38 protein-coding genes, 1 tRNA gene and 1 riboswitch are annotated in these 45653 nt (G+C 72.3%); of the genes, 29 read left to right on the top strand and 10 right to left on the bottom strand.

The annotated features are described in order from the left end of the window. The first annotated feature begins 136 nt into the window (after window positions 1-136). Genes shc through ACWGIF_RS24615 form a run of 4 tightly spaced genes read left to right on the top strand, consistent with a single transcriptional unit; the run spans window position 137 to window position 5242 of the window. The gene (gene shc, locus ACWGIF_RS24630; protein ID WP_453500662.1) at window positions 137-2053 is read left to right on the top strand and encodes a squalene--hopene cyclase; all 1917 of its coding nucleotides are present in this window, start codon (window positions 137-139) and stop codon (window positions 2051-2053) included. Continuing rightward, window positions 2053-2769 (top strand): phosphorylase family protein, encoded by a 717-nt coding sequence (locus ACWGIF_RS24625; RefSeq protein WP_453500659.1) that lies wholly within the window; start codon window positions 2053-2055, stop codon window positions 2767-2769. The genes shc and ACWGIF_RS24625 overlap by 1 nt, the downstream gene beginning before the upstream one ends. A gap of 5 nt (window positions 2770-2774) precedes the next feature. Next, window positions 2775-3806 (top strand): adenosyl-hopene transferase HpnH, encoded by a 1032-nt coding sequence (gene hpnH / locus ACWGIF_RS24620; RefSeq protein ID WP_453500658.1) that lies wholly within the window; start codon window positions 2775-2777, stop codon window positions 3804-3806. Next, entirely contained in the window at window positions 3803-5242 is a 1440-nt protein-coding gene (locus ACWGIF_RS24615) for an aspartate aminotransferase family protein (protein ID WP_453500657.1), read from the top strand. Before hpnH ends, ACWGIF_RS24615 begins: the two co-directional genes overlap by 4 nt. 18 nt (window positions 5243-5260) lie before the next feature. On the opposite strand, the gene ACWGIF_RS24610 is transcribed toward ACWGIF_RS24615, so the two are convergent. Then, window positions 5261-6052 (bottom strand): tyrosine-protein phosphatase, encoded by a 792-nt coding sequence (locus ACWGIF_RS24610; protein ID WP_453500656.1) that lies wholly within the window; start codon window positions 6050-6052, stop codon window positions 5261-5263. Window positions 6053-6367: 315 nt separating this feature from the next. Further along, a riboswitch (cyclic di-AMP (ydaO/yuaA leader) is annotated at window positions 6368-6543 on the top strand. A 2-nt stretch (window positions 6544-6545) separates the two neighbouring features. Between ACWGIF_RS24610 and ACWGIF_RS24605 the strand changes: the two genes are divergently transcribed. From ACWGIF_RS24605 to ACWGIF_RS24560, 10 genes are all read left to right on the top strand, one after another. Then, window positions 6546-7520: a LysM peptidoglycan-binding domain-containing M23 family metallopeptidase gene (locus tag ACWGIF_RS24605; protein WP_453500655.1), complete on the top strand. Its 975-nt coding sequence runs from the start codon at window positions 6546-6548 to the stop codon at window positions 7518-7520. A gap of 162 nt (window positions 7521-7682) precedes the next feature. Then, window positions 7683-8468: an SGNH/GDSL hydrolase family protein gene (locus tag ACWGIF_RS24600; RefSeq protein ID WP_453500654.1), complete on the top strand. Its 786-nt coding sequence runs from the start codon at window positions 7683-7685 to the stop codon at window positions 8466-8468. A gap of 287 nt (window positions 8469-8755) precedes the next feature. Further along, on the top strand, window positions 8756-9955 hold the full coding sequence (locus tag ACWGIF_RS24595; protein WP_453500653.1) for an MBL fold metallo-hydrolase: 1200 nt from the start codon (window positions 8756-8758) through the stop codon (window positions 9953-9955). Between the two features lie 242 nt (window positions 9956-10197). Continuing rightward, the gene (locus tag ACWGIF_RS24590; protein WP_453500652.1) at window positions 10198-12228 is read left to right on the top strand and encodes an ATP-binding protein; all 2031 of its coding nucleotides are present in this window, start codon (window positions 10198-10200) and stop codon (window positions 12226-12228) included. Between the two features lie 35 nt (window positions 12229-12263). Continuing rightward, a complete protein-coding gene (locus ACWGIF_RS24585) occupies window positions 12264-12698 on the top strand; it encodes a roadblock/LC7 domain-containing protein (protein ID WP_453500661.1) in 435 nt (144 codons plus the stop codon). Then, on the top strand, window positions 12695-13108 hold the full coding sequence (locus tag ACWGIF_RS24580) for a DUF742 domain-containing protein (protein WP_453500651.1): 414 nt from the start codon (window positions 12695-12697) through the stop codon (window positions 13106-13108). Before ACWGIF_RS24585 ends, ACWGIF_RS24580 begins: the two co-directional genes overlap by 4 nt. Continuing rightward, window positions 13086-13688, top strand: a complete 603-nt coding sequence (locus ACWGIF_RS24575; protein ID WP_453500650.1) for a GTP-binding protein — start codon at window positions 13086-13088, stop codon at window positions 13686-13688. Before ACWGIF_RS24580 ends, ACWGIF_RS24575 begins: the two co-directional genes overlap by 23 nt. After that, window positions 13685-14362, top strand: coding sequence for a GAF domain-containing protein (locus tag ACWGIF_RS24570; protein WP_453500649.1), 678 nt, complete (start codon window positions 13685-13687; stop codon window positions 14360-14362). The genes ACWGIF_RS24575 and ACWGIF_RS24570 overlap by 4 nt, the downstream gene beginning before the upstream one ends. A gap of 72 nt (window positions 14363-14434) precedes the next feature. Further along, window positions 14435-14797, top strand: a complete 363-nt coding sequence (locus ACWGIF_RS24565; protein WP_453500648.1) for an MmcQ/YjbR family DNA-binding protein — start codon at window positions 14435-14437, stop codon at window positions 14795-14797. A 210-nt stretch (window positions 14798-15007) separates the two neighbouring features. Next, a tRNA-Pro gene (locus ACWGIF_RS24560) sits at window positions 15008-15081 on the top strand. Window positions 15082-15164: 83 nt separating this feature from the next. Here ACWGIF_RS24560 and ACWGIF_RS24555 read toward each other — a convergent pair. After that, window positions 15165-15926, bottom strand: coding sequence for an IclR family transcriptional regulator (locus tag ACWGIF_RS24555; protein ID WP_453500647.1), 762 nt, complete (start codon window positions 15924-15926; stop codon window positions 15165-15167). Window positions 15927-16317: 391 nt separating this feature from the next. On the opposite strand from ACWGIF_RS24555, the gene ACWGIF_RS24550 reads away from it, so the two are divergent. The 4 genes from ACWGIF_RS24550 (at window position 16318) to ACWGIF_RS24535 (ending at window position 22027) form a co-directional block, all read left to right on the top strand. Then, window positions 16318-17736 carry a phenylacetate--CoA ligase family protein gene (locus ACWGIF_RS24550; protein ID WP_453500646.1) on the top strand — a complete coding sequence of 473 codons (1419 nt, stop codon included), beginning with the start codon at window positions 16318-16320 and terminating at the stop codon, window positions 17734-17736. Then, window positions 17733-18644 carry a hypothetical protein gene (locus tag ACWGIF_RS24545; RefSeq protein ID WP_453500645.1) on the top strand — a complete coding sequence of 304 codons (912 nt, stop codon included), beginning with the start codon at window positions 17733-17735 and terminating at the stop codon, window positions 18642-18644. Before ACWGIF_RS24550 ends, ACWGIF_RS24545 begins: the two co-directional genes overlap by 4 nt. A gap of 189 nt (window positions 18645-18833) precedes the next feature. Next, window positions 18834-20450 carry a phospholipase D family protein gene (locus ACWGIF_RS24540; protein ID WP_453500644.1) on the top strand — a complete coding sequence of 539 codons (1617 nt, stop codon included), beginning with the start codon at window positions 18834-18836 and terminating at the stop codon, window positions 20448-20450. 131 nt (window positions 20451-20581) lie between these two features. Continuing rightward, complete coding sequence (locus tag ACWGIF_RS24535) at window positions 20582-22027, top strand: glyceraldehyde-3-phosphate dehydrogenase (protein WP_453500643.1); 1446 nt, start codon at window positions 20582-20584, stop codon at window positions 22025-22027. Window positions 22028-22229: 202 nt separating this feature from the next. Here the strand turns inward: ACWGIF_RS24535 and ACWGIF_RS24530 are convergent, their stop codons facing one another. From ACWGIF_RS24530 to ACWGIF_RS24520, 3 genes are all read right to left on the bottom strand, one after another. Continuing rightward, entirely contained in the window at window positions 22230-23420 is a 1191-nt protein-coding gene (locus ACWGIF_RS24530) for an MFS transporter (protein ID WP_453500642.1), read from the bottom strand. A gap of 55 nt (window positions 23421-23475) precedes the next feature. Then, window positions 23476-24510: an NUDIX domain-containing protein gene (locus tag ACWGIF_RS24525; RefSeq protein WP_453500641.1), complete on the bottom strand. Its 1035-nt coding sequence runs from the start codon at window positions 24508-24510 to the stop codon at window positions 23476-23478. 80 nt (window positions 24511-24590) lie between these two features. Beyond that, complete coding sequence (locus tag ACWGIF_RS24520; RefSeq protein WP_453500640.1) at window positions 24591-25214, bottom strand: LysE/ArgO family amino acid transporter; 624 nt, start codon at window positions 25212-25214, stop codon at window positions 24591-24593. Window positions 25215-25283: 69 nt separating this feature from the next. Here ACWGIF_RS24520 and ACWGIF_RS24515 point away from each other — a divergent pair, with 69 nt between their 5' ends. From ACWGIF_RS24515 to ACWGIF_RS24490, 6 genes are all read left to right on the top strand, one after another. Further along, a complete protein-coding gene (locus tag ACWGIF_RS24515) occupies window positions 25284-26189 on the top strand; it encodes a LysR family transcriptional regulator ArgP (protein WP_453500660.1) in 906 nt (301 codons plus the stop codon). A gap of 29 nt (window positions 26190-26218) precedes the next feature. After that, entirely contained in the window at window positions 26219-26611 is a 393-nt protein-coding gene (locus ACWGIF_RS24510; protein ID WP_453500639.1) for a TOBE domain-containing protein, read from the top strand. A 115-nt stretch (window positions 26612-26726) separates the two neighbouring features. Beyond that, window positions 26727-27806 (top strand): magnesium/cobalt transporter CorA, encoded by a 1080-nt coding sequence (corA, locus tag ACWGIF_RS24505; protein WP_453500638.1) that lies wholly within the window; start codon window positions 26727-26729, stop codon window positions 27804-27806. Window positions 27807-28058: 252 nt separating this feature from the next. Continuing rightward, a complete protein-coding gene (locus ACWGIF_RS24500) occupies window positions 28059-28892 on the top strand; it encodes a chitosanase (RefSeq protein ID WP_453500637.1) in 834 nt (277 codons plus the stop codon). Window positions 28893-29205: 313 nt separating this feature from the next. Further along, window positions 29206-29559 (top strand): DUF805 domain-containing protein, encoded by a 354-nt coding sequence (locus tag ACWGIF_RS24495; protein ID WP_453500636.1) that lies wholly within the window; start codon window positions 29206-29208, stop codon window positions 29557-29559. Window positions 29560-29772: 213 nt separating this feature from the next. Further along, on the top strand, window positions 29773-31992 hold the full coding sequence (locus ACWGIF_RS24490; RefSeq protein WP_453500635.1) for an NADP-dependent isocitrate dehydrogenase: 2220 nt from the start codon (window positions 29773-29775) through the stop codon (window positions 31990-31992). A 154-nt stretch (window positions 31993-32146) separates the two neighbouring features. Here ACWGIF_RS24490 and ACWGIF_RS24485 read toward each other — a convergent pair whose 3' ends face one another. The 4 genes from ACWGIF_RS24485 to ACWGIF_RS24470 all read right to left on the bottom strand — a co-directional run bounded on the left by ACWGIF_RS24485 (window position 32147) and on the right by ACWGIF_RS24470 (window position 37559). Beyond that, window positions 32147-32560, bottom strand: a complete 414-nt coding sequence (locus tag ACWGIF_RS24485) for a hypothetical protein (protein ID WP_453500634.1) — start codon at window positions 32558-32560, stop codon at window positions 32147-32149. A 190-nt stretch (window positions 32561-32750) separates the two neighbouring features. After that, window positions 32751-34997 (bottom strand): terpene synthase family protein, encoded by a 2247-nt coding sequence (locus tag ACWGIF_RS24480; RefSeq protein WP_453500633.1) that lies wholly within the window; start codon window positions 34995-34997, stop codon window positions 32751-32753. 12 nt (window positions 34998-35009) lie between these two features. Continuing rightward, the gene (locus ACWGIF_RS24475; protein ID WP_453500632.1) at window positions 35010-36419 is read right to left on the bottom strand and encodes a family 2B encapsulin nanocompartment shell protein; all 1410 of its coding nucleotides are present in this window, start codon (window positions 36417-36419) and stop codon (window positions 35010-35012) included. A gap of 114 nt (window positions 36420-36533) precedes the next feature. Next, window positions 36534-37559, bottom strand: a complete 1026-nt coding sequence (locus ACWGIF_RS24470) for a polyprenyl synthetase family protein (protein WP_453500631.1) — start codon at window positions 37557-37559, stop codon at window positions 36534-36536. A 254-nt stretch (window positions 37560-37813) separates the two neighbouring features. Between ACWGIF_RS24470 and ACWGIF_RS24465 the strand changes: the two genes are divergently transcribed. Further along, the gene (locus ACWGIF_RS24465) at window positions 37814-39184 is read left to right on the top strand and encodes a tetratricopeptide repeat protein (protein WP_453500630.1); all 1371 of its coding nucleotides are present in this window, start codon (window positions 37814-37816) and stop codon (window positions 39182-39184) included. Between the two features lie 73 nt (window positions 39185-39257). Next, window positions 39258-39812 (top strand): hypothetical protein, encoded by a 555-nt coding sequence (locus ACWGIF_RS24460; RefSeq protein ID WP_453500629.1) that lies wholly within the window; start codon window positions 39258-39260, stop codon window positions 39810-39812. Window positions 39813-39867: 55 nt separating this feature from the next. On the opposite strand, the gene ACWGIF_RS24455 is transcribed toward ACWGIF_RS24460, so the two are convergent. Further along, window positions 39868-41055: a family 2 encapsulin nanocompartment cargo protein terpene cyclase gene (locus ACWGIF_RS24455; RefSeq protein ID WP_453500628.1), complete on the bottom strand. Its 1188-nt coding sequence runs from the start codon at window positions 41053-41055 to the stop codon at window positions 39868-39870. Window positions 41056-41329: 274 nt separating this feature from the next. On the opposite strand from ACWGIF_RS24455, the gene ACWGIF_RS24450 reads away from it, so the two are divergent. From ACWGIF_RS24450 to ACWGIF_RS24440, 3 genes are all read left to right on the top strand, one after another. Then, window positions 41330-42748: a family 2B encapsulin nanocompartment shell protein gene (locus ACWGIF_RS24450; RefSeq protein ID WP_453500627.1), complete on the top strand. Its 1419-nt coding sequence runs from the start codon at window positions 41330-41332 to the stop codon at window positions 42746-42748. A gap of 243 nt (window positions 42749-42991) precedes the next feature. After that, on the top strand, window positions 42992-44737 hold the full coding sequence (locus tag ACWGIF_RS24445; RefSeq protein WP_453500626.1) for a glycoside hydrolase family 71 protein: 1746 nt from the start codon (window positions 42992-42994) through the stop codon (window positions 44735-44737). A gap of 267 nt (window positions 44738-45004) precedes the next feature. After that, the gene (locus ACWGIF_RS24440; protein ID WP_453500625.1) at window positions 45005-45454 is read left to right on the top strand and encodes an SRPBCC family protein; all 450 of its coding nucleotides are present in this window, start codon (window positions 45005-45007) and stop codon (window positions 45452-45454) included. Window positions 45455-45653 lie beyond the last annotated feature (199 nt).

The raw sequence follows: 45653 nt of genomic DNA, 5'->3' as shown, positions 1-45653 counted from the left end.
GCCCCGGCCGGGTACGGGCGCACCGGCGGCGGTCACGGCCCGGATCGCCGCGCCGCCCGCCCCCGGCCGGGAGGCCCGCCCGCGGATCGAGTACCGGCCACCCGGCCGTCCGGGAGCGGGACGGGCCGCAGCGGAGCTGCCGGGGCCGCCGGACGGCAGCCCGCCGGAGGTGTACGAGGCCGCCGCGCGCGCGACCCGGCACCTGCTGGAGCGTCAGGACCCTGCGGGCTGGTGGAAGGGCGACCTGGAGACCAACGTCACCATGGACGCGGAGGACCTGCTGCTGCGGCAGTTCCTCGGCATCCGGGACGAGGCCACCACCCATGCCGCCGCCCTCTTCATCCGCGGCGAGCAGCGGGAGGACGGCACCTGGGCCACCTTCCACGGAGGGCCGCCCGAACTGTCCGCCACCATCGAGGCCTACGTCGCCCTGCGCCTCGCAGGGGACGCGCCGGACGCCCCGCACATGTCCCGTGCCTCGGCCTGGATCAGGGCCCACGGAGGGATCGCCGCCGCCCGCGTCTTCACCCGGATCTGGCTGGCGCTCTTCGGCTGGTGGAACTGGGACCACCTGCCCGAACTCCCACCCGAGCTGGTGTTCCTGCCGCCCTGGGTGCCCCTGAACATCTACGACTTCGGCTGCTGGGCCCGCCAGACCATCGTCCCGCTGACCGTGGTCTCGGCGCTGCGCCCCGTCCGCCCGGCCCCCTTCACCCTGGACGAGCTGCACGCCGACGCGCGGGTGCCGAACCCGGCCCGCCGCCTCGCACCGCTGACCAGCTGGGACGGCGCCTTCCAGCGGATGGACAAGGCGCTGCACGTCTACCGGCGGTTCGCCCCGCGCCGGCTGCGCAAGGCGGCGATGGCCACGGCAGGCCGCTGGATCGTCGAACGCCAGGAGAACGACGGCTGCTGGGGCGGGATCCAGCCGCCCGCCGTGTACTCCGTCATCGCCCTGCATCTGCTCGGCTACGACCTCGGGCACCCGGTGATGCGCGCCGGACTGGAGTCCCTGAACCGGTTCGCGGTCTGGCGCGAGGACGGCGCCCGGATGATCGAGGCCTGTCAGTCCCCGGTGTGGGACACCTGCCTGGCCGCGATCGCCCTCGCCGACGCGGGCGTGCGCCCCGACCACCCGGCGCTGGTCAAGGCCGCCGACTGGATGCTCGACGAGGAGATCGTCCGCAGCGGGGACTGGGCGGTGCGCCGGCCCGGGCTCGCCCCGGGCGGCTGGGCCTTCGAGTTCCACAACGACACCTACCCCGACATCGACGACACCGCCGAGGTGGTCCTCGCACTGCGGAGGATCAAGCATCCCGATCCGGCCCGGGTCGAGGCGGCCATCGCCCGCGGGGTGTCCTGGAACCTCGGCATGCAGTCCAAGAACGGGGCGTGGGGCGCCTTCGACGCCGACAACACCAGCCCGTTCCCGAACCGACTGCCCTTCTGCGACTTCGGCGAGGTCATCGACCCGCCCTCGGCCGACGTGACCGCCCACGTGGTGGAGATGCTCGCCTTCGAGGGCAGGGCGGGCGACGCCCGGACCCGGCGCGGCGTCGCCTGGCTGCTCGCCGAACAGGAACCGAGCGGCGGCTGGTTCGGGCGCTGGGGCACCAACTACGTCTACGGGACCGGGTCGGTGATTCCGGCCCTCACGGCCGCTGGCATCGCCCCGGGGCATCCCGCGATCCGGCGGGCCGTGCGCTGGCTGGAATCCGTACAGAACGAGGACGGCGGATGGGGTGAGGACCAGCGCTCCTACAAGGACCCGTCCTGGGCCGGGAAGGGCGCCTCCACCGCCTCGCAGACCGCGTGGGCGCTGATGGCGCTGCTGTCGGCCGGTGAGCGGGACGGCAAGGCCGTCGAACGGGGCGTGGCCTACCTGGTGCGAACCCAGAAGGAGGACGGCTCCTGGGACGAGCCGTACTTCACCGGCACCGGCTTCCCCTGGGACTTCTCGATCAACTACCACCTGTACCGGCAGGTGTTCCCGCTCACCGCGCTCGGCCGCTATCTGTACGGGGAGCCGTCCGCCCGGTCCGGTGAAGCCTGATGTCCGCCGCCGGCGCGGAACGGGCGGCCGGGAACCCCGACCCGCTGTTGGTCGCCTGCGCACTGCGCATCGAGCAGGCGGCGCTGCGCAGCGCGGGCCGCGGCGGGACCGCCGGCTCGGCTCGCGCTTCGGGTCGAGGTTCAGCCAGTGGTTCGGCCTGCGGTCCGACCGGGGGGTACACCCTGCTGCGCACCGGGATGGGTCCGCGCGCGGCCGAGCGGGCCCTCACCCGGGCGCTGGACCGGCCCGGAATGGACCGGGCCGCCGTCCTCGCGACGGGATTCTGCGCCGGGCTGGTCCCCGGCATGCACCCCGGCGACCTGGTCGTCGCGGAGGAGACCCGGGACCTGCGGGGGGCCGTCGCCTGTACCGGTACCACCCTGCTCGCCGAGGCGCTCGCCCGGGCCGCCCCGGGCCGGACCGTGCACACCGGCGCACTGACCGGATCCGACCACGTCGTCCGCGGCCAGGAGCGCGCGCAGCTGCGTGCCACCGGCGCGATCGCGGTCGACATGGAGTCCGCGGCCACCCTGTGGACCGCCACCCGCAGCGCCGGCCGTCCCGTTGCGGCCGTCCGGGTGATCGTGGACGCTCCGGAGCATGAGCTCGTCCGTATCGGCACGGTTCGCGGGGGAATATCGGCCTTCCGTGTTCTGCGTGCCGTACTGCCCGCGTTTTACGAATGGCACCGTTCTTTGCTGCTCCCCAGGAGGTGAGCCAGATGGCCATGCCGCTGCGCCAGTCCATCAGGGTCGGGACCTATCTTCTCGAACAGAAGCTCCGCAAGCGTGAGAAGTTCCCGCTGATCGTCGAGCTGGAACCGCTCTACGCCTGCAACCTCGCCTGTGAGGGGTGCGGAAAGATCCAGCACCCGGCCGGGGTGCTCAAGCAGCGCATGCCGGTCGCCCAGGCGGTCGGTGCCGTGCTGGAGTCCGGCGCCCCGATGGTGTCCATCGCGGGCGGCGAGCCCTTGATGCACCCGCAGATCGACGAGATCGTCCGGCAGCTGGTGGCGAGGCGGAAGTACGTATTCCTCTGCACCAACGCGATGCTGCTGCGCAAGAAGATCGAGAAGTTCACACCCTCCCCGTATTTCGCCTTCGCCGTGCACATCGACGGCCTGCGCGAGCGCCACGACGAGTCCGTGGCGAAGGAAGGCGTCTTCGACGAGGCGGTCGCGGCCATCAAGGAGGCGAAGAGGCGCGGATTCCGGGTGACCACCAACTCCACCTTCTTCAACACCGACACCCCGCAGACGATCATCGAGGTGCTCAACTACCTCAATGACGACCTCCAGGTGGACGAGATGATGATCTCTCCCGCCTACGCCTACGAAAAGGCTCCGGACCAGGAGCACTTCCTGGGCGTCGATCAGACGCGGGAACTCTTCAGGAAGGCCTTCGCGGGCGGCAACCGGCGGCGCTGGCGGCTCAATCACTCTCCTCTCTTCCTGGACTTCCTGGAAGGAAAGGCCGATTTCCCCTGCACGGCCTGGGCCATTCCGAATTACTCCCTCTTCGGCTGGCAGCGCCCCTGCTACCTGATGAGCGACGGGTACGTGCCGACGTACAGGGAGCTCATCAACGACACCGACTGGAGCAAGTACGGCCGCGGGAAGGACCCGCGCTGCGCGAACTGCATGGCGCACTGCGGCTACGAGCCCACCGCCGTCCTCGCCACCATGGGCTCCCTCAAGGAGTCCCTGCGGGCGGCCCGGGAGACGATCGGCGGCAACCGGGACAAGTCGGCATGACCCAGGCGGAGCAGGGCTCGGTGGAACGGGGTCCGGCAGAACAGCGGGAGCGCCCAGGGAATTTCGACCTCGGCGCCCTGCTGGCCGCGCGCGGGGCGGAGCGCTACGAGCTGCACGCGCGGCACCTCAACCACCAACTGCCGCGCATGCTGCACACCATCGGCTTCGACAAGGTCTACGAGCGGGCCGAGGGCGCCCACTTCTGGGACGCCGAGGGCAACGACTACCTCGACATGCTCGCCGGGTTCGGGGTCATGGGCCTGGGCCGGCACCACCCGGTCGTCCGCCGGGCCCTGCACGACGTCCTGGACGCCCAGCTCGCCGACCTGACCCGCTTCGACTGCCAGCCGCTGCCCGGGCTGCTGGCCGAGAAGCTGCTCTCCTACAGCCCGCACCTGGACCGGGTCTTCTTCGGCAACAGCGGCACCGAGGCGGTCGAGACGGCCCTGAAGTTCGCCCGGTACGCCACCGGGCGGCCCAGGGTCCTCTACTGCGACCACGCCTTCCACGGGCTCACCGCCGGCTCGCTCTCGGTGAACGGGGAGGGAGGCTTCCGCGAAGGCTTCGCGCCGCTGCTCCCCGACACGCGGATCTCCCTGGGCGACCTGGCCGCCCTGGAACGGGAACTGAAGCGCGGGGACGTGGCGGCCCTGGTCGTCGAACCGATCCAGGGCAAGGGGGTGCTCGCCGCCCCGCCCGGATTCCTGCTCGCCGCGCAGGAGGCGCTGCACCGGCACAAGGCGCTGCTGATCGTGGACGAGGTGCAGACCGGCCTCGGACGGACCGGTGACTTCTACGCGTACCAGCACGAGCCGGGTGTGGAGCCGGACCTGGTGTGCGTGGCCAAGGCGCTGTCGGGGGGCTACGTGCCGGTCGGGGCGACCCTGGGCAAGGACTGGATCTTCAAGAAGGTCTACTCGTCGATGGACCGCGTGCTCGTGCACTCCGCGAGCTTCGGATCCAACGCGCAGGCGATGGCGGCCGGGCTGGCGGTGCTGTCGGTCATGGACGACGAGGGGCTCGTGGCCCGGGCCCGCGCGATGGGCGACCTGCTGCGCGGGCGCCTCGCGGCCCTGGTGGACGAGTACGAGCTGCTGCACGAGGTGCGTGGACGCGGCCTGATGATCGGCATCGAATTCGGCCGGCCCTCCTCGCTGGGGCTGCGCAGCCGGTGGACCGTGCTGCAGGCGGCCCGCAAGGGACTCTTCGCGCAGATGGTCGTGGTGCCGCTGCTCCAGAAGCACCGGATCCTCACCCAGGTCTCCGGGGACCACCTGGAAGTGATCAAGCTGATTCCGCCGCTGGTCGTGGACGAGACGGACGTGGACCGGTTCGTCGGCGCCTTCCGCGAGGTCATGGACGAGGCGCACGGCGGGTCCGGGCTCATGTGGGACTTCGGCAGGACGCTGGTGAAGCAGGCCGTCGCCCAGCGCTGACGGCCCGCTCCGGGCGGACTACGCGAGGAGCCGGTCCCGCAGCCGGTCGAGGGTCTCGGGCTTCAGCCCGAGGCCCTCCGCCAGGTAGCGGTCCACGCCGCCCCAGAAGCCGTCGATGGTGTCGAAGGCGGCGAGCAGGTACTCGGCGCGGGCGTCGAAGAGCGGCGCGAGCAGCTCCATCACCTCGGGGGAGCGGGCCTCGGCCGACTCGCCGCTGCGGCGGACGCGGTAGCGGCGGTGCGGGGCGTTCGACTCCAGGTAGTCCGCCACGATCGCCTCGCGCTCGACGCCCAGCGCGAGCAGGGTGACGGCGATCGACAGGCCGGCCCGGTCCTTGCCGGCCGCGCAGTGCATGAGGGCGGGGACGCTGTCCTGCGCCAGGGCGTGCACGACCCGGCTGTGCTCGGCGGTGCGGTGTTCGATGATCCCGCGGTAGGAGTTCGCCATCCGGGCCGCGGCCTTGCCGTCGCCGAGGATCGAGCGGAGCCGGCCGAGGTCGCCGTCGCGGACGAGTCTCCAGAACTCGCGGCCGTCGGCCGGGTCCGAGAGCGGGATGTTGACGTTCCGGACGCCCGGCAGCTCGACGTCCGGCCCCTCCAGCGCGTGGTCGGCGCCGTTGCGGAAGTCGAAGATCGTGTGGAGGCCGAGCGAACCGAGGAACTCTGCATCGGTTTCGGTGGCATGTGCGAGATGTCCGCTTCGGAAGAGTCGTCCCGTCATGACCCTTCGTCCATCAGAAGTCGGCAATCCGCCGACATCGCGGAAATTGCGCACTCCGGTCAGCTCCGGCTCCTGTATCTGCTGGGTCACGGGAACTCCTCCGCTTCGTGATGAGACTTCTGTCCGAATTGAGCTACTTGACGCCAACTTGCCATATCCGGAGGCGAGATCGGGCACGTCCCCGTGAGCCAGATCATACGGTGACCGTGAGTGCCTGATCGCGAAAGCCGAAAGGCCCGGCCGGCGGGGCCGTTGACGGTGGGGAATGGACGCAGGGTGACGGGAATTCCGTCGATCCCTCATCCCTGTTATCGCGTCAGGGAATTCATGGCTTGTTACCCGTGGTCTCCAGGGATTACCTTCGCGATCGATCCGGGTGGATCGCCGAATCCTGCCGCCGCCCGGAAACCGCACTCGACTATTTCGCGCGGCAGGAGCGGGGGAACCAGGTAAGCCGCTGTCCCGGAGATCTTTTCGACGGGATCGCTCGGGGTGAAGTCGTACATGTCTCGTACATGTGCGGCCGGACATCTCCAGTCCGAACCCGACAGCTCACCTCGCAGGCGCCGGAGAGGAATTCGCCATGCCTGCAAAGGGTAAGCACCGCCGTCCCAAGTCCCTTTCCCTTTCTCGCGGTATCGCCTTCGCCGGCACCGGTGGCGCGGCCCTCGCACTGCCGCTGATGGGCGCTGCCGGTGCCCAGGCGGCCGGCGCCCCGACCACCGCGACCGCGGTGGCCCCCGCGGTGGCCCCCCAGGTTCCGGCCGCGCTGAAGGCGGCGCCCGTCGCCGCCGTCCAGGCCGCGCCGACCGTCTACACGGTCGTTCCGGGCGACTGCCTCTCCAAGATCGCCGAGGAGCGCAACCTGTCCGGTGGCTGGGAGGACCTGTACGCCGACAACCGCGAGGCGGTCGGCACCGACCCGTCGCTGATCCACCCGGGTCTGAAGCTCACCCTCGGCGGCCGTGGCGAGGCGGCTCCGACCGATGCCGTCCGCGAGGCCGCCCCGAAGCGGGCCCCGAAGGCCGCGGTGGAGCAGGCGCCGGAGCAGGCCCCGGAGCAGGCGCCGGAGACCGCCCCGGAGGCCGCCCCGGAGGCCGCCCCGGCGCAGCAGGAGTCCGCCCCCGAGGCGCCTGCCGAGCAGCAGTCGGCCTCCGGCTTCGTGGCCCCCCTCGGCGGCGGCATCTCCACGAACTACAAGGTCGCGGGCAGCATGTGGTCCTCCGGCTACCACACCGGCGTCGACTTCATCGCGAGCTCCGGCACCACCGTCAAGGCCGTCGGTGCGGGCACCGTCGTCTCCGCCGGATGGGCCGGCTCGTACGGCAACGAGGTCGTCATCCGGCACGAGGACGGCAAGTACTCCCAGTACGCCCACCTGTCCTCGCTGTCGGTCTCGTCCGGTCAGAGCGTCACCGCCGGCCAGAGCATCGGCCTCTCCGGCTCCACCGGCAACTCGACCGGCCCGCACCTCCACTTCGAGATCCGCACGGGCCAGTCGTACGGCTCGGACATCGACCCGCTGAGCTACCTCCGCTCGAAGGGCGTGACCATCTGACGGCACCCGCCGGCGGAGCACGAACACGCGTGAGGCCGGGGCCCGAGGGGGGTCCCGGCCTCACGTGTACATATTCCTTATCCCCCGGGTGGTATAGATCACGGCCCGTCAACCCCTCATTACGTTGGCGTAGGTTGGTTACGGGAGTGAAGGATGTCTCCCGTGGCAGCGACGACGACGAAACTCAAGACCATCGGCTCGTACGCGGCGATCGGGGACAGCTTCACCGAGGGCGTGGGGGACCCGGGACCCGGGGATTCATTTCTCGGCTGGGCGGACCGGCTCGCCGTACTCCTGGCCGACCAGCGCGAAGAGCACGACTTCCGGTATGCGAATCTCGCGGTACGCGGGAAGCTCCTCGACCAGATCGTGGCCGACCAGCTCCCGAGGGCGAAGGCGCTCTCGCCGGACCTGGTCACCTTCTGCGCGGGCGGCAACGACATCATCCGGCCCGGCAGCGACCCGGACGACGTGGCGGAACGGTTCGAGGCGGCCGTGGCCGACCTCGCCGGAGCCGTCGGCCAGGTGATGATCACCACCGGCTTCGACACCCGCGGGGTGCCGGTGCTCAAGCACCTCCGGGGCAAGGTGGCGACGTACAGCGCGCACGTCCGCGCCATCGCCGACCGCTACGACTGCCCGGTGCTCGACCTCTGGTCGCTGAAGTCCGTACAGGACCGGCGGGCCTGGGACACCGACCGGCTGCACCTCTCACCCGAGGGGCACACACGGGTCGCGCTGCGCGCCGGGCAGGTGCTCGGCCTGGACGTGCCGACCGACCCCGACCAGCCGTGGCCGCCGCAGCGGCCGCGCGGCTCGGTGGACGTGACCCGGGACAACATCCAGTGGGCGCGCGACCACCTCGTGCCGTGGATCGGCCGACGGCTGCGCGGGGAGTCCTCCGGGGACCACGTCGAGGCGAAGCGGCCGGACCTGCTGCCGCTGTAGCCGTCGGCGACGGGCGCCACGAGGCCGGTCTCCGGGGCGGTCGAGGGCCGGTCGGGGGCCGGTCGCCGGGGCAGACGGGGGCCGGTCGGGGGGCCGGTGGCCGGGGCGGTCACAGGGCCGGTGGCGGGGCGCGGAGTGGTCACGCGGGCCGGTGCCGGGAGGCCGCGGGCGGGGTGCCGGGGACGCCGGAGCGGACGGGGGCCGCAACCGGAATCCTTCGGGGCCGGTGTGCGTTGGGATGGTCGTAGAGAGACGACCATCCTGACCCGATCCTCCCTGGAGGCGCTTTGACCGGCTCCCGTCCCCTGCGTCCCCGGCTGCGCGCCCTGCGGCCCGAAGCCTTCGGCGCGGACCCGTCCGGCGCCCGGCTCGAGCGGATCCGCCGCTCGCCGAACTTCGCCGACGGCGTCTTCCAGAATCCGGTGGGGGCCCGGAACAGGCCCTCGGGGTCGATGACGGAGTTCGCCAAGATCTACTTCCACAGAGAACAGCGGGCGCGGCGCGGTCCCGCGGCGCCGATCCCCGTGTACCCGACCACTCTCGCGGAGCTGTCGAAGCCGCCCGTGAGCGGGTTGCGGCTGACCTGGATGGGCCACTCCAGCGTGCTCGCGGAGATCGACGGGCGCCGGGTGCTGTTCGACCCGGTGTGGGGCGAGCGGTGCTCGCCCTTCCCTTTCGCCGGCCCCAAGCGGCTGCACCCCGTACCGGTCCCGCTGGCCTCCCTGGGCACGGTCGACGTCGTGGTCATCTCGCACGACCACTACGACCACCTCGACCTGCCCACGATCAAGGCCCTGGCCGGCACGGACACGGTCTTCGCCGTCCCGCTGGGCGTCGGCGCGCACCTGGAGCGCTGGGGCGTGTCGGCCGACCGGCTGCGCGAGCTGGACTGGAACGAGAGCACCAAGATCGCCGGGCTCTCCCTCACGGCGACCCCCGCCCGGCACTTCTGCGGACGCGGCCTGCGCAACCAGCAGCACACCCTGTGGGCCTCCTGGGTCGTGGCGGGCGACGAGCACCGGATCTACCACAGCGGGGACACCGGCTACTTCCCGGGCTTCGAGGAGATCGGCGCCGAACACGGGCCCTTCGACGCCACGATGATCCAGATCGGGGCCTACTCGGAGTACTGGCCCGACATCCACATGACCCCCGAGGAGGGCATGCGCGCCCACCTCGACCTGCAGGGCGGCATCCCGCACGGCACGATGCTGCCGATCCACTGGGGCACCTTCAACCTGGCCCTGCACCCGTGGGACGAACCGGGCGAGGGCACCCTGACGGCGGCCCAGGGAGCCGGGGCCGCCGTCGCGCTGCCGATCCCGGGTCAGCCGTTCGAGCCCGGCGCCGCCGACGCCCCGCGCGCGCCGTGGTGGCGCCCGTTCGTAGTGGGGGGCACGCCCGCGGCCCCCGTGGAATCCAGGGCCGCGCTTCCCGGCCGGGCACCGGTGGTCATCCGTGAGGAGCCCGAGGCCGTCGGTTCGTAGCGGCCGGCCGCCGGACGGGCCCGCCGCGGGGGCGCGGCGGGTCCGTGCCCGCAGCGCCCCAGGCGGCCCGACCGGCGCATTCGGGCGGCTGTACGAGCGCTCCACCGGGAGCGGGAAGCACCCCCGCAAAGTTCGCCAACTGGCAGTCCGTGGCGGGACGGTGGGGTCTAGCGTGGGTATTCGGTGATCAACACCGGGCCCCGGGAACGCTGGGGGCCGGGCCCCACGTACCGAGGACGCCGATGTCCGGACCCCGCGCCGCCCGCCACGCCCCGTCGAGACACGCCGTCACCGGTCCGGGCCGGCAGATACGCCCTCAGCTGGTACGGGCCGCCGTACTGCCCACGCTCGCCGCCGGGCTCAGCGGCGCGGCCGCGGTGATCTTCACGCTGCAGCTCGGCGGGGGAGCCGGTGACCGCGACGCCCGGCTGTGGCCCGTGCTCACCGGCTGCGTCCTGCTCGTGGTCGGCGCCCTCGCCGCGGCCCTGCTGGGAGCCCAGCGCGGCGCCAAGGCCGTACGGGACCGGTGCGAGGCGCTGCGCCGCTCCAGCGTGCGCGGCCGCCAGGAGTTGGGCACGGCCGCCGACCGGCTCGAACGGGGTGAGAGCCCGCCGCGCCCCGTGCGGGGCGGTCCGACGGCGCCGCAGGTCGGCGCGGACCCGGCGGGCGTGGACGAGTTCTGGCTGCTCTCCCAGGAGCTGCGCGGCGCCCGTGAACAGGCGCACGCGACCCTCGTACGGCTGGCCCGACCGGTCGCCCCGTCCGACAGCGAGCGCATGGTCGAGGTCTTCGTCAACCTCGCGCGCCGGCTGCAGTCCCTCGTCCACCGGGAGATCTCGCTCCTGGACGACCTGGAGGACACGGTCGAGGACCCGGACCTGCTCAGGGAGCTCTTCCACGTCGACCACCTCGCCACCCGCATCCGCCGCCACGCCGAGAACCTCGCCGTGCTGGGCGGCGCCGCCTCCCGGCGCCAGTGGACCCGCCCCATCGACCTGAGCGAGGTGCTCCGCTCCTCGGTCGCGGAGGTGGAGCAGTACACCCGGGTCAAGGTCGTGCCCCCGGCCGGAGGCAGCGTCCGCGGTCACGCCGTCGCGGACGTCGTGCACCTGCTGGCCGAACTCGTCGAGAACGCCACGGTGTTCTCCGCCCCCGACACCGATGTGGTGCTGCGTGCCGAGCGGGTCACCGCCGGGATCGCGATCGAGGTGGAGGACCGGGGGCTGGGCATGCCGCCCGGGGAACAGCACCGGATGAACGCGCTGCTCGGCGACCCCGACCAGATCAGCGTCCGGCACCTGCTGGCGGACGGGCGGATCGGCCTGTTCGTCGTCTCGGCGCTGGCGCGCCGGCACGGGATCGCCGTCGAGCTCAAGTCCAACATCTACGGCGGCGTGCTCGCCGTACTGGTGCTTCCGCAGGAGCTGCTGGGCGCGCATGCTCCCAGCGCGACCGACGCGGCGGGGGGTTCGCGGGCCACGTCGTGGGGGACGGGGGAGGGCGCGGCGATGCCGCCGCTGGAGCCGGTCCGCATGCGCGGGCCCGTACCGGAGCCCTGGCCCAGGGTCCCCGCACCCGGAGGCCCGGCCCGCGCCGCCGGGCCCGTACCCCCGCCGGGGGCCGCCGGCCGAGCCGGAGCCACGGCGTCGGCCGACGACCTGCAGGAGCCGGCGCCGGCCCGCCGCGCCCCGGCCCCGCCGCCCCGCGCCACGGCCCCACCGCCCCGCGCCCCGGCCGCTCCCCTGACCGAGTTCTGGGCCGAACCTCTGCCGGTCCCCCCGCCCGCCCGCCGGTCCGCGCCCTCGCCCCATCCCCCCGCGGAACGCCGGGCAGGTCCGCTGCCGGGCGCCATGCCCCCCTCGGGGCCTGGGGCCGGAGCTGGGACAACGGTCCCGCAAGCCGGAGCGACGGCCCCGGCCGGGCCAGTGGCCGACCCTCGGGTCGAGCGTGCGGTCTCGGATCCGCCACTGGACGGGCACGGGACGGTCCCCGCCCCCCGGGCCGCCGGGACGGCCCCCGCCGGGCCCGCTGCCGATCCTCGGATGGAACCCACGCCGTGGGGCGGAGGGGGGCCGCCGGTACCCGGGGCGCGGGACTCGGGTGAACGCCCGCCCCTGCCCCGGCGCCGGGCACAACAGCACGTCGCGCCCCAGCTGCGCGAGGCACCCGCCCCGCGGCGGGCCGCGGAGTCCGATCAACCCGTGCACGATCCGGGGCTGATGGCGGCTTTCCAACGGGGCTTCGGCCTCGCCCAGTCGGAGAACCGGTCATGACCCCGACCCCTCACCTCAGCAAGGAGCGCACCCCCATGGGCCTCGAAGTGGCGACGAAGACCGGCGGCCGGCTCTCGGACCTCGACTGGCTGCTCGGCGGCCTGGTGCAGCGCGTGCCGTACACGCGCAGCGCCGTACTGCTCACCGCCGACGGGCTCGTGACCTGCGTGCACGGCCTGGACGCCGACAGCGCCGACCACCTGGCGGCGCTCGCGTCCGGCCTGTACTCGCTGGGCCGCAGCGCCGGCTCCCGCTTCGGGGACGGCGCGGAGGTGCGGCAGGTCGTGGTCGAGCTCGACACCGCGCTCGTCTTCGTCTGCGCGGCCGGATCCGGCACCTGCCTGGCCGTCCTCGCCGACCAGGAGGCCGACGCCGGGGTACTCGGCTACGAGATGGCGATGCTGGTCAAGAGCGTCCGGCCGTATCTGGCGGCCACGCCGCGGCGGCCCGTCGCCGCCCCGGAGCGATGAGGGCCTGCGGATCGGGGGAGTACGCGAAGGGGCGGGACACACCGTGGCTCGACGACTCGGCGGGCCGCGTGATGCGCCCGTACACGGCCAGCGGCGGGCGGACCAGGCCGGGCTTCGCGCTCGACCTGCTCTCGCTGGTGACCGCGACCGGCGTACGGCCGCGCGTCCCGCTGGGCGCGGAGCACACGCACGCCCTGCGGCTGTGCGCGGGCGCCGGCGCGGTCACGGTCGCCGAGGTGGCCGGGCAGCTGCGGCTGCCGGCCGTGGTGGTGAAGGTGATCCTGTCGGATCTGATGGAACACGGGGCCGTGACGGCGCAGTCGCCGCGGTTCCCGGGCGGCGGCTCGTTCGCCGCCGACGACCGCTCCCTGCTTCTGGCGGTGCTCGATGGCCTACGCACCCGGCTGTGACGCCCCCGCGACGCTGAAGATCCTGGTCGCGGGCGGTTTCGGGGCGGGCAAGACCACCTTCGTGAGCGCGGTGAGCGAGATCGAGCCGCTGAGCACGGAGGAACTCCTCAGCGACGTCAGCGCGGCCGCCGACCCGCTGAACGGTGTCGAGGCGAAGTCCACGACGACCGTGGCGCTGGACTTCGGCCGGATCACCCTGGACGAGCGCCACGTGCTCTACCTCTTCGGCACGCCGGGACAGCACCGCTTCTGGTTCCTGTGGGAGGAGCTGTGCGCGGGCGCGCTCGGGGCGGTGGTCCTCGCCGACACCCGCCGCCTCGCCGACTGCTTCCCCGCTGTGGACTTCTTCGAGCGGCGCGGGATCGGCTTCATCGTCGCCGTCAACGAGTTCGACGACGGTCACCGCTACGGGCCCGACGAGGTCCGCGAGGCGGTGGGGCTCGGGCCGGAGGTGCCCGTCGTACGGTGCGACGCGCGCCTGACGAGCTCCGGGACGGGGGCGCTGGCCACCCTCGTCCGTCATCTGTTGTGCATGTCCACAGCCAGTTCTTCGTCTTCGGAGTCGGGGGAACCGTCATGACGTACTACGAATCGACCGGACACCTGCTGCTCACGCCGGTGGACCGGGAGGCGCCCGCACGCGCCGTCCGGCTGCGCGAGCTGGGCCTGGGGGATCGCACCGACGCCGAACTGGACGCCTTCGCGCGGCGCGTGGCCGACGCGCTCGGCGCCCCGTACGCGGGGGTCAACTTCATCGGCGAGGAACGGCAGTTCTTCGCCGGGCTGCACCACGCGGCCGCAGCCCCGCCGAGCCGCTACCCGGCGCGGGTCCTGCCCCGCGACCACGGCTACTGCCCACACGTGGTGGTGCGCCGGCGGGGGCTCGTGCTGGAGGACGTACGGGACTTCGCGCGCTTCGCGGGCAACGCGGTGGTGGACGAGAGCGGGGTGCGCTCGTACGTGGGCGCCCCGCTGACGGACCGGCGCGGGATCGTCCTGGGCACGGTGTGCGCGGTGGACGTGGCGCCGCGGCGGTGGGGGATGGAGGGACTCGCCACCGTCAAGGAGCTGGCGGCGGAGCTGATGGCGCTGCTGCACGAGCGGGAGGACCGAAGGCACGCCCGGGGGCAGGGGCAGGGGCAGGGGCAGGGCCCGGAGAACCAGGCGGAGGGCTGGGGGCAGGTAGGTGAGGCCCCTGGGGAGGGAGGGGAGCCGGACCCCGCGCAGGTCTACAGGCAGACCCGGCGCGGGTGAGCCCGCTTGTCGGTGGCGGGGGCTACGGTCGTCCGACGAGGGTTCACCGGTGGCTGGAGAGGAGTCTCGGGGATGGCCGTGACCGCGCAGGACGTCCGCCTGATCGCGCTGTCGCTCCCGGACAGCAGTGAGAAGCCCGCCTGGGGCATGCCGACCTTCCGGGTGGGCGGGAAGATCTTCGTGGCGCTCGCCGGCGATGACACCTCGATCGGGGTGAAGTGCCCCAAGGAGGACCGGGCCGAGCTGATCGCGGCGGAGCCGGAGAAGTTCTTCATGCGGGCCGGCCACGACGACAACTACGCGTGGATCCGAGTCCGCCTGGCCGCCGTGCAGGACGAGGGCGAGCTGCGCTCCATCCTGACCGACTCCTGGCTCCAGGCGGCCCCGAAACGCCTGATCGCGGCCTATCCGGAGCTCTCCGGCGAGGCGCGCTGAGGCAACGGCGCCGACCCGGGGGCCGGCGCGTGCCGGAGGCCGTCACGCGGATGCGCACGCGGGCCGCGCCCGCCGTGCCTCCGGCGCCGGTGGGCGTGGTCGCCGGGTTCTAGCGGAAGCGGTGGCGGAAAGGTGCGCGCGACCACACCGTGAAATGCGGTATCGTTCTCCTGCGCGTTCAACCAGGGGAAACCCCAGGTCAGCGGGCATCGGGACGTGGCGCAGCTTGGTAGCGCACTTGACTGGGGGTCAAGGGGTCGCAGGTTCAAATCCTGTCGTCCCGACTGGAGCCTTAGGCTCGTAGTCGCAGATCAGGGGCCGTTTCGGAGCAATCCGAAACGGCCCCTGATCGTTTTCCGGGACGGGGTCAGCGGGCTTTTTCGTAGGCGGGCCACTCCCCGGGAGCCTGCGCCGCGGGGGCCGGCAGCCGGGCCAGGTTGGCGCTGATCATCGCCGCCGCGCGGCGCACGGCATCGCCCAGCGGGGTGATCTGCTTCCCGTCCAGGGCGGTCGCGGCGACGGCGGCCACCACCTGACCGGAGGCGGAGAGCACCGGAGCGGCCACGCACGAGAGCGTGCTCACGCACTGGCCGTACTCGAAGGCGAGGCCCTGCTCCCGGGCCCGCGCGACCTCACGCGCCCATGCGGCCTTCGTCCGCCCCCCGGGCAGGTCCGCGACCGGGTGCGAGGCCGCGAGGACCAGCTCCGCCGCACTGCCGGGCGGCAGGACGACGCCGGAGCGCAGCGGGAAGACGTCGTCCACCTCGCCGCGCATGCCCCCGACGACGATCGTGTGCCCCGCCTCGGGCACCGACACGCTGAGGCTCAGGCGGCCGCTCGCGGATGCCAGTTCCCGCAGGGGCCGGGCCGAGGCCGCGCGCAGGGCGCGTGCGGGGTGCCAGGCCTGTCCCAGGCGGAAGGTCCTCGGCCCGAGGCGGTAGCGGCCCGAACGGCTCTGCACCGCGCCGAGTGCGACCAGCTGCCCGAGCAGCCGGTGGGCGGTGGCCTTCGGCAGTTCGGCGTCGGTCGCCAGGCGGGTCAGCCCGACCTCGTCGCCGTGCGCGAGCGCTTCCATCAGCGCGAACGCGCCTTCCAGTACGCCCCGCCCCTCTGTGCCGGATCTGGCCATGAGCGGTTCCCCCTCTCACGCCTGGCCCCATCGGTCGGATGGTTCCAGAAGTCCCCGTTCGTACCGGCTCATCGGGGAGAACGGTGTTGCCGTCCCCCGCTCACCGGTCCGTTGAATGGACCCGATCATTGCCCGTGGGACGCAATCGCGCCACTGTGTTGACGCCCAAGTGGCGGAACGTCACGGCGACTTGAGGGAACCGGAGCGTCCGCCCGCCGGAACGAAACAAGGAGGATCCGATGAGCGCGATCAAGACGAGCGCCAAGCAGTTCAAGTACGTCATGGGCGCCATGACGGCGGTCTTCTTCGCCACCTGCTCCGCCAGCTGACGCAGAAGTCCCGGGTGGGGGCGGTACGCCGCCCCCACCCCCCAGCCACGTCCCAGGGAGGCATGACAGTGCTGGAGACCGGTGTCCGGCAGGTACGGGTGGCGATGTCCATGGTGTTCGGCCGGCGGCTGAACGTACGCGCCGTGGAGCGGCTGGTCGCCGACGCCCTCCTCACGCTGGAGGAGTTCGGCTCGCTCGGCGACGACGTCGACGAACTGGCCGACGGACCGTTCGCCGACCCGGACGAGCGCCGCGACCTGCAGAACCGGGCGCTCCAGCGGACCGTGCGCCGGCTCGCCAAGCGCTCCCCGTTCTACCGGGAGCGGCTCGCCGGCCTGGACCTCGACGGGCTGACCGCCGAGACGCTCACCCGGATCCCGGTGACCCGCAAAGCCGACCTGATCGAACGCCCCGCGGACTTCCTGTGCAGTGCCCCGTATCTGTCGACGCAGACGACCGGCACCACCGGCCGCCCCGTACAGATCTGGCTCTCCCGCTACGAGATGGAACTCTGGCCCGCGCTGATCTCGCTGTCCATGGTGCTGCGCGGCGACCTCGGCCCCGGAGACCGGATGCAGATCAACCTCAGCTCCCGGGCGACGGCAGCCGTGCAGGAGGACGTCGAGGTATGCCGGCTCGCCAACGCCTCGTGCCACGTCGTCGGACAGATCCCGGCGGACGAGTCCGTCGAGCACCTGCTGGGCCGGGGCGGGGACCGGCCCACCGTGCTCACCGGCAATCCCAGCTACCTGGGCCGGATGGTGACCGCCGCGCGGCAATGCGGCTACGGGCCGGACGACTTCGGACTCCGGGCGGTCTATGCCGGCGGGGAGATGCTGTCGCGGACCCTGGCGCAGGCCCTGCGCGAGACGTTCGGGGCCCGGGAGGTCGGCGACACCTTCGGCATGACCGAGCTGCTGCCGGTCGGCGGCCGCACCTGTAGCCGGCGCCACCTGCACATCGACCCCAACATGGGGTACACCGAGGTGCTGGACCTGGAGACGGGCGAGCCCGCCGGACCCGGCCGGCTCGGCGAGCTGACGGTCACCCCGTACTACCCGTACCGCGAGTGCATGCCGGTCCTCCGCTACAACACCGGTGACGTGGTCCGCACCCTGGACGGCGAGCCGGAGTGCGAACTGGCCGCGGTGCCCGCGGTCTCCCAGATCCTCGGCAAGGCGGGCACGCTGTTCCGCACCGCCGGCGCCGTGGTGACCCCGCGCGACATCCTGGAGGCGCTGGACGGCACCCCCGGCCTGCCGTGGCCGCTGCGCCACCGGGCCGGCGTCGGGGACGACGGCCGGCTCCACGTGGAGGTCGCCTCCGGGGACGTCACCGTGGCGGAGGTGACCGAGCGGCTGCGGGCCCGGGACATCGAGGCGCGTGTCACGGTCCTGCCGGTGAGTGACGAGGAGGCCGCCCGTCGTTTCCCCCTCCGCTGCGACCTGTTGGAGCACACCTTCACCCGGAGCCACGCATGACGGTCTTCTTCCAGCTCGCGGTCACCACCGCCCTGGCGCTCGCCGTGTGCGCCGGCTCGATCGCCTACTTCCGCGCCGTACGCACGCCGAGGCCGCCCGTCGGCGTCTTCAACGGCAGCGACATCTTCGTGATGATGGGCTTCGTCCTGGCGCTGCCGTACATCTACCTCACCCTGCCCGGCGCGGTCCTCCCGGTCGTGCTCGCCCTCGTCTTCGCAGGGGGACTCTCCGTCGGCTACCAGCCGTTGATCGGCGGCGGCCGGCTGCGCTGGGCGCTGATCGCCGCGCTGCTCGGATGCGTCCTCGTCTTCCATCTGGCCTTCGGCGAGACCGCGCCCCCGTACTGGGTGGCGAACAGCTGCGTCGTCGGCCTGATCGTCGTCTCCGCCACGAACCTCAACGTGCAGGGCGGCATGCGGCAGAAGAACGTCGCGTGGTTCCTCCTCGCCCTCACCGCGTACGACGCATTCTTCGCCTGGGTCGTCCCGCTGACCGGGGAACTGTCCGACGCCGTCCAGGGCTATCCGTACGCCCCCGCCGCCGGCCTGCGCATCGGGGAGGACCTGGGCGCCGTCGTCGGCATGGGCGACCTGCTGGCGTACACGCTGTTCACCACCACCGCGTACAAGGCGTACGGGAGGTCGGGGCTGCGTACGGGAGCCGGGCTGGTCGTCCTCTTCGGCGCCGTGGCGCCCGTCGCCACCCTGCACATCGCCGCCGCGGTCACCGGCCACTCCCTCGCCCTCGTCCCCGCGCAGGTGTTCTTCGGCCCGGCGGCCTTCATCGGCTATCTGCACCTGCGCCGGCGCGGCCCCGAGCGGAGGATGGCCGAGGTGGCGTTCCGCGGGACGCGCGGGGAGGCGCCGCGGGTGGCCCCGGCGAGGGAGGCCGCCGGCTCGGTCGGCTGAGCGGGCCCCGCCCCGGCACCGCCCCTTCGCCACTCGCCGCTCGCCGCTCGCCCCTCGCCACTGGCCGGACCGGCCCGGCGGGCCGTCCACGAGCCGGGCCCGCCCGATGCGGCTAGCCTGGGCCTACGGGTGAACGCGCGCACGAACCGGAGCGGCGGAGCGTAGGCGCGGGGCTGGAGGGCCGGTGCCGTGACGCATGCCGACTGGCTTCTGGTCGCCGGTGAACGCGGCAACACCGCGACGCGCCTGGACCGGCGTCGCCCGGACGGAGAGGCCTGGTCCCGGGGGAATGACGCACGGCCCCTGGTCCACGGCGCCGCCTACTTCGCGGAACTCCTGGCGGGCATCAGCGCGCTGCGCGAGGGCGATCTGCTCTTGTTCACCGACTGGCGCGGCGACCCCGACGAGCGGCTCGACGGGTCCGGCACCGAGATCGGCGCGGTCCTGTGCCGGGCAGCCGAGCGCGGCGTCATCGTCAAAGGGCTGGTGTGGCGCTCCCACCTCGACAACTTTCAGTTCAGCGAAGAGGAGAACCGGCACCTCGGCGAGGAGATCGAAGAGGCCGGCGGCGAGTGCCTGCTCGACATGCGGGTACGGCCCGGCGGCTCACACCACCAGAAGATGGTGGTGCTGCGCCACCGAGGCCGCCCGGAGCTGGACGTCGCGTACGTCGGCGGGATCGACCTCTGCCGCAACCGCAACGACGACGCCACGCACCGCGGCGACCGCCAGTCGCTGCCCCTCGCCGACGCCTACGGGCCGCACCCGCCCTGGCACGACGTCCAGCTCGCCCTGCGCGGGCCGGCCGTCGGCGACGTCGAGGCCGTCTTCCGCGAACGGTGGCAGGACCCCTCGCCGCTCAGCCGCAGCCCGCTCAACCGCCTGCGGTCCCTGCTCCACCACGACGACACCCACGCGGACACGCTGCCGCCGCAGTCGGCCGATCCGGCCCCCTGCGGCACCCACACCGTCCAAGTGCTGCGGACCTATCCGAACCGCCTGCTGCGCGGCTACCCCTTCGCCCCCGACGGCGAGCGCAGCATCGCGCGGGGCTACCACAAGGCGCTGCGGCGGTCCCGGTCGCTGATCTACCTTGAGGACCAGTACCTGTGGTCGCCCCGGGTGGTGGACTGCTTCGCCGAGGCGCTGCGCAGGCATCCTCGGCTGCGGCTGATCAGTGTCATCCCCGCGGTCCCCGAGCAGGCCGGGTGGCTCACGCTGCCCATGAACCTGATCGGGCGGATCAAGGCCCTGGACGAGCTGCGCCGCGCCGGCGGCGACCGAGTGGCGACGTACGGCCTGGAGAACCATGCCGGCACCCCGGTCTACGTCCACGCCAAGGTGTGCGTGATCGACGACGTGTGGGCGTCCGTCGGCTCCGACAACATCAACCTCCGGTCGTGGACCCACGACTCCGAACTCAGCTGCGTCGTGTACGACGAGAGCCCGGACCCGCGGCCGCCGCGGGACCCGGGAGGCCTCGGCGACGGGGCGCGTGCCTTCGCCCGCGAACTGCGCCTGGGGCTGATGCGCGAGCACCTGGACGCGGGGGGCGAGCCGGGGGAGCCGGCATCGGACGGGCTGTGCGACCCGGTGACCGCGTTCGAGGCCTTCGCGCAGGCCGCGGCCGCCCTGGACGCCTGGCACGAGGACGGCCGCCGCGGTCCACGGCCGCCGGGGCGTCTGCGCCGCTACGTGCCGCCGGATCTGCCCACGCTGCAGCGGGTCCTCGCGGCTCCGCTGAACCACGTCCTGGTCGACCCGGACGGCCGCCCGATGGGGATGAGGCGCCGCAACACGTTCTGAGGCGAACCGCTGCGAAACAGGACACCCATACGCCGCAAAGCGCCCGTTCCCCGCTCTGCGGGGTACCGCTTGAGGGGCCAGAGTGGCGTCGGGTTAGCATATGAGCACCGCCTAGCTCGAAAGATAATCCTGTGACTGTCAATGAGGACTCGTTCACCAGCTGGAAGCACCGCGAGGAGATTGCGGAGTCGATGATCCCGATCATCGGGAAGCTGCACAGGGAGCGGGACGTCACGATCCTTCTCCACAGCCGCTCCCTGGTGAACAAGTCGGTGGTCAGCATCCTCAAGACCCACCGATTCGCCCGGCAGATCGACGGTGAGGAGCTCTCGGTCACCGAGACGCTGCCGTTCCTGCAGGCTCTGACCGCCCTCGATCTCGGCCCGTCCCAGATCGACATCGGCATGCTCGCCGCGACGTACAAGAACGACGACCGCGGCCTGTCGGTGGAGGAGTTCACCGCCGGAGCCGTCGCCGGCGCCATGGGTGACAACAAGATCGAGCGGCGCGAGGGGCGCGACGTCGTCCTCTACGGCTTCGGCCGCATCGGCCGCCTCGTCGCCCGCCTGCTGATCGAGAAGGCCGGCTCCGGCAACGGCCTGCGCCTGCGCGCCATCGTCGTCCGCGGCGGCGGAGAGCAGGACCTGGTCAAGCGCGCCTCCCTGCTGCGCCGCGACTCCATCCACGGCCAGTTCCAGGGCACCATCACCGTGGACGAGGCGACGAGCACGATCGTCGCCAACGGCAACAGCATCAAGGTGATCTACGCCAACGACCCCTCCGAGGTCGACTACACGGCGTACGGCATCAAGGACGCCATCCTCATCGACAACACGGGCAAGTGGCGCGACCGCGAGGGCCTGTCGAAGCACCTGCGCCCCGGCATCGACAAGGTCGTCCTGACCGCGCCGGGCAAGGGCGACGTCCCGAACATCGTCCACGGCGTCAACCACGACACGATCAAGCCGGACGAGCAGATCCTGTCCTGCGCGTCCTGCACCACCAACGCGATCGTCCCGCCCCTGAAGGCGATGGACGACGAGTACGGTGTGCTGCGCGGCCACGTGGAGACCGTCCACTCGTTCACGAACGACCAGAACCTGCTGGACAACTACCACAAGGCCGACCGTCGTGGCCGCTCCGCGCCGCTCAACATGGTCATCACCGAGACGGGTGCCGCCTCGGCCGTCGCCAAGGCGCTGCCCGAGCTCAAGGCGCCGATCACCGGCAGCTCGATCCGCGTTCCGGTTCCGGACGTCTCGATCGCGATCCTCAGCCTGCGGCTCGGCCGTGAGACCACCCGCGAAGAGGTCCTCGACTACCTGCGCGGCGTCTCGCTGAACTCGCCGCTCAAGCGCCAGATCGACTTCACCACGGCCCCCGACGCCGTCTCGATGGACTTCGTCGGCTCGCGCCACGCGTCGATCGTCGACGCCGGCGCCACCAAGGTCGACGGCGACAACGCGATCCTCTACCTCTGGTACGACAACGAGTTCGGCTACTCCTGCCAGGTCATCCGCGTCGTCCAGCACGTGTCCGGGGTGGAGTACCCGACCTACCCGGTCCCGGCGGTCTGATCTCGTCAGACGGTCCGGTCCGCTGTTCCGGCAGGCGGGGCGGCGGCGGGGTGGCAACCGATTCCGGAAGGGATCCCGCCGCCCCGCCGCCCCCCGCCTGTCGCGCGTCCGGCCTTCTCGGCGAACCGCCGGCCACGGCCGGGCCCGCCCTGTCGCCCTGATCTGCGATGCCCGCCGTAAGAGGGGCCGGCCGGGTACGGGCTCACGCGCCCGTGCGCACCGGCCGCCGCAGGAGGTAGGCGGCCGCGGTCGAGACCAGGACGGCCATGCAGGCGATGAACACCAGACCGGCACCCTCCAGGCCGATCGGGCCGACCAGCACGCCCACGCCGATCACCGGTACCGAGATGCCCGCGTACGCCACCACGAACAGCGTCGAGATCACCGCGGCGCGCCGGTCCACCGGAGAGGCCGCGGCCACCGCGGACAGCGCCCCGCGAAACGCCAGCCCCTGCCCGACTCCGCCGACGAGCGCGCTCGCCACCACCAGCGACAGCAGGTCCCACCACAGCGCGCCCGCCAGAAGTGCCAGCCCGGCGAGGAGGCCCGCGCAGCCCAGCGGCAGCGAGCGCCCGACCCCGACCCGGCCGACCGCCAGCTGCCCGGCGCACGAGGCGAAGAAGGCCAGCGCGACGACCAGCCCGCTCACGGCGCGGTTGTGCACGTCGAGGGACTGCGCGAGGAACGACGGACTGACCGACGTGAACACCCCGAACAGCGCGAATCCCACGAACGAGGCGATCGCCGCGGGCGCGAACACCGCCCGCACCTGCGGGGGCAGACCGGGCCGCTGCGGCCGTACGGAGCTCAGCGGCCGCCGCTCCCGTACGGTCTCGGGCAGACCCAGCAGGACGACGGCCGAAACGGCCACCAGCGCGAGGTGCACGGCGAAGGGCAGATACAGCGGCCAGACGGCGTACTGCGCGAGCACCCCGGCGAGCAGCGGACCGCAGCCCAGTCCGCCCATGTTGGCGGCCGTCGCCACGAACGTGGCCCGGGAGGCGCCGCCGCGCGGCGCAAGCTCCATCACGTAGGCGGTGGCCGCCCCGGTGAACAGCCCGGCGGAGAACCCCGAGAGCAGCCGGCCCGCGTACAGCCAGCCCACCCCGGTGGCGCACAGGAAGCAGACGGCGCTGGCCGCCGCGCAGGCCAGGCCCACCAGCAGCACCGGCCGCCGGCCCACGACGTCCGAGGCGTTGCCCGCCAGCAGCAGTACGCCGATCACCCCGAAGGCGTACACGGCGTACACGACCGTCACCACCAGCTCGGAGAACCCGAACTTCTCCTGGTAGAGCCCGTAGAGGGGGGTGGGCAGCGTGGTGCCGGCCATGCACACGGCGAACACCGCCCCGCTGAGCAGGCACTCGCGCCAACCTCGACGATCACCGTCCATGCCGCCGACGGTAACCCCGCCGCGCGGGCCCGGCGCGCCGGGGCGGGGCCGCCCGTCAGGGGCGGCCCGCGTGCAGTTCCAGAGGGCCGGTGCCCGTGGCGCGGGCGGTGAGGCACGCGGTGATCTGGCGGCGCAGGGCGGGTTTGACCAGGGCGGGGAGCTCCGCCGGGGTGACGGTGCGCCACTCGGTGAGCTCGGTCGGGTTCAACCGGATCCGGGCGAGGGCGGGCGCGTCGAGGACGCCTCCGTCGTACAGGAAGCGGATGCGGGCCGGACGGCCGGGCTTGTGGGACCAGTTCACCGCGAGCAGGCGGCCCGGGGCGAGGTCGAGGCCGAGTTCCTCGTGGACCTCCCGCCGGGCGGCGGCGCGCGGCGTCTCCCCGAGGTCGCTGTCGATGCCGCCGCCGGGCAGATGCCAGCGGTCGGCCCTGCCGTACGCGGGCCTGACCAGCAGGACCCGGCCGTCGGCGGCGGTGAACAGCACGCTCGCCGCGGTCAGGGCCTTGGGGCGGTTGGCCCGGTGGCTGGCGGCATCGAGGGCGCCCTCGTGTTCCAGGGCGGCGCGCCGGGCCGGGTCCAGGCCGGCCGGGGAGCCCGGCTGGGGCACTCCGTCGACGAGATGGGCGAAGGAGCCGGTGTGCACGGCGGCCAGGGCGGCGCGCAGCCGGGGCGCAAGACGGGCGGGCAGGACCGCGTCGGCCTCGTCCGGCCGGAGCCAGCACGCCTCGGTGATCTCGCCGTCGGGGAAGGAGATCGCCCCGGCCTCCTCCGGCGAGAGCGGGCCGACGAGGTGGACGTGCACGATCAGGGAGCGGCCGAGCGCGCCCGGCGGCCGGGAGTCCACCGCCAGCAGCCGGCCGACCGGCACGCCGAGGCCGAGCTCCTCCCGCAGCTCGCGGGCCAGGCCTTCCTCCGGGGTCTCGGTGTCCTCGACCGTGCCGCCCGGCAGCTCCAGGTCCTCCTTGTACGAGGTGGTCAGTACGAGGACCCGCCCCCGCGCGTCCAGGACGATCCCGGTGGCGGCCACGAGCGGGGCGGGCTGGGTGGCGTAGTAGGCGCGCACCGCGTCGGGGGAGGGGCGGTCGGGCACGGCGGGCTCCTGGAGGTCGGGTCGTCGGCAGGAGCACTATGCCGGGCGCCGGGCGGCGCCCGGTCGCCGACATGCGGGGCTCAGGCGCGGGCCAGCAGGAGGCCGCCCATGGTGACCATCGTCGCCGCGACGAGTCCGTCCAGGACCCGCCAGGCCGAGGGGCGGGAGAGGAGGCCGCTCAGCAGCCGGGCCCCGTAGCCCAGGCTTGTGAACCAGGTCAGGCTGGCGAGGCAGGCCCCGATGCCGAAGGCCCACCGCAGGTCGCCGCGGTCGGCCGCGAGGGAGCCGACGAGCAGGACGGTGTCCAGGTAGACGTGCGGGTTGAGCCAGGTCATGGCCAGACACGTCAGCACGGCCCGGCGGCCGGACCCGGAGGCGGCTCCCTCCGTGGTGAGGGCGGCGCCGGGAACGGGCCGCAGCACCCGGCGGGCGGCGAGGACCCCGTAGCAGATCAGGAACCCGCCGCCGGCGAGCCCGACCAGGGTCAGGGCGGCCGGCCAGGCGGTGACGAAGGCGCCGACGCCGGCGACGCCGAGTGCGATGAGGAGCGCGTCCGAGACGGCGCAGATGGCGACCACGGCGAGGACCGCGTGCCGGCGCACGCCCTGGCGCAGGACGAAGGCGTTCTGCGCGCCGATGGCGACGATGAGGGAGAGCCCGGTGCCGAAGCCGGCGAGGGCCGCGGTGGTGATGCCGTGTGTCATGACTCAGACCGTAGGCAGCACGACCGGTTCAGTACAGCTAAAGGTTTTTACGTATCATTAGCCATCGTGATGGACGAGCTTCCCCTGGACCAGGTGCGCACCCTGCTCGCGGTGGTGGACGAGGGCACTTTCGACGCGGCGGCGGCCGCCCTGCACGTGACCCCGTCCGCGGTGAGCCAGCGGGTCAAGGCGCTGGAGCAGCGGACCGGACGGGTGCTGCTGATGCGGACGAAGCCGGTACGGGCGACGGAATCCGGGGAGGTGGTGGTCCGCTTCGCCCGGCAGCTGGCACGGCTGGAGCGCGACGCGCGGGCCGAGCTGGGGATGACCGACGGGAGGGGGCCGGTCCGGCTGCCGATCGCGGTGAACGCGGACTCCCTCGCCACCTGGTTCCTTCCGGCCCTGGCGCGGGTGCCGCAGGATCCACCGGTCTGCATCGAGCTGCACCGCGAGGACGAGTCGCACACGACGGCCCTGCTGCGGGAGGGCCAGGTGATGGCGGCGGTGACCTCCTCGCCGGACCCGGTGGCGGGGTGCAGCGTACGCATGCTGGGCCTGGCGCGGTACCTGCCGACGGCGAGTCCGGCTTTCGCGGCGCGGTACCTGACGGGGGCGCCGGAGCGGGACCTGCGGGAGGCGCCGACGATCGTGTTCGACCGGAAGGACGACCTCCAGGACGCGTTCGTGCGCTCGCTGACGGGGGACGAGGCGGCCGGGGCGGGGCCGGTGCGGCACTACGTCCCGACATCGGAGGGGTTCCGTGACGCGGTGGTCGCGGGACTGGGGTGGGGGCTGGTGCCGGAGCAGCAGTCGAGGCCGCTGGTACGGACGGGGGAGCTGGTGCTGCTGGCGCCACGGCCACTGGACGTGCCCCTGTACTGGCAGCAGTGGAAGCTCGACTCGCCGGTCCTGTCCATGGTGGCCGACGTGGTCGCGGCCGCGGCCGCCGAGTCGTTGCGCAGCCCTTCGTCGTGAGCGGAACGGCACCGCCTAAGCTGCGGGCCATGGAGTCCTACACGATCGGCCAGGCGGCGCGGCTGCTCGGCGTCAGCGTCGACACGGCCCGGCGGTGGGCGGACGCCGAACGGTTCCCCACCCACCGGGAGGGGACGCGGCGGATGGTGACCGGGCCCGACCTGGCCGCGTTCTGCGTCGAGGCCGCGCAGGAGAGCGCGGACGGCGAGGACACCCCGTACACCTCGGCGCGCAACGCCTTCCCGGGAATCGTCACCGGGGTGAAGCTGGGCACGGTCGACGCCCAGGTGGAGATCCAGGCCGGGCCGCACCGCATCGTGTCGCTGCTGACGCGGGAGGCGGTGGAGGAGCTCGGGCTGGAGGTGGGCTCGCGGGCCACGGCGCGGGTGAAGTCGACGAGCGTGTTCATCGACCGCGTCTGAAGACCTGAGCCGGCCCGGGAGGTCGTCGCGGGCACGGGTGTGACCCGGGCGAGGACGGTGCGGCCGCGATGGCAGACTGGCCGGTGTTCCGCCGAAGGGGAGTGCACCGTTGTCCATGTTCAGCAATCTGCGCCGGGCCGTACGCCGCAGCTACCGGCGGGCCGTCGACCTCAGCCACCCGGCCCGCTCTCCGCTCGGCAGCTCGGTGGTCAACTGCGTGATCTACCGCGACGGCGTACGGCAGGACGACTGCGCTGAGATCGAGGAGGCGCTGCACCGGGTCCGCAAGGGCGACGGGTTCGTCTGGATCGGCCTGCACGAGCCGGCGCAGTCGGAGCTGGCGGGACTCGCCGAGCTGTTCGGCCTGCACCCGCTCGCCGTCGAGGACGCCGTGAACGCGCACCAGCGGCCCAAGGTGGAGCGGTACGACGACACGCTGTTCTCCGTGTTCAAGACCGTGCGCTATGTGGAGCACGAGGAGCTGACCGCGAGCAGCGAGGTGGTCGAGACCGGCGAGCTGATGGCCTTCACCGGCCACGACTTCGTCATCACCATCCGGCACGGCGGCCGCGGCACCCTCGGTCCCGTCCGCGAGGAGCTGGAAGCCGCCCCGGATCTGCTGGCGAAGGGGCCCGCGGCGGTCCTGCACGCCATGGCCGACCACGTGGTCGACGACTACATGGCCGTCACGGACGCGGTGCAGAACGACATAGACGCCGTCGAGACCGCGGTGTTCAGCGAGAACGGCGGCCGCGGTGACGCGGGCCGGATCTACCAGCTCAAGCGCGAACTCCTGGAGCTCCGGCGGGCGGTGGCGCCGCTGAGCCGCCCGCTCCAGCAGCTGGCCACGCAGCCGATACCGGTCATCCCGCCGGAGGTCCGCGCGTACTTCCGGGACGTGGCCGACCACGTGACCCGGGCCACCGAGCAGATCGGCGCCTACGACAGCCTCCTCGACTCCATCCTCCAGGCCCACCTCGCGCAGGTGACCGTCGCCCAGAACGAGGACATGCGCAAGATCACGGCGTGGGCGGCGATCGTCGCCGTGCCGACCATGGTCTGCGGGGTCTACGGCATGAACTTCGACCACATGCCCGAACTGCACTGGACCTACGGCTACCCGCTCGTCCTCGGCGTGATGGCGGTCGCCTGCTTCGTCATCCACCGCGGCTTCCGGCGCAACGGCTGGCTCTGACCGCGCGACGCACGAGGGGTCCCTGCGCCACCACATGGTGAGGCGGGACGGCCGGATCCGCCACAGCGCGGTCTGCAGCATCACGCGGCCCTAACGGCCCGCCGCCAAGCAGGCGTTGACGGACCGTCTCGTCCAGAGGGCTGACCGGACGGGGCTATTCCCAGGGTCCACAAGGGTATTGAGGTGCCGTCAGCTCTGGTAGTAAAGTTTCCTAACGAAGCCAGGACGCCTCAACTACCCCACGGAGGCCTTGTGTTAACCCCCCACCGCAAGACGCTGGCGATCGGCGCTCTGCTCGGCAGTGCGCTCCTCGCCGTACCCGTCGCCGCCCACGCCACCGCTGCTCCCGCCCCCACGGCGCGGAGCGCGGCGGCGGCCGCGGGACTCGACGATCCGGCGAAGAAGGAGATCGCCATGAAGATCGTCTCCAGTGCGGAGAACTCCTCGCTGGACTGGAAGGCGCAGTACAAGTACATCGAGGACATAGGCGACGGCCGCGGCTACACGGCCGGCATCATCGGCTTCTGTTCGGGCACCGGCGACATGCTCGACCTCGTCGAGCACTACACCCGGGCCAAGCCCGGCAACGTCCTCGCCAAGTACCTCCCCGCCCTGCGCAACGTCGACGGCGGCGACTCGCACGCTGGCCTCGACCCGCACTTCACCGGAGACTGGGCGAAGGCGGCCCAGGACGCCGAGTTCCGGAAGGCCCAGGACCACGAGCGCGACCGGGTCTACTTCAACCCGTCCGTGAAGCAGGCCAAGTCCGACGGGCTCGGCGTGCTCGGCCAGTTCATCTACTACGACGCCATCGTCATGCACGGCGACGGCACCGACTCCACCAGCTTCCGCAACATCCGCAAGCGGGCCCTGTCCAAGGCCAGGCCCCCGTCCCAGGGCGGCAACGAGACCGCGTACCTCCACGCCTTCCTCGACGCCCGGGTCTGGGCGATGAAGCAGGAGGAGGCGCACAGCGACACCAGCCGGGTCGACACCGCGCAGCGGGTCTTCCTCAAGAAAGGCAACCTGAACCTCAACACCCCACTCGACTGGAAGGTCTACGGGGACTCCTTCCGCATCGGCTGACGACCGCGTCGCGGCCCGGGGCCGGACCCCCCTCCCGGACCCGGGCCGCGGTGTCGCAGTGCGGTAACGATGTAGGTAACGATCGAGGCTGCTGCCGGGGCGTCAAGCAGGCGTGCGGCCAGGACGTTTCGGACTTCCTGGGACACGACGCCACTCCTGTGTCCCACCGTCACATGTTCGATGCCGGAAATCTTGCGGTCCGGCCGATTTGGCGTCACGACAAGTGGCTTGACCGCGACGTAAGGGGGGCATAAGTTCTGCCCCGGCTTGCTCCAGCAGGACGGGCCGAACCAACCGTCCTCTGGGGGGACCCGTGAACCACTACACCGACGTTCTCAAGAAGTACGCCGTCTTCTCCGGCCGCGCCCGCCGCCAGGAGTACTGGATGTTCACCCTCTTCCAGGTGGCCGTCGTCATCGTCCTGGCGATCCTCGACGCCGTCCTGGGCGCCGGTTCGCTGATCGTCGGCCTGTACGTCCTCGCCACCTTCGTGCCGTCCCTGGCGGTCACCGTCCGCCGTCTGCACGACCTCGGCAAGTCGGGCGCCTGGTACTTCATCGCCTTCGTCCCGCTCATCGGTGGCATCTGGCTGCTCGTCCTGACGGCCACCGCGGGTCAGCCGACCCCGAACCAGTACGGCCCGGACCCCAAGGTCCTCGCTGCCTGATCCGGCGCACTGGCCTGATCGCGGCCTGAAACGCCTGAGCGCCGCCCTGGCTGGAAACAGCCGTGGGCGGCGCTTTCGCCGTCCCGGGGGTCTGCGTGACACGCGTCTCCCGGGCTTGCGGCAGGGGGCTGTCCAGACCGGCCCGATCACGAGATATCTTGATGTCGAGCAATGTTGCAGACGAGAGACGCAGACTGTGGAGCGGAGCATCCGGTGACTGACTCGACCATCATCTACACGCACACTGACGAGGCCCCGGCCCTCGCGACGTATTCCTTCCTGCCTGTGATCCAGGCGTACGCGTCGACGGCCGGTGTGAATGTCGAGACCCGTGACATCTCCCTGGCCGGTCGGATCATCGCCAGCTTCCCGGAGTACCTCCAGGAGAGCCAGCGGATCGCCGACGCCCTGGCCGAGCTGGGCCTGCTGGCGAAGACGCCGGAAGCGAACATCATCAAGCTGCCCAACGTCTCGGCCTCGATCCCGCAGCTGAAGGCCGCGGTCGCCGAGCTCCAGGGCCAGGGCTACGCCCTCCCGGACTACCCGGACGACCCGAAGACCGACGAGGAGCGCGAGATCCGCGCCCGCTACGACAAGGTCAAGGGCAGCGCCGTCAACCCGGTCCTGCGCGAGGGCAACTCCGACCGCCGCGCCCCGGCCTCGGTCAAGAACTACGCCAAGACGCACCCGCACCGCATGGGTGCCTGGACCGCCGAGTCGAAGACCAACGTCGCCACCATGGGTGCGAACGACTTCCGCTCCACCGAGAAGTCCACCGTCATGGCCGAGGCGGACACCCTGCGCATCGAGCACGTCGCCGCCGACGGCGCCGTCACCGTGCTGCGCGAGTCCGTACCGGTCCTCGCCGGTGAGGTCGTGGACGGGTCCGTCCTGCACGTCGACGCGCTGCGCACCTTCCTGAACGACCAGATCGAGCGCGCCAAGGCCGAGAACGTGCTGTTCTCCGTGCACCTCAAGGCCACCATGATGAAGGTCTCCGACCCGATCATCTTCGGCCACGTGGTCCGCGCCTTCCTCCCGACGACCTTCGCCCGCTACGGCGAGACCCTCGCCGCCGCCGGCCTGTCTCCCAACGACGGTCTCGGCGCCATCCTGAACGGCCTGGGCGCGCTGCCCGACGGCGACGCGATCAAGGCCTCCATCGACGCCGAGATCGCCGAGGGCCCCGCCCTCGCGATGGTCGACTCCGACAAGGGCATCACCAACCTGCACGTGCCGTCCGACGTCATCGTCGACGCCTCCATGCCGGCCATGATCCGCACCTCCGGCCACATGTGGGGCCCGGACGGCAACGAGGCCGACACCCTGGCCGTCCTTCCGGACAGCAGCTACGCCGGTGTCTACCAGGTCGTCGTCGACGACTGCCGCGCCCACGGCGCCTTCGACCCCTCGACGATGGGCTCGGTGCCGAACGTCGGCCTCATGGCCCAGAAGGCCGAGGAGTACGGCAGCCACGACAAGACCTTCGAGATCGCCGCCGCGGGCACCGTCCGCGTCGTCGACGCCGCGGGCAACGCGGTCCTGGAGCAGGAGGTCGCCGCCGGTGACATCTTCCGCGCCTGCCAGACCAAGGACCTGCCGATCCAGGACTGGGTCAAGCTCGCCGTCACCCGCGCCCGCGCCACCGGCGTCCCGGCCGTCTTCTGGCTCGACGAGAGCCGCGCGCACGACGCGCAGCTGATCGCCAAGGTGAAGACGTACCTGGCCCAGCACGACACCGAGGGCCTGGACATCAAGATCCTCTCCCCGGTCGAGGCCACGGCCTTCTCCCTGGAGCGCATCCGCCGCGGTGAGGACACCATCTCGGTGACCGGCAACGTGCTGCGCGACTACCTGACCGACCTCTTCCCGATCCTGGAGCTGGGCACCAGCGCCAAGATGCTGTCGGTCGTCCCGCTGATGAACGGCGGCGGCCTCTTCGAGACGGGCGCCGGCGGTTCCGCCCCGAAGCACGTCCAGCAGCTCGTCAAGGAGAACTACCTGCGCTGGGACAGCCTGGGCGAGTTCTTCGCGCTGGCGGCCAGCTTCGAGCACCTCGCGACCACCACCGGCAACGCCCGCGCCCAGGTGCTGGCCGACACCCTGGACCGCGCGACCGGCACCTTCCTCAACGAGGACAAGTCGCCGAGCCGCAAGCTGGGCGGCATCGACAACCGCGGCAGCCACTTCTTCCTCGCCCTGTACTGGGCGCAGGAGCTGGCCAGGCAGACCGACGACGCCGAGCTGGCCAAGGCCTTCGAGCCGCTCGCCAAGACCCTTGCCGAGCAGGAGAGCACCATCGTCTCCGAGCTCATCGCGGTGCAGGGCTCCCCGGCCGACATCGGCGGCTACTACCAGCCCGACGCCACGAAGGCCGCGGCGATCATGCGCCCGTCCGCGACCTTCAACAAGGCGCTCGCCCTCCTCGGCTGACACCCTCAGCTGTCGAGCGGGCGTCCCTGACGCGATCCGCCCCGGCCGGCCTCGTGCCCGGCCGGGGCGGACCCGTCTCCGGGGCACGGCCGGGTACGGGGGCACGGGCGGGTACGGGGCACGGCCGGGTGCCGGGGCCCCGGCACCCGGGCCGTCAGAGCCGGTGGATTCGTTCCTGTTCGAACGCCAGCGGGGACCGACCGGCGGCCAGGATCCGCAGCCCGGGGGCCACGGCCAGCTGGTTCCGCAGCCAGGCCAGGGCGTCCGGGCCGAGCTGCTCGGCGCCGTCCAGGACGAGCAGCATGTCCCGTTCGGCCAGCCACGAGGTGGCGTTCGCCGTCCCCGACGGCGGCAGCGGCGCGGCGGGTACGCAGCCCAGCTCCGCCGTCAGTTCCCGGACGCCGTAGCCACCGTGGTGCGGATCCATGGCGACGAAGGCGACCCCGTCGTAGAAGTTGGACGCGATCCGCCGGGCGATCTCCCGCACCAGCAGGCTCCGCGGCTCGCGGAACCCGCCCGCCACGGTCAGCACCCGCCCCCGTCGGACGGCGGTGAGCAGCCGGGACATCTCGGCGGAGGTAGCAGGCAGCGTTCCGGTCGTCCCGGATCCCCTCATCGGCACGATGCCCCCCATTGCATGCGTGACCAAGCGCGGCAAGAAGGTTCGTTCGAGCGCCGCGTGACGTCGATTATGCGCCACTTGGGACGCAAGACCAGGGGAATGTCGCATTCCGCCCCAGGAGTCGCCGCCGCCCCGGTCAGGCCCACGCGGCGCGATGCGGAGCCGGGGGCAACATCCGGCCCCTGGCCGGCGGATTCGGCGTGACGGCGCCCGCCGCCACAGCCGGGCGGTGCGCGTGGTGGTGCTTGAGGTCCTCCTCCCGGTAGCGACGGGTCTGCGCGTGCCAGACGGCGATGGTGGCCATCCACTGCTTCAGCTCCTCCACATGGCGGTCCAGGGCCGCACGGGCCGCCGCGTCGAGCCCGTGGTCCGCGTACATGACGGGGAGTTCCTTCGCCACCACGTGCTCGAACTGCTGCATCCGCGAGGTCATCAGGTCGTTCACGACCCGCAGCGCCGTCGGGTAGTCGCAGTCGAAGAAGTTCTCCACGACGATCAGGAGATTGTGCAGCTCGCCCTCGTACTCCGCCTCCTTCTGGTACGAGAACACGTCGTTCATGACGGCCGAGTAGTCGAAGGCCGCTGCATGCAGGGACTGCACGGCCGAACTCCCGTAGACCTCCTCCGGAACGACGTCCATGTGCTCCATCCGCGCGAGCGAGATCGTCATCGGCGACCCGAAGGTCACCCGGCGCATCTCCAGGTAGTCCACCGGGTCAGGCACCCGGTTGGCGGCCTGGTTGTCCAGCTCCCACAGCCAGCTGTCCAGCACCTGGTCCACGGCCGTCCGGAACATCTCCCGCCCGCGCGGCCCCATCGGCGCGGCCGTCCGCCGCCACAGGTCGGCCAGCCCCCGCTCCAACGCGTTGAGCGGAGCCGGCGGGGCGGACAGGTCGAGCGGCATGCAGGCGCGCAGCCGGTCGGTCTGCACCCTGGCGGCGGCCAGGGCGCGGGCGGTGCCGAAGACCAGCGGATAGACGTCGTCGGCGTACGTGCCCCAGCTCAGCCAGCCCGCGCTGATGTCCAGCGCCTCCGCCGAGCACGTCGGGTCCATGCCCGCCGAGCACAGCGCGAAGTCGTACCCCCGCGCCTTGTCCTCCCACCAGATGCCCTCGTCCAGGATGCCCATCGCCCGGTTCCACTCGATGAGCCGCTCCCGGGCGCCCGCCAGATGCGGGCTGAGCACGTTGCGGTACGGCAGGTAGAAGTCCGGGATCACCGAAGGGCCCACCGGGTGTGGAACGTTGCCGTGCCGGCGCACCCGCCGCGCACCGCCGGTCAGGCCCAGCAGCGCCTTCACGTTGGAGCCGGCGGTGCCCAGCCCCGAGGGGCCGCCAGGCCACCCGGCCAGGCCCGCGTCCGTGCGACCGGGCCGGGTGTTCATGTACCGGCTGGACCGCATGTGCCACTCGTGGCCGCCCGACTGCCAGTCCTGCAGCCCGCGGGCGTAGGTGAGGACCGCGAGGATCCCGTCCGGGCCGAGGCCCTTCTCCGCGAACAGCACGGGCAGTTCCGTGAAGAAGGTGCTCTCGAACTGCTGAAGCCGCGAGGTGAGCATGTTGTTCAGCTGGTCGGCGGCCTCCTGGGTGGTGCAGCCGAAGAACCTCTCCAGGACCAGCACCCCGTTGCTCAGCTCCCCCTCCTTCCCGATCTCCCGCTCGTACGAGAACAGGTCGTTGCGGAAGTGGACCGAGTCGGCGAAGCAGTCGCGCAGGACGCGCAGCGCCCGCTCCCCGGAGACGGCCGCGGGAACCTCCACGCCCACCGCGTGCTCGACGATCCCCGCCGACCAGGGCGCGCCGCCGACCTTGCGGCGCTGCTCGACGTACTCCATCGGGTTCGACACCCGGCCGATGTTGATGTTGTCGAGCTCCCACAGCGACTCGTGGAGGAGATCACGGGTGCTGACGGTGAAGCGCCCGATCCAGTCCGCCGAGTGGCCCGGCACCGTACGCCGCCACAGGTCGGTCAGCCCCGCCTCGACCGGATTGGCCGGCTCGGGCATCGGCGCGCCCGGATCGGAGGGCATGAACGGGGCGAGCCGCTCCAGCGCGGCCCGCCCCGCCGCCCGGTCGCCGGTGCGCTTGAAGCGCTCCAGGAACCAGTCGTCGAAGAAGAACACCCACACGTACCAGTCGGTGACGAGCGAGAGCATCGGGCCGTCGCACTCGGGGTGGGTGTAGGCGCACAACAGCGCGTAGTCGTGCGCCTCCAGGTCGGCCGGGCCCCACACGCCCGAGCCTTCCAGCATCCCCAGCTCCCCGGCCCACGCGCGGGTGTGCGTCCGGGCCTCCTCCAGATGCGGATTGAGGCGCGCGGGATGCGGGAGGTAGAACTCGGGCAGCTCGAAGGGCTGCCCCGGGGACGTCTCCTGAGCGGTCATGACACGGTCCCCTCAGTCGTCGAACCGGGAGATCTCAACGTTCTCCAGCACCCCGACGGCGTCGGGCACCAGGATCGCCGCGGAGTAGTAGGCGGTGACCAGGTAGGAGATGATCGCCTGCTCGTTGATGTTCATGAACCGGACGGACAGGCCCGGCTGGTACTCGTCGGGCAGGGCCACCGGGTGCAGTCCGACGACCCCCTCGTTGTCCTCGCCGGTGCGCAGCACGAGGATCGAGCTGGTCCGCTCCCGGGTCACCGGGATCTTGTTGCAGGGCAGCAGCGGCACCCCGCGCCAGGAGGGGAGCCGGTGGCCCTGGAACTCCACGCTGTCCGGGTACAGGCCACGCCGGCTGCATTCGCGGCCGAAGGCGGCGATGGTGCGGGGGTGGGCGAGGAAGTACTGCGACCCTCGGCGACGGCTGAGGAGTTCGTCCAGGTCGTCGGGGGTGGGCGGACCGGTACGGGCGTACACCCGCTGCTCGTAGTCGGCGTTGTGCAGCAGACCGAACTCGGCGTTGTTGATCAGCTCGCTCTCCTGGCGCTCCTTCAACGCCTGGATCGTCAGCCGGAGCTGCTGCTCGGACTGGTTCATCGGCTGGTTGTAGAGATCCGATACCCGGGAGTGCACGCGCAGCACGGTCTGCGCGACGCTGAGCTCGTACTCGCGCGGGCTCACCTCGTAGTCGACGTACGTGCCGGGCAGCAGCACCTCGCCCGTGTGGCCGGCGGACAGGTCGACGGCGTCGCTGCCGCGGCGGCCGACGCGCTCGGCCTCCAGATAGGCCTCGGCGTGCCGGCGCAGCGCCGCGGAGCTGTTCAGCGCCGCGTCCCAGTCACCGCGGTTGAAGGTCATCGTCACCACATCCGTCTGCGCCCGGGCCGTGAACTCCCAGCAGGCGTCGGGCAGCGGGTGGTGTCCGAAGTGGTCGCCGTCGCTCAGCACGTCCAGGCTGGCCTCGTCCCCGTAGGCGCCCGTGCCGAGCCGCTCGATCCGTCCGTGGGCGATCAGGAAGATCTTGTCGACGGGCTCGCCGCGCCGCACGATGACGTCGCCCTTGCGGAACTCCTCCTTCACGAACCGGTCGGCGATGGCCTTCACCACCTGGTCGTCGGGGAAGTTCCGGAGCATGCCGAGTTCACGCAGCATTGCCGGGATGACCCGCAGTTCGGTCCCCGTCTTCACGAAGGTGATGCGCCCGTCGCCCACGGTGTAGCTCACCGTCCGGTTGACCCGGTAGGTGCCGCCTCCGGTCTGCACCCACGGAAGGATCTTCAGCAGCCAGCGCGAGCTGATGCCCTGCATCTGCGGCGCGGACTTGGTCGTGGTGGCCAGATTGCGGGCGGCTTCGGTGCTGAGGCTCTGGCGGGCAACGGCGGTCAGCTGCTCGGTACTCGGTTCGGCGCTGGGGTCGACGGACATGACGGGCCTTCCTCTCGGTCGGTCTTCCTGGGGGTGACGCGGTGGCCGGAAGCGTGCGTGACACCGGGGCCGGGGCGTCGCGGGGGCTGTACGCGACGACGGGTGCTCCGCCGCTCAGCGGTCCCTCCGGGTGATCAGCTCGCACAGCGACACCAGCTCGGCGGTCGCCACCGGATCCGGGACGGCCTCGGCCAGGCATTCCAGCGCCCGAGCCGCCTGTACGCACGCCTCGCGCTGCGCCCAGTCCCGCGCGCCCGCGTCCTCGACCAGAGCCGTCGCGCGGGCGATCCCGGCCGCGCCGAGCGGGCGCGTCCCGGCGTACAGGGCGGCGAGCTCGGCGCCCGCCTCCGTTCCCGACGACAGGGCGGCGACCACCGGCATGGACTTCTTGCGGGCGGCGAGGTCGGCGCCGACGGGCTTCCCGGTGATCTCCGGGTCGCCCCAGATCCCCAGCAGGTCGTCGATCAGCTGGAAGCCGACCCCGATGCCCCGCCCGAAGGCGTCGAGTGCGGCCGTGACCTCCGGCGCAGCGCCCCCGTACAGCCCGCCGAGGGCGCAGGCCGCGCCCAGCAGGGCCCCGGTCTTGGCCTCCGCCGTGGTCATCGCCTCGTCCAGGGCGACCGCCGTCCGGGCCTCGGAGGCGCAGTCCTCGTGCTGGCCCTCGCACAGCTCGACCACGCAGTCCGACAACCGGACCACGGCCTCGGTCCGGTCGGCGACCAGCCGCACCGCGAGCGCGGCCATCGCGTCGCCCGCGACGATCGCCTGGGCGTCGCCGAACACCGTCCAGGCGGTCGGCCGGTGCCGGCGCACCGGATCGCGATCGATGACGTCGTCGTGCAACAGCGTGAAATTGTGGACGAGTTCGGTGGCAGCTGCGGCTCCGACGGCGTCCTCCTCGCGGCCGCCGACGGCCCGGGCCGCGGCCAGCACCAGGGCCGGCCGTATCGCCTTCCCCGCCCCGGAGACGGCCGGAGCCCCGGTGCGGTCGCGCCATCCGAGGTGGTACTCGGACACCGCCCGCACACCGCCGGGCAGCGAGCGCACGGCCGCCCGCAGCAGCGGTTCCACCGCGGCCCGGGTGCGGCCGAGTACGGCGGTGGTGCCGTGGTCGTCCCGGTCCTTCACGTACGTGGTCATGGATGTACGCACCTCCTGGGCAGCGGGCCAGTGGGGGGTGGTGTGCGGGAGCGACCGGACGGGACGGTCATGCTCCGTGCGATCTGCTGTGCTCCCGTACGCCAGGGCCACGCGGTGTGACCGTGTGCCACCCGGCGCACACGTCTTAGTTAGGGGCAGGACGGCCGCACCCGGTACATCCGCCCCCACCCCTCCGTGTTGAATGTCCGACCGCGTTGAATGGATGGACACGTGTACGAGCTGGGCAGTTTCTGATGGCCAGGCGTGAACCCAACGGACGACTCCGCACCCTCCTCGCCGACGCCCGCTGGAGCGGGCAGGACTTCGCACGTGCCGTCAACGGCGTCGCCGCCGAAACCGGCCTCACCCTGCGTTACGACCGGACCTCGATCTCGCACTGGCTCGCCGGCACCCGCCCGCCCGCGCATGTGGTCGCCCTGGCCGCCGAGGCGCTCAGCCGGCGGACCGGGCGGCGCGTCAGCCCGGCGGACACCGGACTCGCGCGCCCGGCCGGCGCGGCCCGGGCGCGGGACCGCCCCGGCGCCGCACCGCACGGCGCGGACGTCCTCGCACCGGAGTTCGCGGCCATGGGCCCGGCGGGCGCCGGGGACGCCGCCGTCGACGCGGAGTCCCTGCTGGGCGAGATCCCGGTCTACTCCTCCGCCTGGCGGCCCCCCGGCTGGCCGCCGCCGCACGGGGTTGCGGCGCGGACCGGGCCGCCCGTCCGGCAGGCCGGCCGGATCGGGCCGGACCACGTGGAGGCCGCCGAGGCCGTGCTGCCGGTCTTCCGCAACGCCGACATGATGTTCGGCAGCGGCCTGGTCCGGCCCGCCCTGACCCGCTACCTCGCCACCACCGTGGCGCCCTGGCTGCGCACCGGCGCCGCGCCCGCGGTACGGCACCGGCTGCTGGGCTGCGCCGCGCGCCTCGCGTACACGGCGGGTTTCCTGTGCTTCGACGGCAACCAGCAGGGCATGGCCCAGGCCTACTACCGGGCCGGGCTGCGGCTCGGCCAGGAGGCCGGGGACCCTCAGTGCTGGGCGCCCGTCCTGCGGGCCATGAGCGTCCAGGCCCACCACCTGGGTCACCGCAAACAGGCGTGGGAACTGGCGGAGGCCGCGGCCCGGGAGGCGGGGCGGCTGCCCTCCCAGCAGGCTGCGTTCGTCACCGGGCAGCTGGCGGTCGCCGAGGCGGGCTGCGGTGACCGGCGGGCGGCGCTGGCCCATCTGGGCGAGGCGGAGCGGCTGTTGGAGCGTTCGGGCGGCCGGCAGGCGGCCATCGGTGCCTACCATCCGGCGGCGCTCGCCCATCAGCAGGCCGAGGCGCTGGCGGCCCTCGGGGACGCACCCGGTGCGATCGCCGCACTCGGCATGTCGCTGCGCCACCGCCCGGCGGGCGAGCGCCGGGCGCGGGCCGTCACACTCGCTCGCCTCGCCGAACTCCACCTGGGCCAAGGGCACGTGGAACGGGCCTGTGCCACCTGGCACGAGATGCTGGACGTGGTACCCCAGCTGGACTCCGCGCGCGTGGACGAAGCCGTGCGCCGCCTGCGCGGCCGCCTCCAGCCCGTCCGCGGCAACCGCACGGCGCGGGCGCTGCTGGACCGGGTTCGCACGCTGGGCTGAAACGCCCCCGCCGTACGCGGGAGGCCGTCTTGGGATCGGTAGGGTCGACTCCGCCGTACGAAGGGGGAGAGCCGTGGGGACCTATCGGCAGACCGTGGTGGAGCTGGAGGCCTCTGCGGAGGAGGCGTTCGCCCGGGGCGAGCACGGCAGGGGGTGGCTGGAGGCAGAAGGGTTCATCCGTCCGGTGCCGTGGCGGGACGAGGTGGTGCACCTGGCCGGTGAACGCTGGCGGGAGGCCGTCGACCTGGTTTCCTGGGACTGGCGTGCCCGGCTCAAGGGGCTGGAGGAGGAGCCCGGCGGCGAAGTGCGGGTCGTGGCGGGCCGTACGGTCTTCTTCGCAGGCCAGGGTGAATCCCCTTCCGCGATCTGTCCCCACTGCCGAAGGGCCGACGCCGACTACCCAGGCGAGGTTCTCGACACCTGGTACACCACGGGCGAAGCCGAGCTCGGCTGCCCGGCCTGTGCCCGGCGCGCTCCGCTCGCCCGGTGGGACTGGACCGACGACTACTTCGCCTTCGCCTACCTCGGCTTCGAGTTTGACGACTGGCCGCCTCTGCACCCGCGCTTCACCGCCGCCTTCGAACGGGCTCTGGGCCACCGGACCCGGGTGCTCACGGGAAAGATCTGAGAACAGAACAGGACAGGACGGAACGGGACGAGGCGGAACAGGGCCGGGGTGACGTCTACGACGTGCCGCCGCTCGCGGGGCCGTGGTAGCGGGGGCTCGTGGCGTGCCATTCCTTCGACCCGCCCAGCCAGTTCCAGATCCCCTCCAGGAAGCGGCCCAGCGCGGGCGAGCCGAGGGCGGCCAGCGCCGCCGACTCGGACTCGACGAGGTGCATCACCTCGTCGTGGACCGCGGCCGTGCGGTTCACCGCCTCCTGGAGGGAGCAGTGCTCCTCGGCCGCGATCAGGCGGGGGAGGTTGGTGTCACCCGGATCCTCCCGGGCCATCGAGTACAGGTCGTTCAGCAGACAGCCTGCGGCCCCCGCGTACATGTACGTACGCCGCACCCGGGCGTCGGCGAACTCGTGCGCGGGGACCTCGTAGCCGCCGACCGGATCGGTCAGGGCCATGCAGGGGAAGAAGCCGTTCTCGTACCGGTGCACCAGGTACTCCCAGACCGAGGGCCTGCGGGCGGAGGTCCGCCATTCGGCCTCCTGGTTGTACCCGACGAACATCACGGCCAGCTGGTACCGCAGGCGGGTCACCTGGGTGGGGGAGGCGAACTCGGCGAGGTGCTCCAGAGAGGTGCGGAACGCGCGCAGCACCGGTTCGGCCGCCACCCGGTCCTCGAACTGCCGCTCGTAGCGCGGCGGCAGCCGCACCGGGTCGACCACGGCGTGCGCGAGCGCCGTGCGCAGGCCGATCAGCCCCGGGTCGGCGTGCTCCCCCTCGTCGACCCAGTGGTCGTCCACGGCCCACTCGGAGAGCCCGCACTTGGCGGCCGCCAGCAGCCGGTCGGCGGAGTCGCAGTCCGGGTGCGCGAGCATCATCAGCCGGCCGAACCCGCACGAGCGCAGCATGTCCAGGCGTCCTGCGTAGATCCCGACCCCGGCGGCCCACCGCACGAGTTCCTCGTTCACCTCGTCGGCGAGCGCCGGGTCGTCCCGGACGGCGTCGGGGCAGTACAGCGGCGGGACGACGATGCCCGTGCCCGTGCCCGTGGCCTTGGCGGCCGGATCGGTGCTCGTGCGAGGGCCCGAGCCGTCAGGACCCGTACCGTCAGGACCCTTACCAGCGGGGCCGGGAGCGGCCCTCGGGGGAGCGGTTCCCAGACCGCTCGCGCCGCCGAGCAGCCGGCCCAGGACCTCCACCGGACCGGCGGCGGGGCGCGGGCGGGCCAGTGCGTGAGCGGGGGCGCGGTCCATGACTCCTCCTGCGGGTCGGCACACCCACCCATGGAGCGGGGGGCGCCCCCGCCCCCGGAAGCTCCGGCGCCCGTCGACCCGTTGAAGATGCGGTGGCGTTGAAAGCCTGCACGGATGTGCGTCCGCCCGGGAGTTCGTACAGGCGTGCAGCGCTTCAACCGCAGCGGATTTTCAACAGCCCCCCGCCCGGTGCGGCTACCGCAGGTGACGCCTGGCGGCCCACCGTGAGCGTGCAGCACGCTCCGCGTGGAGCCGACGCAGGGAGGAACCCCGCATGACCGCAGAGGCGCAGCCACTCCTGGACCCCGCCGACGACCGGCAGCTGAGCCTGAGCACCGCAGCGGCCCGCAATCTCGCGACGACCACCAAGTCCGTTCCCCAGATGCAGGGCATCAGCTCCCGCTGGCTGCTGCGCATGCTGCCCTGGGTGGACCTGGGCGCCGGCACCTACCGCGTCAACCGCCGGCTGACCCACGCCGTCGGTCGCGGCCGGGTCTCCTTCGTCCAGGCCGGCGCGGACGACGTACGCATCCTCGCCCCCACCCTCACCGAACTGCCCGTCCTCAAGGGCTACACCGACTCCGCCGTACTGGAGGAGCTGGCCCTGCGCTTCGTCAAGCGCGACCTGCGCGCCGGAGACGTACTCGTCGAGGGGGGCGCCCCCGTCGCCGAGGTGTTCGTCATCGCCCACGGCCGCTTCGAGAAGCATGCGCCGGGCAGGTACGGCGCGAGTGAACTGCTCGGCATCGTCACCGACGGCGACCAGCTCGGCGACGACGCCCTCGGTCAGGCCGACCCGCGCTGGGGCTACGGCGTCAGGGCCGCCACCGCCGCCACCGTCATGGTGCTGCGGTGGAGCTCCTTCCAGGAGGTACTGGGCCGCGCCGCGAGTCTGCGGGCCCACCTGGAGCAGTACGTCGAGAACGGCCGGCGTCCCGTCAACCGGCGCGGCGAGGCCGACATCGAGCTCGCCTCCGGGCACGCGGGCGAGGCCCCGCTGCCCGCCACCTTCGTCGACTACGAACTCCAGCCCCGCGAGTACGAGCTCAGCCTCGCCCAGACCGTGCTGCGGATCCACACCCGGGTCGCCGACCTCTACAACGACCCGATGAACCAGTTCGAGCAACAACTGCGCCTGACCGTACAGGCGATGCGCGAACGCGAGGAGTCCGAACTCCTCAACAACCGGGAATTCGGCCTCCTGCACAACGCCGACTACGGACAGCGCATCAGCACCTGGTCCGGCCCGCCCACCCCCGACGACATGGACGACCTGCTCAGCATGCGGCGCGGCACCGCATTCCTCCTCGCCCACCCCAAGGCCGTCGCCGCCTTCCTCCGCGAGTGCAACAAGCGCGGCCTCGTCCCGCAGACGGTGGAGGTCCACGGCAAGCAGGTGCCGTCCTGGCGCGGCGTCCCGCTGCTGCCCTGCGGCAAGATCCCGGTCGTGGGCGGCCACACCAGCTCGATCCTGGCCCTGCGCACCGGGGAGGACAACGGTGGCGTCATCGGCCTGCGCCCGGCCGCGATCCCGGAACAGATCGAACCGGGCCTCAACGTCCGCTGCATGGGCATCGACCGGAAGTCGGTCATGGCCTACCTGGTCAGCTCCTACTACTCGGCGGCGATCCTCGTGCCGGATGCCGTCGGGATCCTGGAGAACGCCGACGTCGCCGCCCCGCGGTCCGACTGACCCCGCGGCGTCCGGCGCGTCCCGTCCGTCCCGCCCGTCCCGTCCGTCCGCCGGCATGCGACGCAGCCGAGGACGCCGTCACCGCCGGACGGGTCGGACGGACGGACGGGGCTGCGTAGTTCCCGTGGTCCGTGTGACGTACGTGCCCGGGCCCCGGCCCCTGGGAACGGTTGTCCGGAAGGCGGTAATGGGCTCTACTGCTGTGCAGCCCCCACTCGGGGCATATTCGCGGGAGGGACCAGGATGACAGCGGACCGGCGAACGGACCGGCGAGCACCGCGCCGGGCGGAGCGGCGGACGGACCACGCGGACCGGGCGGCCCGGCCCGTGTCCCACCGGCGACGGCCGGCCTTCCGGGGCCGCAGGCCGCTGCTGGCCCTGCTGCTCTCCGCCTTCTTCCTGGTCGGTGTCTGCGCGGCCACCGGAATAGCCTGGGACCCGCTCAGCGAGGGCGCCGCACGCAGCGGTTCGGCCCCCGCCATCGACGTCCCGTGGTCCGCCGGGCCCGGTGACGCCCCCGGCCCGGCCACCTCGCCACCGGCCGCGACACCGCAGCCCCCCACCAAGGGAACGGCCGCCACGGGCAACCCGAAGGGCGCCGCCGACAGCGGAGCCGAGCGCCCCGCCGGCGCCCTGCCCTTCGACATGCCCCAGCCGGCCGCCCTGCGCTCCGGCGAGGCGGGCAGGAAGCTGGTGTTCGCCCACTACTTCACCCCGTACCCGCTGTCCCTCGACAACGCGAGCGCGGACAACGACTACTACACACGCAACTACCTGAACCCCGACGGGGAGAGCGGAAAGCACGGGAGGTACGGCGGCCTGCTGCGCGACCGGCCGCTGCCCGTGGCGCCGAAGAGCGGTGACTGGGAGTTCGCCAACCTCCAGCAGGAGGTGCGCACGGCCCGCGCCGCGGGCATCGACGGCTTCACCCTCGACCTGCTCTCCCTCTCCGGCAAGAACTGGGACCGCTGCAACCTGCTGATGGCGGCGGCCCGTTCGGTCGACCCGGCATTCAAGATCATGCTGATGCCGGACATGACCTCGCTGAAGACCGACGACCCGGGTGTGCTCGCCGAGGCGATCGCCACCCTCGCCGACGCCTCCTCCGCCCACCGGCTCCCCGACGGCCGGCTCGTGGTCTCCCCCTTCAAGGCGGAGGCGAAGAGCGTGGCCTGGTGGAACGAGGTCATCGGCATCCTGAAGGCCGAGCACGGCATCCGCACCGCCTTCGTCCCGCTCTTCCTCGACTTCGGCGCCCACAGCGGCGAGTTCGCGCCGATCAGCCACGGCTTCTCGGAGTGGGGCAGTCGCAGCTACGTCGGCCAGGAGAGCTCCACGCGCGACGTGCAGAGGGCCCACGGGATGGGCAAGATCTGGATGCAGCCCGTGTCGGTCCAGGACGCGCGCCCCAACCAGGGTGTCTACGACGAGGCCGGCAACACCGCCACCCTGCGCTCCACCTGGACCCGCGCCATCGAGGACGGCGCCGACTGGGTGCAGCTGACCACCTGGAACGACTACTCGGAGGGCAGCCAGTTCGCGCCCTCCCTGCACAACGGCCACGCCTACCTGGACCTGACCTCGTACTACCTGACCAAGTTCAAGACGGGCAGCTGGCCGAAGATCGTCCGGGACACCCTGTACCTCTCCGCGCGCACGCAGTTCGCCCACGCCGATCCGACGGGCGACCAGTCACTGGTGATGTCGCTCCGCAGGGGCAGCGCCCCGCCCCGGGACACGGTGGAGGTGCTCAGCTTCCTCACCGGCCCCGGAGTCGTCCGTACGACCGTCGGATCCGCCCAGGACAGCCACGAGGCTCCCGCGGGGATCCACTCCGAGCTGCTGCCGCTGAAGACGGGCACCAGCGCGGCGCACGTCGTCCGGGGCGGGAAGGCCGCGGCCCAGGTCGAGCTGCCGTACCGGGTGGACCACGCGGTGGAGGTTCAAGACCTCCAGTACTACGCGGCGACCAGCGGACGGGAACAGTAGGCGCCCCGGAGCGACGGGAAGCGGCACGTAGAGGCGAGGCATCCGGCGGCGCCGGTCCGGCCGGGGTCCGGTCCGGTCCGGTGGGTGGCCGCGACTGCTGGGGGCCGCATGGTCCGGGAAGTGGGCTCGTTCGGGGAGTCCCCACCCGGTTGCCGGGGCAGGCGTGCCGTGAAAGGGCACGGATGCGGTGCTCCCACGGGAAGCCGGACGGGGCACGCCCGCGACCGCCGCTTCCCGCCGCACCACCCACCGCAAAGGAGACAGGTCATGTCTCATGTCAAGGAATCCATCGAGGTCAACGTCCCGGTCCGTACCGCGTACGACCAGTGGACCCAGTTCGAGTCGTTCCCGCAGTTCATGGACGGGGTGGAGCGGATCGAGCAGCGCACCGAAACGCTCACGCACTGGGTGACGAAGATCAGCGGTGTCGAGCGGGAGTTCGACGCTGAGATCACCGAACAGATCCCCGACACCAAGGTCGCCTGGGTCACCATCGGAGGCGAGAGCGACCAGTCCGGGCTGGTGACCTTCCACCCGATCGATCCCACCCATACGCAGGTCACCCTGATGATGGACTTCGACCCCGAGGGGATGGCGGAGAACATCGGCGACAAGCTCGGCTTCGTCGACCGGCAGGTCAAGGGTGACCTGAAGCGCTTCAAGCACTTCATCGAGGACCGAGGCTCAGCCACCGGACAGTGGCGAGGCCAGGTCTGACAGCACTCGCAGGTCTGCCGGCACTCGCCGACCCGTCTGCAGGGGCGGGTTCCACGCGAGGAAAGCTCGGGCGGGCGCCCCGCGGGCCACCGCGCGGGGGCCCCCGGGGCGGCCGGGGGGGGGGGCCCGGGCCCCCCCGCGGCCCACCCCGCCCCGGGGTCGGGCCGGCGGGGCGAGAGGAGGGGGGGCCCCCCGGGCG

Source organism: Streptomyces sp. NPDC054849, from assembly GCF_053610945.1.
This window is presented reverse-complemented; position numbering and strand designations above follow the sequence as displayed.

Excerpts from the sequence above, each read along its gene's own strand:
- ACWGIF_RS24590 (WP_453500652.1), top strand. The coding sequence starts at position 10,198 with ATGTCCGGACCCCGCGCCGCCCGCCACGCCCCGTCGAGACACGCCGTC.
- ACWGIF_RS24615 (WP_453500657.1), top strand. The coding sequence starts at position 3,803 with ATGACCCAGGCGGAGCAGGGCTCGGTGGAACGGGGTCCGGCAGAACAG.
- ACWGIF_RS24470 (WP_453500631.1), bottom strand. The coding sequence starts at position 37,559 with ATGACCACGTACGTGAAGGACCGGGACGACCACGGCACCACCGCCGTA.
- ACWGIF_RS24465 (WP_453500630.1), top strand. The coding sequence starts at position 37,814 with ATGGCCAGGCGTGAACCCAACGGACGACTCCGCACCCTCCTCGCCGAC.
- ACWGIF_RS24575 (WP_453500650.1), top strand. The coding sequence starts at position 13,086 with ATGGCCTACGCACCCGGCTGTGACGCCCCCGCGACGCTGAAGATCCTG.
- ACWGIF_RS24475 (WP_453500632.1), bottom strand. The coding sequence starts at position 36,419 with ATGTCCGTCGACCCCAGCGCCGAACCGAGTACCGAGCAGCTGACCGCC.
- ACWGIF_RS24445 (WP_453500626.1), top strand. The coding sequence starts at position 42,992 with ATGACAGCGGACCGGCGAACGGACCGGCGAGCACCGCGCCGGGCGGAG.
- ACWGIF_RS24440 (WP_453500625.1), top strand. The coding sequence starts at position 45,005 with ATGTCTCATGTCAAGGAATCCATCGAGGTCAACGTCCCGGTCCGTACC.
- ACWGIF_RS24530 (WP_453500642.1), bottom strand. The coding sequence starts at position 23,420 with ATGGACGGTGATCGTCGAGGTTGGCGCGAGTGCCTGCTCAGCGGGGCG.
- hpnH (WP_453500658.1), top strand. The coding sequence starts at position 2,775 with ATGGCCATGCCGCTGCGCCAGTCCATCAGGGTCGGGACCTATCTTCTC.
- ACWGIF_RS24585 (WP_453500661.1), top strand. The coding sequence starts at position 12,264 with ATGGGCCTCGAAGTGGCGACGAAGACCGGCGGCCGGCTCTCGGACCTC.
- ACWGIF_RS24520 (WP_453500640.1), bottom strand. The coding sequence starts at position 25,214 with ATGACACACGGCATCACCACCGCGGCCCTCGCCGGCTTCGGCACCGGG.
- corA (WP_453500638.1), top strand. The coding sequence starts at position 26,727 with ATGTTCAGCAATCTGCGCCGGGCCGTACGCCGCAGCTACCGGCGGGCC.
- ACWGIF_RS24565 (WP_453500648.1), top strand. The coding sequence starts at position 14,435 with ATGGCCGTGACCGCGCAGGACGTCCGCCTGATCGCGCTGTCGCTCCCG.
- ACWGIF_RS24510 (WP_453500639.1), top strand. The coding sequence starts at position 26,219 with ATGGAGTCCTACACGATCGGCCAGGCGGCGCGGCTGCTCGGCGTCAGC.
- ACWGIF_RS24545 (WP_453500645.1), top strand. The coding sequence starts at position 17,733 with ATGACGGTCTTCTTCCAGCTCGCGGTCACCACCGCCCTGGCGCTCGCC.
- ACWGIF_RS24450 (WP_453500627.1), top strand. The coding sequence starts at position 41,330 with ATGACCGCAGAGGCGCAGCCACTCCTGGACCCCGCCGACGACCGGCAG.
- ACWGIF_RS24605 (WP_453500655.1), top strand. The coding sequence starts at position 6,546 with ATGCCTGCAAAGGGTAAGCACCGCCGTCCCAAGTCCCTTTCCCTTTCT.
- ACWGIF_RS24625 (WP_453500659.1), top strand. The coding sequence starts at position 2,053 with ATGTCCGCCGCCGGCGCGGAACGGGCGGCCGGGAACCCCGACCCGCTG.
- ACWGIF_RS24480 (WP_453500633.1), bottom strand. The coding sequence starts at position 34,997 with ATGACCGCTCAGGAGACGTCCCCGGGGCAGCCCTTCGAGCTGCCCGAG.
- ACWGIF_RS24455 (WP_453500628.1), bottom strand. The coding sequence starts at position 41,055 with ATGGACCGCGCCCCCGCTCACGCACTGGCCCGCCCGCGCCCCGCCGCC.
- ACWGIF_RS24580 (WP_453500651.1), top strand. The coding sequence starts at position 12,695 with ATGAGGGCCTGCGGATCGGGGGAGTACGCGAAGGGGCGGGACACACCG.
- ACWGIF_RS24485 (WP_453500634.1), bottom strand. The coding sequence starts at position 32,560 with ATGTCCCGGCTGCTCACCGCCGTCCGACGGGGGCGGGTGCTGACCGTG.
- ACWGIF_RS24570 (WP_453500649.1), top strand. The coding sequence starts at position 13,685 with ATGACGTACTACGAATCGACCGGACACCTGCTGCTCACGCCGGTGGAC.
- ACWGIF_RS24550 (WP_453500646.1), top strand. The coding sequence starts at position 16,318 with ATGACAGTGCTGGAGACCGGTGTCCGGCAGGTACGGGTGGCGATGTCC.
- ACWGIF_RS24515 (WP_453500660.1), top strand. The coding sequence starts at position 25,284 with ATGGACGAGCTTCCCCTGGACCAGGTGCGCACCCTGCTCGCGGTGGTG.
- ACWGIF_RS24555 (WP_453500647.1), bottom strand. The coding sequence starts at position 15,926 with ATGGCCAGATCCGGCACAGAGGGGCGGGGCGTACTGGAAGGCGCGTTC.